At 63.1% G+C, this 57,671-nt stretch carries 44 protein-coding genes and 2 riboswitches (2 of these 46 cut by a window edge); of the genes, 19 read left to right on the top strand and 25 right to left on the bottom strand.

Annotation, left to right across the window (positions count from 1 at the left end; genetic code table 11):
- The 3 genes in view from ACODSJ_RS02885 to tssA are tightly spaced (each overlapping or abutting the next) and all read left to right on the top strand, a layout consistent with a single transcriptional unit that may run on beyond the window.
- Nucleotides 1–281 carry the end of a DotU family type IV/VI secretion system protein gene (locus ACODSJ_RS02885; protein WP_489100292.1) on the top strand. 481 nt of this gene lie to the left of the window's left edge, so 281 of the gene's 762 nt are visible here — the last part of the coding sequence; the start codon falls outside the window, past its left edge; it ends in the stop codon at nt 279–281.
- Entirely contained in the window at nt 278–4,111 is a 3,834-nt protein-coding gene (locus tag ACODSJ_RS02880) for a type VI secretion system protein (protein ID WP_489100291.1), read from the top strand. The genes ACODSJ_RS02885 and ACODSJ_RS02880 overlap by 4 nt, the downstream gene beginning before the upstream one ends.
- Nucleotides 4,108–5,190 carry a type VI secretion system protein TssA gene (gene tssA / locus ACODSJ_RS02875; RefSeq protein ID WP_489100290.1) on the top strand — a complete coding sequence of 361 codons (1,083 nt, stop codon included), beginning with the start codon at nt 4,108–4,110 and terminating at the stop codon, nt 5,188–5,190. Before ACODSJ_RS02880 ends, tssA begins: the two co-directional genes overlap by 4 nt.
- 72 nt (nt 5,191–5,262) lie before the next feature.
- Here the strand turns inward: tssA and ACODSJ_RS02870 are convergent, their stop codons facing one another.
- Nucleotides 5,263–6,216, bottom strand: a complete 954-nt coding sequence (locus tag ACODSJ_RS02870; RefSeq protein WP_489100289.1) for a 2-hydroxyacid dehydrogenase — start codon at nt 6,214–6,216, stop codon at nt 5,263–5,265.
- Nucleotides 6,213–7,364: a sensor histidine kinase gene (locus ACODSJ_RS02865; protein ID WP_489100288.1), complete on the bottom strand. Its 1,152-nt coding sequence runs from the start codon at nt 7,362–7,364 to the stop codon at nt 6,213–6,215. Before ACODSJ_RS02865 ends, ACODSJ_RS02870 begins: the two co-directional genes overlap by 4 nt.
- 308 nt (nt 7,365–7,672) lie before the next feature.
- On the opposite strand from ACODSJ_RS02865, the gene ACODSJ_RS02860 reads away from it, so the two are divergent.
- Nucleotides 7,673–8,953: a serine/threonine transporter gene (locus ACODSJ_RS02860; protein ID WP_489100287.1), complete on the top strand. Its 1,281-nt coding sequence runs from the start codon at nt 7,673–7,675 to the stop codon at nt 8,951–8,953.
- A gap of 267 nt (nt 8,954–9,220) precedes the next feature.
- Here ACODSJ_RS02860 and acnB read toward each other — a convergent pair whose 3' ends face one another.
- A complete protein-coding gene (gene acnB / locus ACODSJ_RS02855; protein WP_489100398.1) occupies nt 9,221–11,830 on the bottom strand; it encodes a bifunctional aconitate hydratase 2/2-methylisocitrate dehydratase in 2,610 nt (869 codons plus the stop codon).
- Between the two features lie 408 nt (nt 11,831–12,238).
- On the opposite strand from acnB, the gene ACODSJ_RS02850 reads away from it, so the two are divergent.
- On the top strand, nt 12,239–12,709 hold the full coding sequence (locus tag ACODSJ_RS02850) for a DUF1289 domain-containing protein (RefSeq protein WP_489100397.1): 471 nt from the start codon (nt 12,239–12,241) through the stop codon (nt 12,707–12,709).
- A 168-nt stretch (nt 12,710–12,877) separates the two neighbouring features.
- Here the strand turns inward: ACODSJ_RS02850 and ACODSJ_RS02845 are convergent, their stop codons facing one another.
- Complete coding sequence (locus ACODSJ_RS02845) at nt 12,878–13,741, bottom strand: universal stress protein (RefSeq protein WP_489100286.1); 864 nt, start codon at nt 13,739–13,741, stop codon at nt 12,878–12,880.
- Nucleotides 13,742–13,930: 189 nt separating this feature from the next.
- Here ACODSJ_RS02845 and ACODSJ_RS02840 point away from each other — a divergent pair, with 189 nt between their 5' ends.
- The gene (locus tag ACODSJ_RS02840) at nt 13,931–14,533 is read left to right on the top strand and encodes a MiaE family protein (RefSeq protein WP_489100285.1); all 603 of its coding nucleotides are present in this window, start codon (nt 13,931–13,933) and stop codon (nt 14,531–14,533) included.
- A 15-nt stretch (nt 14,534–14,548) separates the two neighbouring features.
- Here the strand turns inward: ACODSJ_RS02840 and ACODSJ_RS02835 are convergent, their stop codons facing one another.
- Both ACODSJ_RS02835 and ACODSJ_RS02830 read right to left on the bottom strand, forming a co-directional pair.
- Nucleotides 14,549–15,166 carry a DNA-3-methyladenine glycosylase family protein gene (locus ACODSJ_RS02835; RefSeq protein WP_489100284.1) on the bottom strand — a complete coding sequence of 206 codons (618 nt, stop codon included), beginning with the start codon at nt 15,164–15,166 and terminating at the stop codon, nt 14,549–14,551.
- 22 nt (nt 15,167–15,188) lie between these two features.
- Nucleotides 15,189–16,271: a bifunctional transcriptional activator/DNA repair enzyme AdaA gene (locus ACODSJ_RS02830; RefSeq protein WP_489100283.1), complete on the bottom strand. Its 1,083-nt coding sequence runs from the start codon at nt 16,269–16,271 to the stop codon at nt 15,189–15,191.
- Nucleotides 16,272–16,416: 145 nt separating this feature from the next.
- On the opposite strand from ACODSJ_RS02830, the gene ACODSJ_RS02825 reads away from it, so the two are divergent.
- The gene (locus ACODSJ_RS02825; protein WP_489100282.1) at nt 16,417–16,914 is read left to right on the top strand and encodes a hypothetical protein; all 498 of its coding nucleotides are present in this window, start codon (nt 16,417–16,419) and stop codon (nt 16,912–16,914) included.
- 145 nt (nt 16,915–17,059) lie between these two features.
- A complete protein-coding gene (locus ACODSJ_RS02820) occupies nt 17,060–17,647 on the top strand; it encodes a LysE family translocator (protein WP_489100281.1) in 588 nt (195 codons plus the stop codon).
- Between the two features lie 25 nt (nt 17,648–17,672).
- Here the strand turns inward: ACODSJ_RS02820 and ACODSJ_RS02815 are convergent, their stop codons facing one another.
- The 3 genes from ACODSJ_RS02815 to ACODSJ_RS02805 all read right to left on the bottom strand — a co-directional run bounded on the left by ACODSJ_RS02815 (nt 17,673) and on the right by ACODSJ_RS02805 (nt 20,949).
- The gene (locus ACODSJ_RS02815; RefSeq protein ID WP_489100280.1) at nt 17,673–18,497 is read right to left on the bottom strand and encodes a helix-turn-helix transcriptional regulator; all 825 of its coding nucleotides are present in this window, start codon (nt 18,495–18,497) and stop codon (nt 17,673–17,675) included.
- Nucleotides 18,498–18,812: 315 nt separating this feature from the next.
- On the bottom strand, nt 18,813–19,307 hold the full coding sequence (locus tag ACODSJ_RS02810) for a DUF934 domain-containing protein (protein ID WP_489100279.1): 495 nt from the start codon (nt 19,305–19,307) through the stop codon (nt 18,813–18,815).
- The gene (locus ACODSJ_RS02805; RefSeq protein WP_489100278.1) at nt 19,291–20,949 is read right to left on the bottom strand and encodes a nitrite/sulfite reductase; all 1,659 of its coding nucleotides are present in this window, start codon (nt 20,947–20,949) and stop codon (nt 19,291–19,293) included. The genes ACODSJ_RS02810 and ACODSJ_RS02805 overlap by 17 nt, the downstream gene beginning before the upstream one ends.
- Before the next feature lie 501 nt (nt 20,950–21,450).
- Between ACODSJ_RS02805 and ACODSJ_RS02800 the strand changes: the two genes are divergently transcribed.
- Entirely contained in the window at nt 21,451–22,620 is a 1,170-nt protein-coding gene (locus ACODSJ_RS02800) for an ABC transporter substrate-binding protein (protein WP_489100277.1), read from the top strand.
- 27 nt (nt 22,621–22,647) lie between these two features.
- Here the strand turns inward: ACODSJ_RS02800 and ACODSJ_RS02795 are convergent, their stop codons facing one another.
- The gene (locus tag ACODSJ_RS02795) at nt 22,648–22,866 is read right to left on the bottom strand and encodes a DUF2970 domain-containing protein (RefSeq protein ID WP_489100276.1); all 219 of its coding nucleotides are present in this window, start codon (nt 22,864–22,866) and stop codon (nt 22,648–22,650) included.
- Between the two features lie 236 nt (nt 22,867–23,102).
- On the opposite strand from ACODSJ_RS02795, the gene ACODSJ_RS02790 reads away from it, so the two are divergent.
- Nucleotides 23,103–24,569 (top strand): hypothetical protein, encoded by a 1,467-nt coding sequence (locus tag ACODSJ_RS02790; RefSeq protein ID WP_489100275.1) that lies wholly within the window; start codon nt 23,103–23,105, stop codon nt 24,567–24,569.
- A gap of 54 nt (nt 24,570–24,623) precedes the next feature.
- Here the strand turns inward: ACODSJ_RS02790 and metH are convergent, their stop codons facing one another.
- A complete protein-coding gene (metH, locus tag ACODSJ_RS02785) occupies nt 24,624–28,334 on the bottom strand; it encodes a methionine synthase (RefSeq protein ID WP_489100274.1) in 3,711 nt (1,236 codons plus the stop codon).
- 154 nt (nt 28,335–28,488) lie between these two features.
- On the opposite strand from metH, the gene ACODSJ_RS02780 reads away from it, so the two are divergent.
- Complete coding sequence (locus tag ACODSJ_RS02780; RefSeq protein ID WP_489100273.1) at nt 28,489–30,780, top strand: fatty acid cis/trans isomerase; 2,292 nt, start codon at nt 28,489–28,491, stop codon at nt 30,778–30,780.
- A gap of 115 nt (nt 30,781–30,895) precedes the next feature.
- A complete protein-coding gene (nfuA, locus tag ACODSJ_RS02775; protein ID WP_260954546.1) occupies nt 30,896–31,480 on the top strand; it encodes a Fe-S biogenesis protein NfuA in 585 nt (194 codons plus the stop codon).
- A gap of 167 nt (nt 31,481–31,647) precedes the next feature.
- On the opposite strand, the gene cobM is transcribed toward nfuA, so the two are convergent.
- The 4 genes from cobM to ACODSJ_RS02755 all read right to left on the bottom strand — a co-directional run bounded on the left by cobM (nt 31,648) and on the right by ACODSJ_RS02755 (nt 33,766).
- A complete protein-coding gene (cobM, locus tag ACODSJ_RS02770) occupies nt 31,648–32,394 on the bottom strand; it encodes a precorrin-4 C(11)-methyltransferase (protein ID WP_489100272.1) in 747 nt (248 codons plus the stop codon).
- Nucleotides 32,395–32,469: 75 nt separating this feature from the next.
- Entirely contained in the window at nt 32,470–32,874 is a 405-nt protein-coding gene (locus tag ACODSJ_RS02765) for a cobalamin biosynthesis protein (RefSeq protein ID WP_489100271.1), read from the bottom strand.
- Complete coding sequence (locus ACODSJ_RS02760; protein ID WP_489100270.1) at nt 32,871–33,566, bottom strand: CbtA family protein; 696 nt, start codon at nt 33,564–33,566, stop codon at nt 32,871–32,873. Before ACODSJ_RS02760 ends, ACODSJ_RS02765 begins: the two co-directional genes overlap by 4 nt.
- Before the next feature lie 11 nt (nt 33,567–33,577).
- Entirely contained in the window at nt 33,578–33,766 is a 189-nt protein-coding gene (locus ACODSJ_RS02755) for a CbtB domain-containing protein (protein WP_489100269.1), read from the bottom strand.
- 97 nt (nt 33,767–33,863) lie between these two features.
- A riboswitch (cobalamin riboswitch) is annotated at nt 33,864–34,100 on the bottom strand.
- A 218-nt stretch (nt 34,101–34,318) separates the two neighbouring features.
- A riboswitch (cobalamin riboswitch) is annotated at nt 34,319–34,545 on the top strand.
- A 102-nt stretch (nt 34,546–34,647) separates the two neighbouring features.
- Between ACODSJ_RS02755 and cobW the strand changes: the two genes are divergently transcribed.
- The 6 genes from cobW (at nt 34,648) to ACODSJ_RS02725 (ending at nt 43,502) form a co-directional block, all read left to right on the top strand.
- Nucleotides 34,648–35,712: a cobalamin biosynthesis protein CobW gene (gene cobW / locus ACODSJ_RS02750; protein WP_489100268.1), complete on the top strand. Its 1,065-nt coding sequence runs from the start codon at nt 34,648–34,650 to the stop codon at nt 35,710–35,712.
- Nucleotides 35,713–35,715: 3 nt separating this feature from the next.
- Nucleotides 35,716–39,489, top strand: coding sequence for a cobaltochelatase subunit CobN (cobN, locus tag ACODSJ_RS02745; protein ID WP_489100267.1), 3,774 nt, complete (start codon nt 35,716–35,718; stop codon nt 39,487–39,489).
- Between the two features lie 188 nt (nt 39,490–39,677).
- A complete protein-coding gene (locus ACODSJ_RS02740) occupies nt 39,678–40,679 on the top strand; it encodes a magnesium chelatase ATPase subunit I (RefSeq protein ID WP_489100266.1) in 1,002 nt (333 codons plus the stop codon).
- A gap of 101 nt (nt 40,680–40,780) precedes the next feature.
- On the top strand, nt 40,781–41,335 hold the full coding sequence (locus ACODSJ_RS02735) for a vWA domain-containing protein (protein WP_489100265.1): 555 nt from the start codon (nt 40,781–40,783) through the stop codon (nt 41,333–41,335).
- Nucleotides 41,336–41,430: 95 nt separating this feature from the next.
- Nucleotides 41,431–43,077, top strand: coding sequence for a phospholipase D-like domain-containing protein (locus ACODSJ_RS02730; RefSeq protein WP_489100264.1), 1,647 nt, complete (start codon nt 41,431–41,433; stop codon nt 43,075–43,077).
- Between the two features lie 83 nt (nt 43,078–43,160).
- Complete coding sequence (locus tag ACODSJ_RS02725; RefSeq protein WP_489100263.1) at nt 43,161–43,502, top strand: YdcA family protein; 342 nt, start codon at nt 43,161–43,163, stop codon at nt 43,500–43,502.
- Nucleotides 43,503–43,795: 293 nt separating this feature from the next.
- Here ACODSJ_RS02725 and ACODSJ_RS02720 read toward each other — a convergent pair whose 3' ends face one another.
- Together ACODSJ_RS02720 and ACODSJ_RS02715 are read right to left on the bottom strand one after the other, a co-directional pair.
- Nucleotides 43,796–44,071 (bottom strand): peptidylprolyl isomerase, encoded by a 276-nt coding sequence (locus ACODSJ_RS02720; protein WP_003182808.1) that lies wholly within the window; start codon nt 44,069–44,071, stop codon nt 43,796–43,798.
- A gap of 54 nt (nt 44,072–44,125) precedes the next feature.
- Entirely contained in the window at nt 44,126–46,288 is a 2,163-nt protein-coding gene (locus ACODSJ_RS02715) for a hybrid sensor histidine kinase/response regulator (protein ID WP_489100262.1), read from the bottom strand.
- Between the two features lie 78 nt (nt 46,289–46,366).
- On the opposite strand from ACODSJ_RS02715, the gene ACODSJ_RS02710 reads away from it, so the two are divergent.
- Nucleotides 46,367–47,482, top strand: a complete 1,116-nt coding sequence (locus ACODSJ_RS02710; RefSeq protein ID WP_489100261.1) for a PilT/PilU family type 4a pilus ATPase — start codon at nt 46,367–46,369, stop codon at nt 47,480–47,482.
- A 206-nt stretch (nt 47,483–47,688) separates the two neighbouring features.
- Here ACODSJ_RS02710 and ACODSJ_RS02705 read toward each other — a convergent pair whose 3' ends face one another.
- The 8 genes from ACODSJ_RS02705 to ACODSJ_RS02670 all read right to left on the bottom strand — a co-directional run.
- Nucleotides 47,689–49,644, bottom strand: a complete 1,956-nt coding sequence (locus ACODSJ_RS02705; RefSeq protein ID WP_489100260.1) for an acetoacetate--CoA ligase — start codon at nt 49,642–49,644, stop codon at nt 47,689–47,691.
- Nucleotides 49,645–49,891: 247 nt separating this feature from the next.
- On the bottom strand, nt 49,892–50,668 hold the full coding sequence (hbdH, locus tag ACODSJ_RS02700; RefSeq protein WP_489100259.1) for a 3-hydroxybutyrate dehydrogenase: 777 nt from the start codon (nt 50,666–50,668) through the stop codon (nt 49,892–49,894).
- Nucleotides 50,669–50,675: 7 nt separating this feature from the next.
- The gene (locus tag ACODSJ_RS02695) at nt 50,676–52,067 is read right to left on the bottom strand and encodes a GntP family permease (protein ID WP_489100258.1); all 1,392 of its coding nucleotides are present in this window, start codon (nt 52,065–52,067) and stop codon (nt 50,676–50,678) included.
- Nucleotides 52,068–52,359: 292 nt separating this feature from the next.
- Nucleotides 52,360–53,775, bottom strand: a complete 1,416-nt coding sequence (locus tag ACODSJ_RS02690) for a sigma-54 interaction domain-containing protein (protein WP_489100257.1) — start codon at nt 53,773–53,775, stop codon at nt 52,360–52,362.
- Nucleotides 53,776–53,854: 79 nt separating this feature from the next.
- A complete protein-coding gene (locus ACODSJ_RS02685) occupies nt 53,855–55,435 on the bottom strand; it encodes an ABC transporter ATP-binding protein (protein ID WP_489100256.1) in 1,581 nt (526 codons plus the stop codon).
- 27 nt (nt 55,436–55,462) lie between these two features.
- The gene (locus tag ACODSJ_RS02680; protein WP_489100255.1) at nt 55,463–56,485 is read right to left on the bottom strand and encodes an ABC transporter permease; all 1,023 of its coding nucleotides are present in this window, start codon (nt 56,483–56,485) and stop codon (nt 55,463–55,465) included.
- Nucleotides 56,485–57,543, bottom strand: a complete 1,059-nt coding sequence (locus tag ACODSJ_RS02675) for a microcin C ABC transporter permease YejB (protein ID WP_489100254.1) — start codon at nt 57,541–57,543, stop codon at nt 56,485–56,487. Before ACODSJ_RS02675 ends, ACODSJ_RS02680 begins: the two co-directional genes overlap by 1 nt.
- Nucleotides 57,543–57,671, bottom strand: partial view of an extracellular solute-binding protein gene (locus ACODSJ_RS02670; RefSeq protein WP_489100253.1) — the 3' end only. It continues 1,740 nt past the right edge of the window; 129 of the gene's 1,869 nt are visible here — the last part of the coding sequence; the start codon falls outside the window, past its right edge; it ends in the stop codon at nt 57,543–57,545. The genes ACODSJ_RS02675 and ACODSJ_RS02670 overlap by 1 nt, the downstream gene beginning before the upstream one ends.

Below are 57,671 nucleotides of genomic sequence, written 5' to 3'. Positions count from 1 at the left end.
TCCAGCATGAAAAATGGCGGGTGGCGCTGTTCACCTTCGCCTGGCAGCACGAGCCCGATTATGTCGATGTCAGCCAGCGCCTGGCGATGGCCGCAGCGGCGACGCCGGTACGCATGCCGGCACAGACGTCCTTGCCGGATGGGTTTCGCCTCGGGCTGGCGATCCTGGCGATGGTGTTGCTGCTGATCGGCGTGGGCCAGGTGTTCTGGCGGGACATTCGTTCCGAGCTTGAACCGGTGCTGCAACTGAACGAGCCGGTGGTCCAGGAGCAAGACTCATGAGCACGTTGAGTCTCGTCGCCCTGGTGTTGCTCGCCATCGTCCTGGTGCTGTCGATCGCGGCCCTGGTCTGGTGGCTGCGGACCCAGGGTGGGGCGGCGATCCGCAGTTTCCATGGGGCGGTGCGCCACATGGAGCAGGAGCAGGGTACCCGCGACCGCTATCAGATGCCTTGGCTGTTGATGCTCGGCAACGAAAACGACGGCGCCCAGTTGTGCAGCCAATGGCGCTTGCAGCCGACCGACAAGGCCGCATGGTTCGGGCGCTGGTGGTCGGATGCCGAAGGCGCGGTGCTGGTGGTGCCCCAGGCATTGTTCCTGCCCGATGAGGGCATGAACCGCCAGCGGGGCAACTGGTGGCGCCTGCTGGGGCTGATCCTGCGCCTGCGCAGCAAGCGCGCGCTGGATGCGGTGATCTGGACGGTCCCGTTCGGCAAGCTCGACGACATCGAACAGACCACCGAGCTGAGCCTCAAGGTGCGCCGCTGTTTCATCGACCTGTTGCAGCGGTTTGGTCTGAGCCTGCCGGTGTACGTGGTGATCACCGGGATGGAGGAGTTGCCCGGATTCCAGGAACTGGTCAACGCCTTGCCGGCCCAGGCGCGCGAATCGATGCTGGGCTGGTCCTCACCGTATTTGCCGGAGGCCGCGTGGCAGTCGCACTGGAGTGACCAGGCGCTGGATCAGGTCAACGCCGCGCTGGGGCAATCGATCCTGGAAATCGGCGCGCTGTCGGGGCAATTGAGCAGCGACCTGTATGGCTTGCCGGAGCGTTTTGAGGGCCTGCGGCGGGCCCTGCAACTGCTCCTGGAGCCGGTGTTCCAAGGCAACGCCCAGGGCGAAGCGCCGCAGTTTCGCGGGGTGTATTTCACCGCGAGCCAGGCGCCCACAACGACGGCGCAGACATTTGCGGCCACAGACAAAGCCCCGCGCCAAACGGTGTTCGCCCGGCAGCTGTGGGCACGCCGGATGATGGCCGAACGGGGCCTGGCCCAACCGGTGCCGCGGCTGTTGCGCCTGCGCCTGCGCTGGCATCGCCTGGCGGGCGCGGTGGCGCTGGTGGTCGGCCTGGTCTGGCTGGGCGGCATGATCTGGGTCTGGCAGGACTCCGTGGAGGAGGCCGAGGGGCTGTCGCAGCTGATCCTGCGGGCCCATAAGAACCACCTCGTGGTCGACCCTGACGAACCTCAGTTGGAGCCCACCCGGCACAACGTGCAGAACTACTGGAATGTGTTGGAGAAGGCACCGCGCTGGCGCTTCGTCTCGCTGGTGTTCCCGACGTCGTGGTTCTCTTCCGTGGACACGCAACTGGAGAACGGGCTGCGCCTGACCGCCCGCCAACATTGGGTATTGCCCCTGCGGGATCTGCTGGTGTCGGACCTGGAGCAGCTCAAGGCCATCCGCAATACCGAGCGGCGCGGCAATGTGGAAAGCGAGGACCCGGCGCAATGGCAGAGCTACGTAAAAGCCAAGGACCTGGTGGAGCGCGCCGTGCGCCTGGAGCAATCCAACCAGCTGTTCAGTCAGGCCGTGAACAACCCCAAGGCGCCGCTGGATGAGTTGGTGCAGTTGAGCAACGCCACCTTGTCGCTGAACCTCAACACCGGCACCTTGAGCCGGGAGCGGTTCTACAACCGGGTGCTGTTCGATGCCCAGAACACCGACCTCAAGGGGTTGGACCTGAACGCTGCGCGGCCGGTGATCGCCGACAACTTCACCGGGCTGATGCAGCGTTGGCTGGATCACTATTTCCTGGCGGACAACTTCGTGCGCCAGGCCGGTTACCTCAAGCTGCACCTGCAGCGACTGGAGAGCGGCGGTGGCAATTCCCTGAGCGAACTCGAAGACCTGATGGCCCTGGTGGACGATTTGCAGACGCTGGTGAGCCTGACCAATTCAGCCTGGGGCCGAGGCAAGGGGCAGGACCTGGTGCCCGGCTACACCCAGTTGATGGACAAGGTGAGCCACAGCTTGTTGCTTGGGCCCGATATCCAACAGGATCTGGAGAGCCAGGCGGCCAAGTTGCAGCAAAGCTTTCGTGACCAATGGATCGTGCAGACCGGCTCCCGGGACAACCTGTTGGTCCAGCAGGGCAGTGGCCTGCTGGTGCTGCAAGAGCATGTGACGGCGCTCGATGGTGCGGTGCAGGCCTTGTTCAAGCGTGACTTCGTGGCGTTGGCCTTGCAGAAAGATCCTACCGACAGCAACCCCACAGGCAGCAACAGCGGTTCCACGGGCGATGGCAGCGATGATTTCAGCGTCGCCCTGAATTACTTCGCCAGCTACAAGGCCTACGTCAATGAAGAGCTGTCGCGTATTCCCCCGGACTACCGCGATGCACTGATGCAGGCCGCCGAAGGTGCGGCGGCGCGAGCCATGTGGCTGAGCCTGGATGAAAGCGACGAACAACTGCCGGGGATGGGGTTCAACGTGCAGACGTCCCAGGCCGTCGCGCTGCAAAAGGCCTTCATGGACGTGAACCGTGGCGACCTGGCCACCCGCCTGCAGCGCCTGCTCAATCATCGGGCGCTGGCGCAGATCAGCAGTGGCCTGGACGAAATCAATGCCCAGCCGCTGTTCAGCCAGCGCGCCGATGTGCAGCGCTGGGACGGTTCGAAGAACTTCGGCTTGCAGCTCTACGGCGCGGCCAATCCGCAGGATCTGAAGCTGAGCCTGAACCAGCAGTTCGGCGCCATGTTGCAGATCGCCGAGCAGCGCATGCCGGCGCTGGAGTGGCTGATCGTCCAGCAGGATAACCTCTCGGCCCTGGAGCATGACCGGGTGGCGCGGTTCATGGCCCTCAATGACGAATTGCTCAAGTACAAGAACCAGAACCCGGCCAGTTCGGCGGCTCAGCTGGAACAACTGGTGAGCCGCGATTTCATCGAAATGGACACCGCCTCCTGTGCCCAGATCCTGCAGACCACCAACCTGTCCGGCGGTCGCGGCGACGTGGCCCAACGCACCGTCGCGCTGCAACAGGGCGCGTTGCAGCGTTGCCTTTACCTGCAACAGAACCAGGCCGCGACCGCCTGGAACGACGTGGCCAATTATTTCAATCAGTACCTGGCCGGGCGCTTTCCGTTTTCCCAGGATGCGCGGGCCAGTGATGCCGACCCGGCGCGGGTCCAGCGCCTGTTGGAGCTGATCGAGACACGCCTGCCCTTGGCCCAGGCCGGGCTTGCGCTGAGCCAGGGACCCGAGCGGTTGGCCGCGCAGGACTTCCTCGACCGTTTGAAGCAGGCCGGGACCTGGCTGGGGCCGCTGTTCGTGCGGGACAAGAGCGGCATCCTCGGGGTGGAAATGGACGTGCGCTGGCGCACCGACCGTGAGGTGGAGCGCGGTGCCGATCAGGTGATCGCCTGGAGCCTGAACGCCGGTAACCAAGCCATCAGCTACCCCGGCGAGGGTCAGCAGAATCTGCGCTGGATGGTCGGCCAGCCTGTGAGCCTGACCTTGCGCTGGGCCCGCAACGGCTACCAGCGCCCGGCCAACGATCCGTTGCAGCCTGACCTGGTGGTGCGCGACCTGGAGGCCGGTTGGGAGTACCAGGGGCCGTGGTCGTTGTTGCGCCTGATGCGTTCGTTAGTGTCGGCCCAGCGGCAGCCGAACATCGACTACACCGATTTCCCACTGACCCTGCAACTGCCGGTGACGACTCAGCCCCAGGCGAACACGGCCCAGCAGATGTTGATGTTCCTGCGCCTGTCATTGATGAGCCAAGGCTCGAAGTTGCCGCTGTCGATCCCGCCATTGCCGACGCGGGCACCGCGTTCACCCTTCCTGACGAGCTCATCGAGCCCCGCCATTGCCACCCGTGAGGAGCGCCCGTGAGCTTGCCGATATCCCCTCTGCCGGAACTCATGAGCCAACTGCTCGAGCCGATCAGCGCCCAGTCGCCCTGCGGCGCGGATCTGCGCTACGAACCGGAATACGACCAGTTGCGCGAGTTGCGACGCGAGGACGACACCAGCCTGCCCACCGGTGTGTGGCAGTCGTCGATCAAGCGCGCCCAATGGCCGGAGCTGGAACGGCTCGCTACCACGCTGTTGCTTGAGCGCAGCAAGGATCTGATGATCAGCGCCTGGTTGGGCGAGGCCTGGTTGCACCTGACGGGGTTGGACGGGCTGCCGGGCAGCCTGGCGCTGGTGGCGGGGCTGTGCGAGCGTTATCCCGAGCAGTTGCACCCCCAGGCCGAGGACGGCGACCAGTCGTGGCGGGTGATTCCCCTGGAGTGGCTGGCCCGACGCTACAGCGAAGTGCTGCTGACGCGGGTGCCGTTGTTCGACGGGCGGGAGCCGGCCTTCGCCGGTTTCTGCCTCGACGATTGGCAGCGCTTGCAGCGCCAGCAAGTGTTGGTCAACGACAGCAAGGGGGCCAAGGCGTCGGTGGAAGCGGCGCGCAACGACCAGAAGAAATTGGCCGAACTGATCCGCACCACGCCGCTGTCGTTCTGGCTGCACCGCCAGGGCAGCCTGATGTTGAGCCTGCAACATTTGCAACGGCTCGACACCTGGAGCGACGCTTACCTGGGCAACCTGGCCCCGGGCTACAAATCCCTGCAGGACGTGATGCAGACCTTGCTGGCGTTGGTAGAGGAGTTCATTGCCATGCACCCACAACAACCGGCCGTCGTGCCGGCACAGACGTCACCCACGATGACGTCGCCGCCCGTCCCGCCGTCGGCTGCACCGGCCCAGGTCTTTCAGGAGCCGGCCAGTCGCGAAGAAGCCTATCGCCAATTGCTGGTCATCGCCGGCTACCTGGCCCGCACCGAGCCCCATAGCCCGGTGCCTTACCTGATCCGGCGGGGCGTGGAATGGGGTAATAAGCCGTTGAGCGAACTGCTGGGAGAGTTGATCAGCGCCGATGCCGAGTCCCGGCGGTTGTGGACGCTGCTTGGCGTGCTCTGATGCCCCCGTGGCTCCGCTGGGTTGGGCTGCTGCGCAGCCAGCGGGAGCAAGCTCCCTCGCCACGGATGGTTGCTAGTTTTGCGGTTCGGGTAACGGCACCGGGGTCAGCACCGGTTTGCCGGAAAAGAACGCCGTCAGGTTCTGGCCCACCAACTCCACGGTCCCGCGGGTCGCTTCCGGCGACAGGCCCGCCACATGGGGGGTGAGGACGACGTTGGGCAGGCGCTTCAAGGCCTCGGGCACTTCGGGTTCATGGTCGAACACGTCCAGGGCGGCTCCGGCGATTCGCCGATGCTCCAGGGCGCTGATCAAGTCGGTCGTGGACACCACGCTGGCCCGGGCGATGTTTACCAGGAACCCCCTGGGACCCAGGGCGTCGAGGGCCTGTTTGTTGATCAACTGCCGCGTGTCGAGGCCGCCGGGCGTGGCGACCACCAGAAAATCAGAGACCCGGGCCAGCTCCGTGGGCGTGGCGCAGAAGGTGTAGGGCACGTCACTGCGCATCTGGCGATTGTGGTAACTGACGCTCATGTCGAAACCCAGGGCCGCACGCTTGGCAATCGCCATGCCTACCGCGCCAAGGCCCAGGATCCCCAGGTGCTTGCCGGCCAGGGACGGGCGCATGACCTTTGGCCATTCGCCCCGGCGCACACAGGCATCGGCCTGGGGAATGTCGCGAACCAGGGCCAACAGCAGCGCCATCGCATGATCGGCCACCGACGAGGCGTTGACCCCCGCGCCGTTGGTCACGACGATGCCGCGCTTGCGGGCGGCGAGCAGGTCGACGTGCTCGTAGCCGGCGCCAATCACGCAGATGATCTTCAGGTTCGGCAGGGCCGCGATTTCCTCGGCCGTCAAACCCAGGGGACCACGGGTCAGGACCGCGTTGAAGCGCTCGCCGTGCTGGAAAATCGCCACTTTGCGCTCGGCCGGGGTCGGCGCCAGTTCCAGGTGATAACCCTGGTGCTCCAGAATCGGCAGGTAGTCATTGACGGTCTCAACCAATACCAGGACGGTTGCGCTCATGCTGTGCTCCTGTGGTCGATTGGGCAATCTGTGCCCAGCAGCACCCTGAAAACGGTTCCCTGCTCGCGTGTCGATTCAACCTTGATCCTGCCGCCGTGGCTGGCAACGATTTGCGCCGCGATGAACAAGCCCAGGCCCAGGCCGGTGCGGTGCGGCTTGTTGGCTGCGTCATGGCTGGCGTCGTGCAGTTGCGGATTGAACAGGTTAGCCATGGCCCTGGGCGGTATCGGCTCGCCCCAGTTCTGCACGCTGAAACAGGCGGCGTCGCCATTGCCGGACAACGTCACCTGGATGGGCCGGTCCAGGTCGCCGTGCTGGATCGCATTGCCGATCAGGTTGGAGAACACTTGCGCCATCCGTGCCGGGTCGTAGCGGCCTGTCAGCGTCGCCGCTTCATTGAGCAGGATGTTCGCTGAAGGGTGACCGGTACGAAGCTCCTCGACGACAGAACGGCAAATCGCGTTCAGATGGGTGTCTTGCAGGTGCACCGGTATACCTGGCCCCAGGTTGCAGCGCGTCAGGTCGAGCAAGTCATTGACCATCTGATTGGCCCGTTGTGCGCTGGTGCAGATTTGCGCGGCCAGCTTGCGTTGGCGCTCTGGCAAATCCTGATTGGTGCGCAGCAGCTCACCGGCCATCAGCACCGCTCCCAGGGGCGAGCGAAGGTCATGGCCCAACACCCCCAGGACCGTCTTGCGCGTGGACTCGACGGCTTCGCCGTAGGTCGTGACGGACTCCGAAAGCGCCTGGTCGATGGCCTCGTTGAAGCGGATCATGTCCTGGACGTGGTGTTCCTCGTCGGCCGACTCATGGTTCAGCCACAGCCTGAGGACACTCGAACGCAGCGCACGGTATTCGGAGACCACCTGGTCCATGGAAAAACCGGCCACCAGGCGCGTGATGGCGTGGGTTTGCGCCGGCGTATCCTCGTCGTTCCGGGGGCCATGGCCATGGGCCTTGGCGATTTGCTGTCGTTCGGTCTGGACCGTGCGCATGTCCGCCGCCACGGTCCTGAGGATGTACTGGGCATGGTTGCGCAGGCCCTTGGTATCCATCGTCGGGGCAAGGATTTCCACCGATCGGGCGAAATCCTCCCAGGCCTTGAGGATCTGCTCCATGTTTCGCTCGATGAAGTCGTACAGTCTCATTCCAGTCCTTCGCCTGTGCTGCGGGGGTGAGCCGATCGTTGCATGCGACCGATCATGTCAGCCTAGCCGATCATTTTGCGATGGCATAGTTAAGCAGAAGGGTGTGAAAGCGGTGTCGTTCACGTCAGCTGGGCGTCAGTTTTCCGTTACGGTTTCCTGATACGCATAACCATTGCTCACCTAAGCCTTTGCTTCTGCGCGTGAATCCCGGACAATCGCGACCCTGTTTCGGCCAGGGCGCTGCCTGTCGGGCTTTTCCGACTCGTCCCGGCCGGGTGCACGTGACCGGAATGCGGAGATCCGACCGGATGAATGATCAGGCCAATAGCGTTGAAGAGCGTTTTGAAACGACAGCCCCAGTTGCCCTCAGCCAATGGAGTCGCCATGACACCACGTGGATGTTGGGCCTGTTTGGCACCGCCATCGGTGCAGGTACGCTGTTTTTACCGATCAATGCGGGCCTGGGCGGTTTCTGGCCGCTGCTGATCCTGGCGCTGTTGGCGTTTCCCATGACGTTCTATGCGCACCGTGGCCTGACCCGTTTCGTGTTGTCCGGTCGTGACGGCGCGGACATCACCGAAGTGGTGGAAGAGCATTTCGGGCTCAAGGCCGGCGCGCTGATCACCTTGCTGTACTTCTTTGCGATCTTCCCGATCCTGCTGATCTACAGCGTCGCGCTGACCAACACCGTGGGCAGCTTCCTGGAACACCAACTGCATATCCAGCCGCCGCCACGGGCCGTGCTGTCGCTGGTGCTGATCCTGGGACTGCTGGCCGTGGTACGTTGCGGCGAGCAGGCGATCGTCAAGGCCATGAGCCTGATGGTCTATCCGTTCATCGTCGCGCTGTTGTTCCTGGCGGTGTTCCTGGTCCCGCACTGGAATGGTGGCATCTTGACCACTGCGGCCACGCTGCCCGAGCCGCCGGCCTTGCTGCACACCCTGTGGCTGGCGATCCCGGTGATGGTGTTCTCGTTCAACCATTCGCCGATCATCTCGGCGTTTGCGGTGGACCAGAAGCGTCGCCACGGCGCCCACGCCGAGGAGCGTAGCGGGCAGATCCTCTCGCGTGCCCATGTGTTGATGGTCGTGATGGTGCTGTTCTTCGTGTTCAGCTGCGTGCTGACCCTGTCGCCGGCGCAACTGGCTGAAGCCAAGGCCCAGAACCTGTCGATCCTGTCGTACCTGGCCAACCACTTCAGCAACCCGACTATCGCCTTTGCCGCGCCGTTGATTGCCTTCGTGGCGATCTCCAAGTCCTTCCTCGGGCATTACATCGGCGCCAGCGAAGGCCTCAAGGGTCTGATCGTCAAGAGCGGCCGTCGCCCGGCAGCCAAGACCCTCGACCGCCTGACGGCCGTCTTCATGCTGGTGGTGTGCTGGATCGTCGCCACGCTCAACCCAAGCATCCTGGGCATGATCGAAACCCTGGGCGGCCCGGTGATCGCGGCGATCCTGTTCCTGATGCCGATGTACGCCATCCGCAAAGTCCCGGCCATGGCCCGCTATCGCGGCCAGGCGTCCAATGTCTTTGTGGTCGCGGTGGGCCTGGTGGCGATTACCGCACTGGTCTATTCCCTTACGGCGTGACGACACAGGTTCCTGTGGGAGCGAGCTTGCTCCGGTCAACGCAAAGCCCCGTGGCGAGGGAGCTTGCTCCCGCTCGGCTGCGCAGCAGTCGCAAACCGGACAATGGGGTCAATCTGAAGCAACGCCGGGGCCTGCTTCACGCAGGCCAGCGGGAGCAAGCTCCCTCGCCACATGGGTGAGCGGTGAATTGGCTGGCATCAAAACCACAGGCATAAAAAAACGCCGCCCTTCGCAAGAAGGGCGGCGTTTTTGTCGAGCGTCTAAGCCTTAGGCCTGGACGACCGGGATGTTGGCGTTTGCAGCCGCTTCACGGAACTCGGCGATCTGGTCGAAGCTCAGGTAGCGGTACACGTCCGCTGCCATGCTGTCGATCTTGCCGGCGTATTCCATGTACTCCTCGACGGTCGGCAGGCGACCCAGGATCGAAGCCACGGACGCCAGTTCGGCCGAAGCCAGGTAGACGTTCGCGCCGTCGCCCAGACGGTTCGGGAAGTTACGGGTCGACGTCGACACCACGGTGGAGTTCGGCTCGACGCGTGCCTGGTTACCCATGCACAGCGAGCAGCCTGGCATTTCCATCCGTGCACCGGCCTTGCCGTAGATGCCGTAGTAGCCTTCTTCGGTGAGCTGGTGAGCGTCCATCTTGGTCGGCGGCGACAACCACAGACGGGTTGGCAGCTGGCCCTTGACCTGATCCAGCAGCTTGCCGGCAGCGCGGAAGTGACCGATGTTGGTCATGCACGAACCGATGAACACTTCGTCGATCTTCTCGCCAGCCACACTGGAGAGCAGACGGGCGTCGTCCGGGTCGTTCGGCGCGCAGAGCACAGGTTCGCTGATGTCGGCCAGATCGATTTCGATGACTTCGGCGTATTCGGCGTCGGTATCGGCTTCCATCAGTTCCGGGTTGGCGATCCAGGCTTCCATCGCTTGGGCGCGACGTTCCAGGGTACGTGCATCACCGTAGCCTTCGCCGATCATCCAGCGCAGCAGGGTGATGTTGGATTGCAGGTACTCGGTGATCGATTCTTTCGACAGCTTGATGGTGCAACCGGCAGCCGAACGTTCGGCCGAGGCGTCGGACAGTTCGAAAGCCTGTTCCAGGGTCAAGCCTTCCAGGCCTTCGATTTCCAGGATGCGGCCGGAGAAGGCGTTTTTCTTGCCTTTCTTCTCGACGGTCAGCAGGCCTTTCTGGATGGCGAAGTACGGAATGGCATGAACCAGGTCACGCAGGGTGATGCCAGGTTTCATCTTGCCTTTGAAGCGCACCAGGATCGATTCCGGCATGTCCAGCGGCATGACGCCGGTGGCAGCGGCGAACGCGACCAGGCCGGAACCGGCCGGGAACGAGATGCCCATCGGGAAGCGGGTGTGCGAGTCACCACCGGTACCCACGGTGTCTGGCAGCAGCATGCGGTTCAGCCACGAGTGGATGATGCCGTCGCCCGGACGCAGGGAAACACCGCCGCGGGTCATGATGAAGTCAGGCAGGGTGTGGTGGGTGGTCACGTCGATCGGCTTTGGATAAGCCGCGGTGTGGCAGAACGACTGCATCACCAGGTCAGCGGAGAAGCCCAGGCAAGCCAGGTCTTTGAGCTCGTCACGGGTCATTGGACCGGTGGTGTCCTGGGAGCCGACGGTGGTCATCTTCGGTTCGCAGTAGGTGCCAGGGCGGACGCCTTTGCCGGCTGCCAGGCCGCAAGCCTTGCCGACCATTTTCTGCGCCAGGGTGTAGCCCTTGGTGCTTTCGATTGGGGCTTCAGGCTTCTTGAACAGGTCGAACGCTGGCAGGCCCAGCTCGGCGCGAGCCTTCTCGGTCAGGCCGCGGCCGATGATTAGCGGGATACGGCCGCCGGCACGGACTTCGTCCAACAGGACCGGGGTCTTCATTTCGAAGGTGGCCAGGACTTCATCGGTACCGTGCTTGCAGACTTTGCCAGCATGCGGGTACAGGTCGATCACGTCGCCCATGTGCATGTTGGAGACGTCGAATTCGATCGGCAGGGCGCCGGCGTCTTCCATGGTGTTGTAGAAGATCGGGGCGATCTTGCTGCCGAAGCAGAAACCACCGCCGCGCTTGTTCGGCACGTAAGGAATATCGTCGCCGAAGAACCACAGCACCGAGTTGGTCGCCGATTTACGCGACGAACCGGTACCGACTACGTCACCGACGTAGGCCACCGGGAATTCGCCGTTGCGCATTGCTTCGATCTGCTTCATCGGGCCGGTCTTGCCTTGTTCATCCGGCACGATACCGTCGCGGGCCATTTTCAGCATGGCCAGGGCGTGCAGCGGGATGTCAGGGCGCGACCAGGCGTCCGGGGCAGGGGACAGGTCGTCAGTGTTGGTTTCGCCGGTAACCTTGAAGACGCGCAGGCTGATCTTGTCGGCCAGCACCGGACGTTTCTTGAACCACTCGCCGTCGGCCCAGGATTGCAGCACGGCCTTGGCGTGGACGTTACCGTTCTTGGCTTTTTCAGCCACGTCGTGGAACGCGTCGAACATCAGCAGGGTGTGCTTGAGTTCTTCGGCAGCGACTGGCGCCAGCTCGGCGTCGTCCAGCAGCTCGACCAGGGTCACGATGTTGTAGCCGCCCTGCATGGTGCCGAGCAGCTCGACGGCGCGCTTCTTGTCCAGCAGAGGGGATTGGGCCTGGCCCTTGGCCAGGGCGGAGAGGAAACCGGCCTTGACGTACGCGGCTTCGTCGACTCCAGGCGGAATGCGATTGGTGATCAGGTCAACGAGGAAAGCTTCTTCGCCAGCCGGAGGATTTTTCAGCAGCTCGATCAGGCCTGCGGTTTGTTCGGCGTTAAGCGGCTGGGGAACGATACCCAGTGCTGCGCGCTCTTCGATATGTTTGCGGTAGGCTTCAAGCACAGTTATTACCCTCATCAGTGGTCCCAAATGGGTGTCCGGGACGCTCATCCAGAAACCCACGGTACCCATGCGCGACGGAGGCTTTTTGGGCCACCACGCCAGGGTTTCCGGGGTTCCTCACAGAAGCTGCTTTCAAAGTTTTACGCCTGCAGAACGGGGAGCTGATGAGGGTTGGCGTTGGGCTTTCCCCGCTGGAAAGACCCTTCGCCAACACCGCTCTGAAGGAACGACTGTGCTCGTGACGCTTTGAAAACAGCTTCTAACGGACATTGGCGCCTTAAAAGGCTGGCTGATTCTACGGGAAAAAAAAATTAAAGGTAAGTTGGCCCTCCAAGTTTGAGGGGTGATCAATCTTAGACAAAGGGCTAACATGCCGGCCTGTCCGGATTTTTGCGTGTGCGTTTCGTTATGCCCAACCAGCTCATCAAGACCCCTTGCGTCGGCCTTTGCTCCACTGTCTACGGTGACCTGGTGTGCCGTGGCTGCAAGCGGTTCCACCATGAAGTGATTCACTGGAACGGCTACAGCGAGGACGAAAAGCGCGCGGTGTGGATGCGCCTGGAGCAGTTGCTGGTGCAGGTGATGGTGGCCAAGCTCGAGGTTTTCGATGCCGGTTTGCTGCGCCAGCAGCTGGAAAGCCGCAAGATCCGCTTCGTGCCGCACCAGTCGGAATATTGCTGGGCCTACCAACTGATTGCCCGGGGCGCGCGGGTGATCAACAACCTGGAGGCTTACGGCATGGTGCTGCTGCCGGAGTTTCGCGACTGGGAGCTGCCGGACCTGCGCGACGCCATAGATCGGGAGTTTTTCCTGCTGTCCGAAGCCCACTACCAGCGCTACATTGCGCCGGGGTTCCTCAAGGATGCGATGGGCGGCTGAAAAGATCGCGCCATACACCCTGTGGCGAGGGAGCTTGCTCCCGCTGGGTTGCGAAGCGACCCTCGCTCTTGATCTCAAAAATTTCTGGCCCTGAAAAATCAAGGCGTCTGCTGCGCAGCCGAGCGGGAGCAAGCTCCCTCGCCACAAGAGCTTATCGCCAGCGTCTGCTTATTCCTTGACCGCCAGCTCCACCAGATGGTCCTCCACCTCCTGCGGCTTGAGCACCAGCACATCGCTTTCCAGCGTATCGAGCACGGCCTCGGCGGTGTTGCCGATCAGCACCCCGGACAACCCCGAGCGCGCCACGGTGCCGATCACGGTGACGGCGGCCTGGAGCTTGTGGGCCGTGAAGGGGATCAGCACGTCGGCCGGGCCTTCCATGATGTGCAGGTGCTGGTCGTCGATGTCGAATTCGGCCTGGAACGCCCGGCATTGTTCGCGATAACGGGCCTCGATGGTTTCCTTGAGCTGGAACGTCGGGTCGGCCGCCGAGAGCATCGGCGAGGGGTGGGCGCTGATCACATGCAGGTGGGCCTTGGCCAGGGCGGCGATGTCATAGCCATGATCGATGATGGTGGTGTGCAGGTGTCGGTGCTCGCCGTCCGCGTTGCCGACGTCGACCGCCGCCAGGATCACCTTGTCCTTCCATGAACCCGCGGTTTTCACCAGCAGGACCGGTGTCGGGCAGTGACGCAGCAGTTTCCAGTCTGCCGGTGTCAGCAGGGCTTTCTTGAGTGGGCTGTCGGCAAAATGCTGTTTGATCACCAGGCCGCACCCTTCGGCCTGCTGCACGTCGATGATGGTTTCGTGCAGGCTTTCGTTCCAGGCCTGTTCGGTGGTGACGCTGTAGCCGTCCGCCAGCAACGCGGCTTTCAATACGCTGAGCAGGCCGGCATGGTCATGCTTTTTGTCGCACACCAACAAGTGCAGGTGGGCCTGGGTGACCCCGGCGATCAACTTGGCGCGCTTGAGCGCCAGGCTTTCCGAATGTTCAGGTTCGATGACCACCAGGATGCTGCGAATGGCTTGCATGATCGGCGTTCTCCTGCAATGAAAAAGCGTGGCGTTGCTCAACTATAGGGGCAGTCTAGTCATAGGGGCAGTCTAGTCGCTGTCGATGAGGCGTCGACTTGATGCATATCAACGGTGGTGGCTGGTGGTCTGGGGGCGGGCCGGTATAATCGGCGCCCTTCGCTCGACTACCTTTTCTCCGTGAGCCCCATGACCCTTCCCGAAATCCACGAATTCCTTGGTTGCCGCACCCCCGATGCCTGGGTCCAGGCGGCGCTGGCCGACCAGGAGACGATGCTGATCGACCACAAGAACTGCGAGTTCAAGGCCGCCAGCACGGCCCTGAGCCTGATCGCCAAGTACCATTCCCACGCCGACCTGATCAATATGATGTCGCGCCTGGCCCGGGAAGAACTGGTGCATCACGAGCAGGTCATGCGCCTGATGAAGAAGCGCAAGATCGGCCTGCGCCAGCTGTCCGCCGGGCGCTATGCTTCGGGCCTGCGCAAGGTGGTGCGCAGCCACGAGCCGGTCAAGCTGGTCGATACCCTGGTGGTCGGTGCGTTCATCGAGGCCCGCAGCTGCGAGCGTTTCGAGGCGCTGGTGCCGCATCTGGACGACGAATTGGGCAAGTTCTATTTCGGCTTGCTGAAAAGCGAGGCCCGGCATTTCCAGGGCTACCTGAAGCTGGCTTACCAATACGGTGACGCCAAGGACATCGCCCAGGTGATCGACAGGGTTCGTGAGGCCGAGCGGGAACTGATCGAATCGCCGGATGTGGAATTTCGGTTCCACAGTGGGGTGCCGGCTTGATAGAGCTGGGCAACCTCACTTGGGCACACGCCACAGATACCACGCCGCCACCGTTCGGTAGGGGCTCCAGGCCAGGCCGATCTCCGTCATCTGCTTACGGTTGGGTTGTTCCTCCAGCCCCTTGAGCCGTCGATACCCCTCACGCACCCCGAAGTCATCCGCCGGCAGGATGTCTGGCCGCTCCAGGCTGTAGATCAGCAACATCTCCACGGTCCAGCGGCCGACCCCGCGCAGGGCGGTGAGGCGTTCGATCAGTGTTTCCTCTTCCATGCCCAGCGCCGTGGGGTAATCCGGCACCGTCCCGTCCAGGGCCGCCTGGGCGATGCCTTGGATCGTCGCGATCTTGCTGGCAGAGAACCCACAGCTGCGCAGTTGAACGGCGTCGGTCGCCAGGATCTGTTCGGGCCGTGGGAAGGTTTGCGCCGGGAACAGCGCCAGCAGCCGACCGAGAATCGCATCGCCGGCCTTGGTGTGCAGTTGTTGATAGGCAATTGCCCTCACCAGGGCTTCGTAGGGATCGCGGGTCGGTTTGGGCAGCAGCAGGCACGGACCGGTGGCCTCGACATGGCGTCGCCAGTCTTCGCCGAGGCTTGCCAAAAAAAGGCTGGCGGCATGGTAGGGCGCTTCGGGCATTGGGCGGTGGTTCTCCAATCGATCAAAACGCCAACGGCAGTGAAACCTGCACGGCGGCTTTTTCCAGGCGCAGCAGGAACGCCTTGCGTGGTTGACCACCGCCATAGCCGGTCAGCGAGCCGTCCGCGCCGATCACCCGATGGCAGGGGATGACAATGGCCAGGCGGTTCTGTCCGTTGGCCAGCCCCACGGCGCGGCTGGCACCGGGGCTGCCAAGGGCCGTGGCAATGCCGCCGTAGCTGCGGGTTTCGCCATAGGGAATCTTTTGCAGTTCGGCCCAGACTCGCACGGCGAAGGCGCTGCCGGGCATGTGCAGCGGGACGTTGAAGGCCGTGAGCTTGCCGGCGAAATAGTCGGCCAGCTCGGCTTCGATCTGTTGCAAATGAGCGTTGTGGCCCGGCGCGACGGTGTAGCCATAGCGTTGTTGCAGCTCTTCCAGCTCCTTGGTCAGGGCCGGGCGGTCGAGGAACTCCAGCAGCACCAGGCCTCGGCGTTCGGCCATGGCCAGCATCGGCCCCAACGGTGTGGTCAGGCGAGTGAACAGCAACGGCTCGCTGAGGGCGGCCCGGCCGGGTGTGATGTGGAAGGATTTCACGAAGGCTTCGCGAAAACCGCTCAATGACTCGTAGCCGGAATCGAACGCCGCGTTGTCGATGGAGCTGCCTTGCTTGATGCCGCCCAAGGCGATGCCCAGGCGGCGGGTGCGCAGGTACGAATGAAAGGTCATGCCGAAGTGCTGCTTGAACCAGCGGCGCAGTTTCAGCGGTTCGATGCCTTGTGCCATGAGCAGGGCATCGGTCCAACGCAGGTCGGGTTCAGCGTCCACGGCGTTGAGCAGGGCCTGGATCCAGTCCGGCGCGATGGCAGCGGCGTCCAGCGGCTTGCAGCGCAGGCAGGCGCGGTAACCGGCCGACATGGCTTCGTCGGCATGGGCGAAGAACTCGACGTTCTCCGGCTTCGGCTTGCGTGCCGTGCAACCGGGCCGGCAGAAGATGCCGGTGGTCTTGACCGCAGTGAAGAACACCCCCTCGTAGGCGGTGTCTCGTTCGAGCATGGCGCGGACCATCTCGGCGCGGGGCGGGAGGAGCGAGTCTTGTCGGTTCATGGGGTTGAGCATAAAACCGTGCCGGCGGTGACTCCACCGAAAAATCGACATTGAATTTTCTGCTCGTTGGTCGGATGGCCGCGAACAAAAATTGAACCTTCAAGTCTTACGGCTACACCCGTTGATTCGCAGTTCCGGAGGCTTCATGTCTAAACCCAAAAAATCCCTTATTGCCTTGGCTGTCTGTGCCCTGGCGCTTGGCGCCTCTGCCTTGCTGCCGGCTGATCTGTCGCCTATCGGGGCGAGCTACGCCGCCGGTGGAAATGGCGGCGGTGGTGGTCACGGCGGTGGAAACGGTGGCGGCAATGGCGGTGGTCACGGTGGTGGCGTCGGCGGTGGCCTCGGTGGCGGTCAGGACCATGGCAAGGCCAGCGATTCCAGCGGCATCGGCAAGGGCCTGGCCAGCGATCATACCGGCACCCGAACCCGCGATCATGGCTTGAGCGGCAAGCACACCGGCACCACTCGCACCGACCGCACCAGTAAGGCTTCGCTCACCTCGGCCATCGCCAAGGACCGTGATACCCGGGGCCTGACCAAGGCATCGGCGATTTCCGCCGCGCGGCCAGACGCTCACAACACCAAGGGCCTGACCAACGCAACGACCTCTTCGATCAAGAACGATCTCAAGAACGACCATTGATCGCGCTAAAAAGCCGCGACGCCCAGGCAGGGCGTCGCGGCTTTTTCATGCGCGCCTGGTACGCATCAGGCAGTTTTATTCAATAACTTGCGTCGCTGGAAAATTACGCTGGTCGCCCGTTCTCTGATGATGAAGAAGGTATGCGATGAGTCTGGTTTTCTCCATGGCGGCGTTTGCCCTGGTCGCCTCCATTACACCCGGTCCGGTCAATATCGTGGCCCTCGGTTCCGGGGCCCGATATGGCTTTCGTGCCACGCTGCGCCATGTGGCTGGCGCGACGCTGGGGTTTGTCTTGTTGCTGGTATTGATGGGCCTGGGGTTGCATGAAGTGTTGCAGCGCTGGCCCGGCCTCGTGCGGGTGGTGCAACTGGGGGGCGTGGCATTCCTGTTGTTCATGGCCTGGAAACTGGCGGCGGACGATGGCCACCTGGGCGCCACGGATCAGGGGCGGGCGCCTTCGATGTTCTATGGAGCACTGATGCAATGGCTCAACCCCAAGGCTTGGCTGGCCTGCGTGGCCGGCATGGGCGCGTTCGTGGCCGACCGAGAGGCGCGGCTGGTGTGGCAGTTCGCAGCGATCTACTTGGTGATCTGCTACGTCTCGGTGGGTTGCTGGGCCTACGCCGGCAGTTTCTTGCGCAGCTGGTTGGGCAATCCGACAACCCTGCGCCGGTTCAATCGGGCAATGGCGGTGTTGCTGGTGGTCAGTGCGGTGTATTTATTACTGCCTTAGGTGGATGTTGGTGTGATGAGGCGTATCAGCCGCGATATTGACCGGGCGTGGCCGCCAGGTGTTGCTTGAATGCCCGCTGGAAGTGCGCCTGGTCGGCAAAACCGCTGTCCAGTGCGACGTCGGCGATCAGCTTGCCTTCGCGCAATTGGCGGCGGGCAAACTGGATTCGGCGGTTGACCAGGAAGGCGTGGGGCGTCATTCCGTAATGACGCTTGAAGGCTCGGCTCAGATAGGACGGCGATAACTGCGCGGCGGCGCAGATGTCTTCGAGTTTCAAGGCTTCGCAGCAGTGGTCGTGGATAAACTGCGCGGCCCGCATCAGGCCCGGATGGCTGCCCCGGTCCGGCCGACCGGCGGGGTTGAGGCGTTGTTGCAGGTCGGTAAAGAACGCCTCGGCAGCAGCATGCTTGCGGGCGGCGTCGAGGTGTTCATCCACCAATTGCTCGTACAGGTTTTGCAGCGCGCTGAACAGCTCGATGTCCCGGCTATGGGTGGTCGCGAAACCCTGGAAATCCAGCGTCTCGTCAAAGCCGATACGGCGTTGCAAGTCTCTGAGCCACTGGGTGTCGACGTACAGCATCACATAGGACCACGGCTGGTCGTCGATCGGATTACAGGCGTGGACGTCGCCGGGGTTCATCAGCACCACCGTGCCGCTTTCCACCTGGAAATGGGACTGTTCGTGCAGGTAGGTACTGCGTCCGGCGGTGATGGCGCCGATGGAGAAGTGGTCGTGGGAATGACGCGAATAGCAGACCTTGCGTCCATCGGCGATGGCCCGGGCCTCGATGAAGGGCAGGGCCGCGTCGCGCCAGAAGCGTGGGGCGGCGTCGTGGGTGGCGTGCTTCATCGGTTGGCGTCCTCGTCTTGATCCCGCAATGCAGTGTATAGAAAAACTGTGGGGGCAGCGCTTGCACTTGGTGGCGGTCCGACGAGGACGTCAGCCCAGACACCACAAAACCCTGTGGCGAGGGAGCTTGCTCCCGCTGGCCTGCAAAGCAGGCCCTGCATGGCTTCAAGTAAACCGCATTGCCTGTTTTACGACTGCTTCGCAGCCGAGCGGGAGCAAGCTCCCTCGCCACAGGGAGGTCGGAGCCACCATCGCCCGCCCATGAAAAAGCCCTGAGCCGGAGCACCGGGTCAGGGCTTTTTCATGCATCAGGTTTCAGCGTCGACGGAACAGCGGCAGCGGCTCGTCGGTGGCGGCCTGGTAGGTCACCGAGAAGTCCTTGAGGCTTTCGAGGGCATCATAGGGGTCTTTGTCGGCGCGCAAGGCAAAGGCGTCGAAACCGCAGCGGCGCATGTAGAACAGCTGGTCGCGCAGGACGTCGCCGATCGCGCGCAACTCACCCTTGAAGCCATAGCGCTCGCGCAGCAGACGTGCGTTGGAGTAGCTGCGGCCGTCGGTGAAGGCGGGGAAGTTCAGGGCGATGACCTGCAACTGGTGGACGTCTTCACCGATCTCTTCGGCTTCCTCGTCGGCGTCCAGCCACACACCCAGGCCGCCATCGCGGGCCTTGAGGGCGCGCGCATGGTCGCGCCACAGGGCCAGCGGTACGATCAGGTCGTCGCAGTTGGAAATGCCGTCGAGGGTCGCGTCCTTGGGCAGCAGGTGCCAGGTTTCGTCGATGACCTCGTTGTTCTTAATGATTCGCTGCATAGACGCGTTCCTTGAAGAGGTCGATGCCGATACGTTGGTAAGTGTCGATGAAGCGCTCGTCTGCGGTACGTTGTTCGATGTACACGTCGATCAGCTTCTCGATCACGTCAGGCATGTCGTCCTGGGCAAACGACGGGCCGAGGATCTTGCCCAGGCTGGCGTCGCGGGTGCCGCTGCCGCCCAGGGAGACCTGGTAGAACTCTTCGCCTTTCTTGTCCACGCCCAGGATGCCGATGTGGCCGACGTGGTGGTGACCACAGGCGTTCATGCAGCCGGAAATGTTCAGGTCCAGCTCGCCGATGTCGAACAGATAGTCCAGGTCGTCGAAACGACGCTGGATCGATTCGGCGATAGGGATCGACTTGGCATTGGCCAGCGAGCAGAAATCGCCGCCGGGGCAGCAGATCATGTCGGTCAGCAGGCCGATGTTAGGGGTGGCGAAACCTTGCTCGCGCAACTCGCCCCACAGGGTGAACAACTGGCTCTGTTCAACGTCTGCCAGGATGATGTTCTGCTCGTGGGAGGTGCGCAGCTGGCCGAAGCTGTAGCGCTCGGCCAGGTCGGCCACGGCGTCCAGCTGCTTGTCGGTGATGTCGCCCGGCGCCACGCCGGTCGGCTTCAGCGACAGGGTCACCGCGATGTAACCCGGCTTCTTGTGGGCCAGGGTGTTGCGGGTGCGCCAGCGGGCGAAGCCCGGATGCGCTTGGTCCAGCGCGGCCAGTTCAGCGTCCTGGTTGCCCAGGGACTTGTAGGCCGGGTCGACGAAGTGCTTGGCCACGCGATGGACTTCAGCGTCGGTCAGGGTCGTCTGGCCGCCGCGCAAGTGGACCATTTCGGCCTCGACCTTCTCGGCGAACACTTCCGGCGTGAGAGCCTTGACCAGGATCTTGATCCGCGCCTTGTACTTGTTGTCGCGACGGCCGTAGCGGTTGTACACCCGCAGGATGGCGTCGAGGTAGCTCAGCAGGTCCTGCCATGGCAGGAACTCATTGATGAACGCGCCGACCACCGGCGTACGGCCAAGGCCGCCACCCACCAGCACACGGAAGCCCAGCTCGCCGGCGGCGTTGTAGACCGCTTCCAGGCCAATGTCGTGGACTTCGATGGCCGCACGGTCCGAGCTCGAACCGTTGATGGCAATTTTGAACTTGCGCGGCAGGTAGGCAAATTCCGGGTGGAAGGTGGTCCACTGGCGGACGATCTCGCACCATGGGCGCGGGTCGATCAGCTCATCGGCCGCGACACCGGCGAACTGGTCGGTGGTGACGTTGCGCAGGCAGTTGCCGCTGGTCTGGATGGCGTGCATCTGCACCGTGGCCAGTTCGGCCAGGATTTCGGGCACGTCTTCCAGCGCCGGCCAGTTGTACTGGACGTTCTGCCGGGTACTGATGTGGGCATAGCCCTTGTCGTAGTTGCGGGCAATCTGGGCCAGCTTGCGCACCTGGCGCGAGGTCAGTTGACCATAAGGCACGGCCACGCGCAGCATCGGGGCGAAGCGCTGGATATACAGGCCATTCTGCAAGCGCAGAGGGCGGAATTCTTCTTCGCTCAGCTCGCCTGCCAGATAACGTCGGGTTTGATCACGGAACTGCTTGACGCGGTCCTCGATGATCCGCTGATCGTACTCGTCATATACGTACATATAAGTCTCGGTCTCAGGCTTGTGCCGATCAGAAACAGCTGCGTGTTGGCTCGCTGGAATCGGGTTCTGCCTCGGCAATTCTGCGCGCACGGCCGCGCACTCCTAGAGGAGCCGGTGCAAGATACCTGTTTTGAGTTATGCGCAAAAGTGATGTTTGAGTATATGTAAAGAACCAAATCGCCTAATGAGATTGATTATTGCCTAACCCACATTTGTCGTATGGGCAATCATCGTCTTAACTGTGGTCGAGTCTTTGAGCAATCACCTACAAAACCGACAAGAGGCGATGCAATGAGCAATCCGACCAAAGCAAGGAAAAGCGACAGTTCCGTGGATGCCTGGGCCATTTTGTTCCTGATCATCCTGGTGGTGGGCACCGCGGTATTCTGGGTCAGTCATCAATAACGCTCGAACCGTTACACCCATGAACGTTCCACGTTCATATGCCCGTTCGCCACCCGGGTCGTTATACTGGGTGGCGTATTATTCAGGGCGGTTGGGATGTTGACGTTTATCTGCAGGCTGGTCGTGTTGTCATGCCTGCCATTCTGGTTGCCTGTACAGGCCGCCAGCACGGTTTCTCCTTCAGCCCAGGTCAGGGCTGCGACTTCGGTGGTGTTCCTCAATCCAGGGCGTTCGGTGGAGACGTTTTGGGTCAGCTATACCGAGTTCATGCAGGCCGCCGCCAGCGGACTGGGTTTGCGCCTGCGCGTGGAGTACGCCGAGCGCGATCCCGAGCGCATGATTCGCCAGGCCCAGGAAGTCATCGCGGCGCCTGACCGTCCGGATTACCTGGTGCTGGTCAACGAACAGTATGTTGCCCCGCGCATCCTGCAATTGGCGCAGGGCAGCGGGATCAAGCTGTTCCTGGTGAACAACACGCTGACCAGCGACCAGGCCCGCCTGCTGGCCCAGCAGGGCGTGCCGCCCGTCGAATTGCTCGGCAGCCTGGTGCCCGACGATGAGCGCAGCGGCTACCTGATGCTCACCGAGCTGTTGCGTCAGCGTGGGCCGCTGGCGCCCGGGCAAACTCTCGACCTGCTGGCATTTTCCGGAAAGAAGTCCACGCCTTCGGCGCAATTGCGCGAGAAGGGCCTATACCGGGCGCTGGCCGAGCACCCTCAAGTGCGCTTGCGCCAACTGGTCTATGGCGAGTGGAATCGTGACCGTTCCTACGAGCAGGCCAGCCAGCTGGCGAAGCGGTATCCGCAGACCGCACTGGTGTGGTCCGCCAACGATGAGATGGCCCTGGGCGCCATGCAGGCGTTCGAAGAGGCGGGGCGCCGGCCAGGCAAGGACGTGCTGTTCAGCGCCATCAACAGCTCCCGGCCGGCGCTCCAGGCGCGCATCGATGGGCGCCTGAGCGTCCTGTTCGCCGGGCATTTCAGCCTGGGGGGCTGGGCGATGGTCATGCTCCATGACCATGCCCGGGGCCTCGACCTCGCTCGCCATGGCGGCTACAACCAGCAGATCGACCTGATGCAGTCCCTCGACCCGGCGCGCGCCCGCGCCTGGCTGAACATGGACCCGGCCAAGGACTATCGCCTGGATTTCAAGCGCTTCAGCCTGGTGTCCCATCCGGACGGCGAGCGCTATGCCTTTTCGCTCGATGCGCTGGGACGTCGTCAGGGGTCGTACGGAAAATCGTCGAGTGGCGATCAGGCAAAGTGAACGTCGGCGCGCAAAGCCCTGGCTGGCCTAGACGCCGGCAAAGTACAACACCAGATTGACCACCCCATACAGCGTCAACCCGAACACCACCGTAAACACAATGCCCAGCAGGATGAAGTGGCTCGGTTTGCCGTGGGTAAAGTCCCGGGCGCGGTTCTTCCCGCTCTGTACGCCGAAGGCGGCGGCCAGCACGCTGTGCAGCATTTGCAGCAGAGTAGGTGGCTTGTTGTCGATTGGATCGTCCATAAATCCCTCGTCTGCCATGTCTGTGGGACAAGCATAGACAAAAGATCGCGATCCGCGGTGACTTCGGCCATAGGTCGATGTTCTAGCATCCGGTTTTCCAGTCGACGTCTTGGCTGACTGAAAAAATAGAGAAATCTAGGCCTTCCTGGCCAATGTGGCTACTGGTAGTTCTGTCAGTAGCCGTCCCGGTGGGATTGGGTCACGCTGCTGATTCCTGTCATCTGCGGGGATTAGCCATGAACGTTCGAAAATCGTTCGCGATCACAGTTTTTGTCTGCTGTGCTACGGCTGTGCTGGGTTTCTTCTTGGGCTTGCCAATGGCTAACGCTGCAACTGACAACCAACAAAATGCGCCAGAACCGACCGCCTCAAGCGTGTATGCCAATACGATCGGCGACGCCCGCTTTGAACGTTCGGCGATACACGTTGAGCAGGGCTATACGATTGAGAGCGGCAATCTGTACGCCCGCGATGGAGAGACAGGTTCGCTAGTGGTGGTCCGATCACCTGACGGCACGGTCACGTCGATTATCGATGAGCCTGGCAAGCGTGGCTTGCTGGTGGTCGATACGAAGGGGAAAAGCGCTTTTACCAAAGAGCCCGCATATGACTATCTGACGCCGGATACACTGGATTCAGCGAATCCGGAGCTGGTGGCAAAAGAAGGTGCTATCAAGGCTGGGGGGCATCAATATATCGATATGTTGGTGGCTTATTCTGCTGCTGCGTTGGCTCGTTTGAATACAGATCCTGTTGCTTATGCTCTTGCACAACTAGAGACGGCCAACCTTGGTCTTAGGAATTCTTTGGTTGCCGATTTGTCTCTGCGACTGGCAGCAATAAACGTGTTTGATGTTGACTATGGCATAACGGATGACGGTGCTTTTGCTTGGGAAACGAAACTTGCACGTTACAGGCGTCTATACAGCTCGGATGTGAATGCTGCCTACGCTGAAGGGGCAGGTGGGGTGGCTTATGTCGGCGGATATACAAGTGTTAATGGTCGGTCGAGCCCTGCCGCATTCCGACATGAAATAGGACACAATGCCGGAGGAAGCCATTGCAACAATAACCCAGCAAGATACAGTTTTGGCTATAACAATGGTAAATCTCAAACATATCTCTGCGGAAATAAGGTTCCTTATTACTCGACACCAGCCGTCAGGGATGCTCACGGTCTGCCGTTGGGCGACGCGCAAACGGCCGATATGGCTCGTGTGTGGCGGGAAAATGCGGCTCGGCTTAGCGGTTACAACCCTGAGTTACCCGGCCTGCGCATGATGCTTGTCAGTCCTTTTGGTGAGGATGCTTACGCCTTTGCAGCATTGAACATTCCCATTACATTGGCGGACAATGTGGCGATTGTCGCGTTATCCGAAGACGTTGGTCCCACCAGTATGATTCCAAATTCAAATAACAATACACAAACGACGCTTAGCGCAAGATTGCTTAATGCGAAGGGTAACGAAGTCACGGTGCGGTTTAGGGCTCAACGCAGAAGGGCAAGTTGTTTGACGGAAATAAGCATCAGCAATATGTGTGCGGGATTTCCCCTGAGCCTTGAGCTGAAATATTATCCGCAGTTCGACAGTAACGCATCATTGCCGCCAGGTTATTACAATGGGCTCCTAAAACTTGAGGCTAGAAGTCCTGACTCCAATTGGAGGGTGCCCATCAATATTGCCATTTCGATACGAAAATAAAAAACGCTTGAGTTGGGAGGCTTGCTGTCGGCGCACCTCCCAACAGATGCAGACTCAGCTGTCATACCCCAGATTCGGCGCCAACCAGCGCTCTGTCACGCTCAGTTCCTGGCCCTTGCGGCCGGTGTAGCTTTGGACCTGGTCCTTGTCGATCTTGCCCACGGCAAAGTACTGCGCATGGGGATGGGCGAAGTACCAGCCGCTGACCGCTGCCGCCGGGAACATGGCGTAGTGCTCGGTGAGGAATACGCCGCTGCGTCCGGCCTTCAGTTCGCTGGCCTCGGGGTCGAGCAGGCGGAACAGAGTGGCTTTTTCGGTATGGTCCGGGCAGGCCGGGTAGCCGGGGGCAGGGCGGATGCCGGTGTATTGCTCCTTGATCAGGGCCTCGTTGTCCAGGCTTTCCTCCTTGGCGTAGCCCCAATAGTCCTTGCGCACTTGTTGGTGCAGCCATTCGGCGCAGGCTTCGGCCAGGCGGTCGGCCAGGGCCTTGACCATGATCGAGTTGTAGTCGTCGCCGGCCTGTTGGTAGGCCTTGGCGACTTCTTCGGCGCCGATGCCGGCGGTGGTGATGAAGCCGCCCACATAGTCGGTCACGCCGCTGTCCTTCGGTGCCACGAAGTCGGCCAGGGAGAAGTTCGGCTTGCCGTCGGTCTTGATGATCTGTTGGCGCAGGTGATGCAGGCGGGCCAGTGGCTTGCCGTCGTCGCCGTAGACTTCCAGGTCGTCGTCATGCACCTGGTTGGCCGGCCAGAAACCAAACACGGCACGGGCGCTGATGAGCTTCTCGTCGATCAGCTTGCGCAACATCGCCTGGGCGTCGGCGTACAGCGCGGTGGCCGCTTCGCCGACTACTTCGTCGGTGAGGATGCGCGGGAACTTGCCGGCCAGGTCCCAGGAAATGAAGAACGGCGTCCAGTCGATGTAGTCGACCAGGACGTTGAGGTCGATGTCGTCCAGTACCCGCGCCCCCGTGAAGGTTGGCCGCACCGGTTGGTAGCTGCTCCAGTCGAATTGCGGCTTCTTCGCCAGGGCCGCGGCGTAGCTCAGGCGTTCGGTGCGGGCACTGCGGTTGGCGGTGCGCTCACGAACGTCCCGGTATTCCTGGCGGGTTTTCTCGACGAAGGCCGGCTTGAGTTCCTTGGACAGCAACTGGGTTGCCACGCCCACGGCGCGGGAGGCGTCGGTGACGTAGATCACCGCGTCGTTGCTGTACTTGGGCTCGATCTTCACGGCCGTGTGGGCCTTGGAGGTCGTCGCGCCGCCGATCATCAGCGGCAGGTGAAAGTCCTGGCGCTGCATCTCGCGCGCCACGTGGACCATTTCATCCAGGGACGGCGTGATCAGGCCGGACAGGCCGATGATGTCGCATTTCTCGTCCCGGGCCACTTGCAGGATTTTCTCCGCCGGGACCATCACGCCCAGGTCGACGATGTCGTAGCCGTTGCACCCGAGCACCACGCCGACGATGTTCTTGCCGATGTCATGGACGTCGCCCTTGACCGTGGCCATGAGGATCTTGCCCTTGGCTTCGGGCTTGTCGCCTTTTTCCGCCTCGATGAACGGGATCAGGTGAGCCACGGCCTGTTTCATCACGCGCGCCGATTTCACCACTTGGGGCAGGAACATCTTGCCGGCGCCGAACAGGTCGCCAACGATGTTCATGCCGGCCATCAGCGGGCCTTCGATGACTTCGATCGGACGGGCGAAGGACTGCCGCGACTCCTCGGTGTCTTCGACGATGTGGGTGGTGATGCCCTTGACCAGGGCGTGTTCCAGGCGTCGGTTGACGTCCCAGCCGCGCCATTCCTCGGTTTCCGCTTCCTTGACGCTGCCGTCGCCCTTGAACTTGTCGGCAATGGCCAGCAGGGCGTCGGTGCCTTCTGGGGTGCGGTTGAGGATCACGTCTTCCACGGCGTCGCGCAGTTCCACCGGGATCTGGTCGTAGATCTCCAGTTGGCCGGCGTTGACGATGCCCATGGTCAGCCCTGCGCGGATCGCATACAGCAGGAACACCGAGTGGATCGCCTCACGCACCGGGTTGTTGCCACGGAACGAGAAGGACACGTTGGACACGCCGCCCGAGGTCAGGGCGTAGGGCAGTTCGTCACGGATGTAGGCGCAGGCGTTGATGAAGTCCACGGCATAGTTGTTGTGCTCTTCGATGCCGGTGGCGACCGCGAAGATGTTCGGGTCGAAAATGATGTCTTCCGGCGGGAAGCCGACTTCGTTGACCAGGATGTCGTAGGAGCGCTTGCAGATTTCCTTCTTGCGCGCCTCGGTATCGGCCTGGCCGGCTTCGTCGAAGGCCATCACCACCACGGCGGCACCGTAGCGCTTGCACAGCTTGGCGTGATGAATGAACTGCTCGACGCCTTCCTTCATGCTGATGGAGTTGACGATGCCCTTGCCCTGGATGCACTTGAGGCCGGCTTCGATCACGTCCCATTTCGAGGAGTCGATCATGATCGGCACGCGGGAGATGTCTGGTTCGCCGGCAATCAGGTTGAGGAAGGTCACCATGGCCTTCTTCGAATCGAGCATGCCCTCGTCCATGTTGATGTCGATCACCTGGGCGCCGGCCTCGACCTGTTGCAGGGCCACTTCCAGGGCTTCGGTGTAGTTGTCCTCGCGGATCAGCCGGGCGAACTTGGCGGAACCGGTGATGTTGGTCCGCTCGCCGACGTTGACGAACAGGGAGCTGCGATCGATGGTGAACGGCTCCAGGCCCGACAGGCGACAGGCCCGCGGGATATCCGGAATCTGCCGCGGCGCGTAGCCGGCCACGGCCTTGGCGATGGCTTCGATGTGCGCCGGGGTGGTGCCGCAGCAGCCGCCGACGATGTTCAGGAAGCCGCTCTGGGCAAATTCTTCGATGACCTTGGCCGTTTCGACCGGCAGTTCGTCGTATTCGCCGAATTCGTTGGGTAGGCCGGCGTTCGGGTGCGCCGACACATGGGTGTTGGCCTTGTTCGACAACTCTTCCAGGTACGGGCGCAGCTCGCTGGCGCCGAGGGCGCAGTTCAAGCCCACGGAGATCGGCTTGGCGTGGGCCACCGAGTTCCAGAAGGCTTCGGTGGTCTGGCCGGAGAGGGTGCGGCCGGATGCGTCGGTGATGGTGCCGGAGATCATGATCGGCAACTCGACGCCCAGTTCTTCATAGACCCCTTGCACGGCAAAGATCGCCGCCTTGGCGTTCAACGTGTCGAAAATGGTCTCGATCAGGATCAGGTCGGCGCCGCCTTCGATCAGGCCTTTGGTGGCCTCGGTGTAGTTCTCCACCAGTTCGTCGAAGGTCACGTTGCGGTAGCCGGGGTTGTTCACGTCCGGCGAGAGCGAGCAGGTGCGGCTGGTCGGGCCGAGCACGCCGGCAACGAAGCGCGGCTTGTCCGGGGTTTCCAGGGTCTTGGCGTCGGCCACCTTGCGGGCCAGGCGCGCGCCTTCCAGGTTCAGCTCGTAGGCCAGGCCTTGCATGCCGTAGTCGGCTTGGGAGACCTGGGTGGCGTTGAAGGTGTTGGTCTCCAGGATGTCGGCGCCGGCGTCCAGGTAGGCTTTTTCAATCGCGCCGATCACGTCCGGGCGGGTCAGTACCAGCAGGTCGTTGTTGCCCTTGACGTCGCTTGGCCAGTCGGCGAAGCGCTTGCCACGGTAATCCTGCTCTTCCAGCTTGAAGCTCTGGATCATCGTGCCCATGCCGCCGTCGAGGATCAGGATGCGTTCCTTGAGGGCCTGCTGGAGAAGATGGAGGCGAGCGCTGCGATCGGACATAGGACTACCTGGAAAAAGATCATTACGAGATCACGGATCATAACAAAGCTGTACCGGATTTGATCATGATCAGCTTTTGCATGAATATCGCTCATGTTTGCTTCCCGGTGCTGGCCCGGTAGAATCGCAGGCCTTAACTTCCAGGGATCGAGACATGCCGTACCGCGTCTTATTCGGCAGTCTGTTGCTGCTGTTGTCTTTCAGCTCAGTGGCAAGGGATCCCGCGCCAGCGCTGTCCTATACCCGCGATATCCAGCCTATCTTCACGGAAAAATGCGTGGCCTGTCATGCCTGCTACGACTCTGCCTGCCAGTTGAACCTGGGCAGCGGCGAAGGCGCGACGCGGGGGGCAAGCAAGTTGTCGGTGTATGACGGCGAACGGCGCCAGGCGGCTGAGCCGACCCGTCTGTTCTATGACGCCTCCGGCCAGCGGGCCTGGCAGCGCAAGGGCTTTTACTCGGTGCTCGATGCCCAAGGGAGCCAGGCGGCCTTGATGGCGCGGATGCTGGAGTTGGGGCATCGCACACCGTTGCAGCCCAACGCCAAGCTGCCGGAAGAGATCGTGCTGGGCCTGAACCGGGAAAACAGCTGCGCGATGCCGGGGCAGTTCGATGAGTACGCCGCTGCCCATCCCAAGGAAGGCATGCCGCTGGCGGTCACTGGGCTGACCGACCAGCAATACCAGACGCTCCAGCGCTGGCTGGCCGCCGGCGCCCCGATCGATCAGCAGGCCCTGGCGCCGAGTGCTGCCGAAGCCCTGCAGGTGGTGCAATGGGAAAACCTGCTCAACACCCCTGGCGCCCGGGAAAGCCTGGTGGGCCGCTGGTTGTTCGAACACTGGTTCCTGGCGCACATCTACTTCAAGGACGGCGAACCGGGGCATTTCTTCCAGTGGGTTCGTTCGCGCACGCCCACCGGCCAGCCGATCGACCTGATCAACACCCGTCGCCCGAACGACGACCCGGGCACCCGCATCTATTATCGGCTTTGGCCGGTGCAGGGCGTGATCGTGCACAAGACGCACATCACTTACGGGTTGAGCGCGGCGAAAATGGCGCGGGTCAAAAGCCTGTTCTACAGCGGCAAATGGCAGGTCAGCGCGTTGCCTGGCTACGGGCCGGAGCGCCGGGCCAACCCGTTTTCCACGTTTGAAGCGATCCCGGCCCAGGCGCGTTATCAGTTCATGCTCGATAACGCCGAGTATTTCGTGCGCACGTTCATCCGTGGCCCGGTGTGTCGGGGCCAGATCGCCACGGACGTGATCCGTGACAACTTCTGGGCGCTGTTCCAGGCGCCTGAGCATGACCTGTACATCACCGATCCCAACTATCGCGGCCAGGCCACGCCATTGCTGGCGATGCCGGGGCAGAACGACGACGTGGGCAGCGTTGTCAGCCTGTGGCTCGACTACCGGGACAAACGCAACGCGTACGAGGCCTTGCGCCGCGACAGTTATGCCAATCTGCCGGCGCCGAGTTGGTCGACGCTGTGGGCCGGCAATGACAACGCCTTGCTGAGTATTTTTCGTCACTTCGACAGCGCCTCGGTCACCAAGGGGCTGATCGGGGAAGTGCCGCAGACGATGTGGTTGTTCGATTTCCCGTTGCTGGAGCGCACCTATTACCAGTTGGCGGTCAACTTCGATGTGTTTGGCAACGTTTCCCACCAGGCCCAGACCCGGCTCTACTTCGACTTGATCCGCAATGGCGCGGAGCTGAACTTCCTGCGCCTGATGCCCGCCGATACCCGGGAAGATTACCTGGACGATTGGTACCAGGCCGGCGGCCAGTTCAAGATGTGGCTCGATTACGAGGCCATCGACGACGACACGCCGACCGCGCTCAAGCTTGACGAGCGCGACCCCAAGCGCGATTTCGCCCAGCAACTGCTGGCCCGTTATGGCGAATTGAATGCGCGGCCCGATCCGATCAACCGTTGCGAAGGCGCGTACTGCTCGCGGCCGAACATCGATCCGGCCCTGCAAAACGCTGAACAGGCCCTCAGTCGCCTGGTGTCGCGTCCGGCGGCGGGGCTGGAGGTGATCAATCAGCTGCCTGAAGCGACGATGCTGCGCATCGAAACCGCCGACGGTCATCGCGAGGTCTACAGCCTGCTGCGCAACCGCGCCCACAGCAACGTGGCGTTCTTGCTGGGCGAGGAGACGCGTTATCAACCGGGCCTGGACACGCTGTCGGTTTACCCGGGTGTGTTCAGCAGCTATCCGAATTTCATTTTCAACATCGCGGCGTGGCAAGTTCCGGCATTCGTCGACGCCATGGAGAATGCCGAAAACGAGCAGGATTTCGAGCGGATTGTCGAGCGTTGGGGGATTCGGCGCAGTCACCCGCAGTTCTGGCACTATTTCCATGATTTGAGCCGGTACATCCAGGAAACGGATCCCCTGGAAGCCGGCGTGCTGGACATGAACCGCTACCAGAACCTCTGAATCGGACCTTCCGGCGGCTAAGCCTTGCCGTCGGCTTCTTTCCTGACCTAAATACTAGGACTTTGTCAGGCGCCACGTTTGGCGTAAACTGCCGGCAAGCCTGTGAGGAGCTTCCATGACTGCCATTACTATTACCGATGCCGCCCACGATTACCTGGCCGACCTGCTGTCCAAGCAGAACACCCCAGGTATCGGAATCCGCATCTTCATCACCCAGCCCGGCACCCAGTACGCAGAAACCTGCATTGCCTACTGCAAGCCCGGGGAAGAGAAACCCGAAGACACCGCGCTGGGGCTCAAGAGCTTCACGGCCTATATCGACTCGTTCAGCGAGGCGTTCCTGGACGATGCCGTGGTCGACTATGCCACCGACCGCATGGGCGGCCAATTGACCATCAAGGCGCCGAACGCCAAGGTGCCGATGGTCAACGCCGACAGCCCGATCAACGAGCGCATCAATTACTACCTGCAGACCGAGATCAACCCCGGGCTGGCCAGCCATGGCGGCCAGGTTTCGCTGATCGACGTGGTGGAAGACGGCATTGCCGTGCTCCAGTTCGGTGGCGGCTGCCAGGGCTGCGGCCAGGCCGACGTGACCCTCAAGGAAGGCATCGAGCGCACCTTGCTCGAGCGTATCCCTGAGCTCAAGGGCGTGCGCGACGTGACCGACCACTCGCAAAAAGAAAACGCCTACTACTGATTGTGGCGATACCCTCTTGCGATCAGCTCGTAACCTGTGGAAGCGAGCTTGTGGGAGCAAGGCTTGCCCGCGATGCAAACACCTCGGTGTAGCTGATAGACCGAGGTGACGCCTTCGCGGGCAAGCCTTGCTCCCACAGGGGGATCCAGGTGGATTTTCTGGCGAGTTCAGGGCCGGTAGAGATGCGCATGCCCGGCGCGGTACAACGATGACTCGCTGAACACATCATTGCCCAACACCCGTCCCACCAGGATCAGCGCCGTACGGCGAAAGCCCTTGGCCTGTGCCTTTTCGGCAATGTCGGCCAGCGTGCCCAGCACCCAATCCTGATCCGGCCAGGTCGCCCGGTGGATCACGGCGATCGGGCAATCCGCGCCGTAGTGAGGCAGCAGCTCACTGACGATTTTTTCCAGATGATTGACCCCCAGGTGAATCGCCATGCTCGCGCCGTGCTGCGCCAGGCTGGCCAGTTCTTCTCCGGCAGGCATCGCGGTCTTGTCCGCGTAGCGGGTGAGGATCACGCTTTGGGACACGTCCGGCAGGGTCAGTTCGGCGCCCAGCAGGGCGGCGCAGGCTGACGTGGCGGTCACGCCCGGGATGATCTCGAAAGCAATACCCAATTCCCGCAGGCAGCGGATCTGCTCGCCGATGGCGCCGTACAGGCTCGGGTCGCCGGAATGCACCCGGGCCACGTCCTGGCCTTTGTGGTGGGCGGCCGCGATCAGTTCGATGATCTGTTCCAGGTGCAGTTCGGCGCTGTTGACCACCTGCTCGGCGCAATGCCCCTCCAGCACGGCCTTGGGCACCAGAGAGCCGGCATAAATGATCACCGGGCACTGGCGGATCAGTCGCTGGCCCTTGACGGTGATGAGTTCAGGGTCGCCGGGGCCAGCGCCGATGAAATAGACGGTCATGACCGGCTCCTGTGGAAGGTGGGTGAGGGGGCTAGATGAGGATCGCTCATGATCCGGCGGGCCGATTATCGGGATTTACGACACAACCGCCAATGCCAACGTGCTCTTGGGGCCACGCTGGCGGGTGATCAGCAGCGTTGCCGGTGCCGTGCCCCACTGGTCGGCGAGGGCGAGGGCGGCGCTTTCGGCGATGCCGTAACAACCGGTCCGCTCGTAGGCGATGTCGGAAAGATGGCTGAGCCGTGCCTGATAACCGGCCAGACGTTCGGCACTGAAGCAGGTCAGTGGCAGGGCCAGTTGCCCGGCCAGTTCCAGCAGCCCGGGCTCATCCTGCTTGAGATCGATGCTGGCCAGGCCCCGTACCTGCTGGAGTGCGATGCCGTGGGCCTGCAGCGTCTGTTCGAGCAAGGCGCGCAGCGTGCTCGCCGGGCAACCACGCTGGCACCCCAGGCCGACCACCAGGATCGGCTCGGTGGTCATGCGTCGTGGTGGGCCTGGTCGCCGCGGCGGAACAGCCAGGCGCTGATCAGGCCCAGGGCCAGCCAGAACGCGACGTTGGTCAGTTGCGAGGCGATCTTGAATTGGCTTTCCAGTGCTTCAGGCGCCAGCATCGAGTGGACTTCCGGTTGCGGCGCACCGATCACATGGGGCACCAGCAAGGTCGCCACGCCCAGCAGCTTGAGCAGCCAGTGCCGGCCGAAGGCGATCAGGGCGATGCCCACTGCCGTGGATGCGGCGGTGCCGATCCACCACATCTGCCGCTGGGCCAGGTCGGCGGCTGCCGTGCCGGGCAGCTCTGGGGGCAGGCCGAGGGTCGGCGCGAGGACGAACGTGGCATAACCGGCCAGGCCCCAGAGCAGGCCCTGGGAGGTACGCGTCGGCGCGCGCAGAGTGTACAGGCCCGCCAGCATCAAGGCGAAACCCACTGCTACCACCAGGTTGCCGCCGGTGGTGGACAACACGCGCTGCCAGCCATCTTCGGGTTCCCAGGCCTCGGCGTCATGGGTGTGAGCGACGCCATTGGCGTGTTCATGCACCTCGGCTGCCGGCGCCTTCTCATAGGTTTCGGCCTGCAGAATCAGCGGCGATACCCAGAAACTTTGCAGCAGTGTCAGCAGCAGGGCGGCCAGCAATCCACTGAAACCGGCGGTCTGCGCGATACGCTTGATCATGTCGTCTGGTCTCAGTGGCAAGGAAATGCGGCGCTATGACGGGTGTCGTGGGCGGCGTTGTGCACCGCTTCGATGTGGGAGAAACCGGCGAAATAGACCAGGCCGGCACCCAGGATCGAGGCGAAGATCGCGGCGCTCAGGCGTTGGCTCAGGGTGGTGGTGCTGCGGGTGCTGCGGGCAATGCTGGTGATGGTCGACATGGCGCTTCCCTCTGTTGTTGTCCAGCGGGTGGATCGAGCGCAATGAAAACCCGGGCGAAGGCTCGCCAGGGTTCGAACAGCGCCCGCCCACCGCGGGTTTGTTGAGCATGTATGGGCCGGTCTCCGGGCTCGCGAGGGGCAGGGCATGGGCCTTGCCTGCAAGCGTCACCTTCCCATGCGCCCTTTTTGTAGCAGGGCATACACAGTGGCTCAGACGCTTCGCTCGCTTACCGTTGCGGGGGCAGCACCGGACTGACGTGGCCTTGAAGTAAAGCACACGATTCACCGGTTTCCCGTTTCACCCTCTAAGGGCACCCATAACTGATAGGCGCACAGGAGACCATGGGCGGGGGCGGTGCGTCAATGCACAAGGGGCGCGGCGAGCGGGCTGTTGTGGCGAGGGAGCTTGCTCCCGCTGGGCCGGTTCGACGCCTCGGGCGCAGCGGCCCCCGGCTCTTTGCGGTCGCTGCGCAACCGAGCGGGAGCAAGCTCCCTCGCCACAACCGCGTCCGGCATATTACTTGCGGCGATTGACCCGCCCACACACCCTGCGTAGCCTTGCGCGTTCGAGGTTCTTCGGCGCATGCGCCGGAGCTAAGAAGGGAACGCGGTCCAAGCCGCGGCTGCCCCCGCAACTGTGAACGGTGAGGTTTCTGCAAGGCCACTGTGCATGCCCTTTTATAAAGGCGCACGGGAAGGCGCAGTCATTGCCCGCCAGGCTTTTGGTAAAGCCTTGGCCCGCCGTCAGCCAGGAGACCTGCCTCGAAACAGATTCTCACTACAACCGGGCGGGGTGATCCGGTGGCGAAATCTTCCGCGTGCTTGTGCCTGGGCCTGCGGCAGTCGTCCCGTTTGCCCGCCACCTTGCCAAAGGGCATCCGATGAAAACACTGGCCAAACTTCCCGTCACCATCGTCACCGGTTTCCTCGGCTCGGGTAAAACCACCTTGCTGCGCCACATGCTCGACAACGCCCAAGGCCGTCGCATCGCCGTGATCGTCAACGAGTTCGGCGAGCTGGGCATCGACGGCGAAATCCTCAAGCAGTGCTCCATCGGTTGCACCGAAGAAGAAGCCAACGGTCGCGTCTACGAGCTGGCCAACGGCTGCCTGTGCTGCACGGTGCAGGAAGAGTTCTTCCCGGTGATGCGCGAGCTGGTCGCCCGGCGTGGCGATCTTGACCACATCCTGATCGAAACGTCCGGCCTGGCCCTGCCCAAGCCGTTGGTCCAGGCCTTCCAGTGGCCGGAAATCCGCAATGCCTGCACCGTCGATGCAGTGATCACCGTGGTCGACAGCCCGGCCGTGGCCGCCGGCACCTTTGCCGCGTTCCCCGACCAGGTCGACGCCCAGCGCAAGCTCGACCCGAACCTGGATCACGAATCGCCGCTGCACGAACTGTTCGCCGACCAACTGTCGAGCGCCGACCTGGTGATCCTCAACAAGGCCGACCTGATCAGTCCCGAAGACCTGGCGAAAGTCCGCCTGGAAGTGGCCGAGGAGCTGCCGCCAGCGGTCAAGGTCATCGAAGCCAGCAGCGGGCGCCTGCCGCTGGACGTGTTGATCGGCCTGGGTGTCGGCTCCGAAGAACACATCGACAGCCGCCACAGCCATCACGACCATCACCATGACGGCGATGATGACGACCACGATCATGACGCCTTCGACTCCATTTCCATCGAGCTGCCCCAGGCCGACGAAAGCCTGCTGCTCGACGCCCTGACGCAACTGGTGGTCCAGCACGGCGTGTTGCGGGTCAAGGGTTTCGCCGCTATCCCGAACAAGCCGATGCGTTTGCTGGTGCAGGGCGTGGGCACGCGTTTCGACAAGCACTTCGACCGCCAATGGGGCGCCGATGAAGCCCGGGTTACCCGACTGGTGCTGATCGGCCAGGCGCTGGATGCCGCCCAACTCGAAGCGCAATTGCGCGCCGCCCTCAGCGTCTAAGCCATGCACCTGCTCAGGACCCAGCCCGGCGGCTTTGTGTCGGATGACAACATCGCCGACCTGGGGCAGACCCCCGCCGAACTGGTGATCCTGTGCAGCGGCGATTCCAGCCTGGCGCTGCTGGCCGAGGCAGCGAAGCAGTTGCCGGGCGACTATCCCGAGTTTCGCCTCGCCAACCCGATGCAGGTGCAGAACCACGCTTCGGTGGACCTGTATTTCGAGGACGTGCTGCAACATGCCAAGGTGATCCTGCTGTCGCTGCACGGCGGCATCGCCTATTGGCGCTACGGCATCGAACGCCTGATGACCCTGGCTGCCCGTGGCGTGAAGCTGATCCTGGTGCCGGGGGACGATCGTCCGGACCCGGAGCTCAGCGACCTGAGCAACGTCCCCGTCGAGGACCGCGACCGGCTCTGGCAGTTCTTGCGCCAGGGCGGGCTGGGCAATGCCCTGGATTTTTTCTACAACCTGGGCAGCCAATGGTTCGGCCGTGATTACACTTGGCAAGCGCCGCAACCGTTGCCGCGCACGGCGATCTACCATCCGAAGAGAACCAGCGCCAGCCTCGACGATTGGCGGGCCGACTGGCAGCTCGACCAGCCCGTGGCGGCGCTGCTGTTCTATCGCTCCCACCTGCAAGCCGCCAATACCGCGTTCATCGACGTGTTCTGCCAGCGCCTGCAAGCGGCGGGGCTCAACCCGCTGCCGATGGCTGTGGCGAGCCTCAAGGAAGCCGGGTGCCTGGCGCTGGTGGAGGACTGGCTGGACGACGTGCAGGCGGCGGTGATCCTCAACACCACCGGTTTCGCTCAGTCGAGCCCCGAAGCCCCGCACCTGCGGCCGTTTCGCCGTGACATCCCGGTGATCCAGGCGATCTGCGCCCAGGACAACGAACCCGGCTGGCGCGCCAGCGAGCAGGGCCTGGGCCCACGGGACCTGGCGATGCACATTGCCTTGCCGGAACTGGATGGGCGGATCATCAGCCGTCCCATCAGCTTCAAGGACCTGGCCTGGCGCAGCGAGCGCAGCCAGAGCGACGTGGTCTGCTACCGGGCAGTGCCCGAGCGCATGGATTTCGTCGCCGAACTGGCTCGCCGCTGGACCACACTGGCACGCCTGCCCAACGGGCAAAAGCGCATCGCGCTGATCCTCGCCAACTACCCGACCCGGGATGGGCGCATCGGCAACGGCGTCGGCCTGGACACCCCGGCGGCGGCATTGAATATCCTGCGGGCCATGCAGGGCGAAGGCTATCCACTGCCAGCCGAACTGCCGGCCAGCGGCACGGCGTTGATCCAGCAACTGCTGGGTGGGGTCAGCAATGACCTCGACAGCCTCGACCTGCGGCCCTGTCACCAGAGCCTGGCGCTGGAGGCGTACCAGGCCATGTTCGACGCGCTGCCCGAGGCCAATCGCCAAGCGGTGCTGGAACGCTGGGGCGCACCCGAGCAGGACCCGATGTTCCGCGACGGTCGCCTGATGGTCGCTGGCTTGCGCCTGGGCCTGACGTTTGTCGGCATCCAGCCGGCGCGGGGGTATCAGGTCGACCCGAGTGCGGTCTATCACGATCCGGACCTGGTGCCGCCCCACGGTTACTTGGCGTTTTATTTCTGGTTGCGCCACACCTACGGCGTCCATGGCGTGATCCACGTCGGCAAGCACGGCAACCTCGAATGGCTGCCGGGCAAGGGCGTCGGCCTGTCGGAACACTGCTGGCCGGACGTGCTGCTGGGGCCGCTGCCGAATATCTATCCGTTCATCGTCAACGACCCGGGCGAGGGTGCCCAGGCCAAGCGCCGTACCCAGGCGGTGATCATCGACCACTTGATGCCGCCGCTGACCCGCGCCGAAACCTATGGGCCGCTGCGTAATCTTGAGCTGCTGGCCGACGAATACTACGAGGCGCAGCTGCTCGATCCGCGTCGCGCACGGGAGCTGCAACGGGACATTCTCAACCTGGTGCGCGAGACCCACATCGACCGCGAACTGCAACTCGACGCCTCCCTGGACAGCGAGGCCGACGCGGCGATCTGGCTGCCGCGCCTGGACACTTACCTGTGTGACTTGAAGGAGTCACAGATCCGCGACGGCCTGCACATTTTTGGCGAGTCGCCCAGCGGACGGCTGCGCATCGACACCTTGCTGGCGTTGCTGCGCATCCCCCGGGGCGACGGCAAGGGTGCGCAATCGAGCCTGCTGCGGGCGCTGGCCAAGGCGTTCGAGCTGGGCTTCGATCCGCTGGATTGTGCCCTGGCCGAACCTTGGACCGGTGATCGTCCCGAGGCGTTGCTCGGGGTCAGCGCCGAGCCCTGGCGCACCACGGGCGATACCCGCGAGCGCCTGGAGCTGTTTGCCGCGCAATTGATCGAACAAGCGCTGGACGGCGTGGGCGAGCCGTTGGCAGGGCCGGGCTGGGAGGCGGTCGGCAGCATTCTCGACCACCTGTGCGCGGTCGTGGCCCCGCGCCTGGACGCCTGTGGCCCGGCGGAAATGCGCGGCTTGCTCGATGCCCTCGGCGGGCGTTTCGTGCCGGCCGGTCCCAGCGGCGCGCCAAGCCGTGGACGCCTGGACGTGCTGCCCACCGGGCGCAATTTTTTCTCGGTGGACGTGCGCAACCTGCCCACCACCACGGCCTGGCGCATTGGTTTCCAGTCGGCGAGCCTGATCCTTGAGCGGCACTTGCAGGACCACGGCGATCACCTGCGCCAACTCGGCCTGTCGGTGTGGGGCACCGCCACCATGCGCACCGGCGGCGACGACATCGCCCAGGCCATGGCGCTGATGGGCGTGCGGCCGGTGTGGGCCACGGGCAGCCAGCGGGTCGATGACTTCGAGATCCTGCCGCTGAGCCTGCTGGATCGGCCACGGGTCGATGTGACGTTGCGCGTGTCGGGGTTCTTCCGTGATGCGTTTGCCAACCTGATTCGTTTGTTCGACGCGGCGGTGCAGGCCGTCGCGGCCCTGGATGAACCCGATGACATGAACCCCCTGGCGGCGAAGGTGCGCAGCGAGCGCGAAGCCTTGCGGGCGTCGGGCCTTGAGCCGGAGGCCGCGGCCCGTCAGGCCGCTTGGCGGATCTTTGGTGCCAAGCCCGGTGCCTACGGCGCGGGCGTGCAAGGTGCCATCGACGGTCGCTTGTGGCAGAGCCGCGAAGATCTGGCCGAGGTGTACCTGAACTGGGGCGGCTACGCCTATGGCGGCAGTGACGACGGCACCGCTGCCCGCGAGTCGTTCTCCCGGCGCCTGAGCCAGGTGCAAGCGGTGCTGCAGAACCAGGACAACCGCGAACACGACTTGCTCGATTCCAATGACTACTACCAGTTCCAGGGCGGCATGCTGGCGGCGGTCGAGACCCTTAGCGGCGAAGCAGCGGCCAGTTACCATGGCGATCACAGCCAGCCGGACTTGCCGAAGATCCGCACCCTGAAGGAAGAACTCAACCGCGTCATCCGCTCCCGCGCGGCCAATCCGAAATGGATCGAGGGGGTCAAGCGTCACGGCTACAAAGGCGCGTTCGAATTGGCGGCGACGGTGGACAACCTGTTCGCCTTCGACGCCACGACGCAGTTGATCGACGATCACCAGTACGCCTTGCTGGCCGATGCCTACTTGCTCGATCCGGACACCCGGGATTTCGTCCGCCAGCACAACCCCGACGCCCTGCGGGACATGACCGAGCGCATGCTCGAAGCGCAGCAGCGGGGGATGTGGCAGGCGCCGGGCGAGTATCGCGAGGCGTTGGAGAATTTGTTGTTGGACATAGAGGAAGAGGGCTGATGTGCAGGATCAGCAGCTCCAATACCCTCTCTGTGGGAGCAAAGCTGTGGGAGCAAAGCTTGCTCGCGATGCAGACGCCTCGGTTTATCAAGGACCGCGTTGCCTGTATCGCGGGCAAGCCTTGCTCCCACACAGTAGGCTCTCGCCACACATGAGCCATTCAGCCGACCACCCATGAGACATTCCACATGACCCAACCCCCTCATTTCCCACTCTGCGCCGTGGTCGGTGCCGATGACTTGAAACTGGCCCTGTGCCTGGCGGCGATCGACCCGAAAATCGGCGGTTTGCTGATCGAAGGCCCGCGGGGCATGGCCAAGTCCACCTTGGCCCGGGGCCTGGCGGACCTGTTGGCCAGCGGTCAGTTTGTCACCTTGCCCCTGGGCGCCACCGAGGAACGGCTGGTGGGCACCCTGGATCTGGACGCGGCCCTGGGCGAGGGGCGCGCGCAGTTTTCGCCCGGCGTGCTGGCCAAGGCCGACGGCGGCGTGCTGTACGTCGATGAAGTGAACCTGCTGCCCGATCACCTGGTGGACCTGTTGCTGGACGTCGCCGCCAGCGGCACCAACCTGATCGAGCGCGATGGCATTTCCCATCGGCATCCGGCGCGTTTCGTGCTGATCGGCACCATGAACCCGGAAGAAGGCGAGTTGCGCCCGCAATTGCTCGACCGCTTTGGCCTGAACGTGGCCCTCGACGGTCACACGGCGCCGGCTGAACGCGGTCAGATCATCCGCCGGCGGCTGGATTTCGACAGCGACCCGGCGGCGTTCTGCGCCCAGTGGGCGGCGGCCCAGCAGCAGTTGCGCGAACGTTGCCAGCAGGCGCGCGAGCGGTTGGCCGGCATTGCCCTGGACGACTGGGCGCTGGCGCAGATCACCGAGCGTTGCTATGCCGCCGGGGTCGATGGCTTGCGTGCCGACCTGGTCTGGCTGCGCGCCGCCCGGGCCCATGCCGCCTGGCGCGGCGCTGAGGCCATCGCCGGGCAAGACATCGATGCGGTCGCCGAATTTGCCTTGCGCCATCGTCGGCGTGGACATTCGGCGCCGACACCGTCCCAGGCGCCTTCCTCGGCGGCGAGCGAAACGACCTCGTCCAACGAGGGCCAGGGCCAGTGGGGTGACCTGCCGGCTCGGGCCCTGCCGACCGGCGCCCGGCGTGACGTGCCGAGCTGGCCAAAAAAGCCCTAGGCATTCGCCCCCGTTCGTCTGCGGGGGCGGATGCCAGACCCCGCGCCGGACGCCTCGACCAGGGCCACCAGGGCCGCAGCAAAGCGGCGGCCAGCGGTGCGGTGAACTGGCCGGGCACTTTGCTCAAGGGGCGTCCGCGCCAGCGTGAAGACTTGTCGTTCCACGGACGCCATCGCTCGCCCCATGAGCTGTGGCTGGTCATCGTCGATGCCTCGGCCTCGACCCGCCGCCATCGAGCGTTGAGCGACGGCAAGGGGCTGTTGGCGCAACTGTTCGACGACGCTTATCGCCAACGCGCGCGCCTGGCATTGTTGACCGCCAGCGGCACGACGCCCGACTGGCAGGTGCAGGGACTCAAGGCTTCGGCTGGCCTGCGCGACTGGCTCGATGGGCTGGGCGCTGGAGGCGGGACGCCATTGCTGGCGGCGCTGCACGAGGCCGGGCGCTGGCTGGTGGCGCGGCGCAAGCGTTACCCGGCGGAGCAGCAGCGGGTGTTGGTGATGACCGATGGGCGGGTGAAGGAAGGGGTGTCGTGGCCTGCCCTGGATTGTCCCAGCCTGTTGATCGACATCGAACGCGGCCCGATTCGCCTGGGCCGGGCCCGGCAGTTGGCGGGGCTGCTGGGGGCTGAGTATCGGCACATTGATGAGCAGTGATGGGCTTGCCCGCGAAAGCATCACCTCGGTACCTGATCTGTCTACTTAATCTGCATCCCTGCACTATGCTCAGCCCACCCTCACAGGAGTGAACCATGCGCGTACTCGTCACCAACGCCCAGGACGATTTTCGGGTCAAGGCTTATGCCGGTACCAACGGCGTGCTGCTCGCCATGGATTTGGCCGAACACCGGCGCAAGGGCTTGCTGGGTTTTGCCATCGAGAAACAGCAAGGCAACAAGCCCTGGCTGTTCCTGTTCAACAGCCTGACCTTTCCCGACAAGGCCCACACCTTTCCCCAGTTCCACGCCACGCCCAGCGACAAGGCGCCTTTGCAGAAATTTCGCTGGGCCGACTACGCCGTCAACCCGGGTGTGACGCTGCATTACCGCGTGCACCTGGCTTACGGCAGTCCCGATGCGCCGCAGTTGGGCGAAGCCCTGGAAGTTTCGGTCACCAGCGACGACGGGCAGCCCGCCAACCAGCAGGTGATCTTCAATCGTGCGGTGGCCGCCAGCCAGGCGTTCCAGCGCAAGTTTCCCGAACTGGACGCGCTGATCAGCGCCAACAAGAACCTGTCTATCGATGCCTGGCCCGACGCGCCGCGCCGCTGGTTGGAAAATGGCTTGCTGGGGCGTTTGATCGGGTTCATCGACCGGGCGCTGGACGCCCGTTGGGCGTTGGATGTCGCCATCTACGAGTACGAGTTGCCGGCCATCGTCGATGCGGTGCGTGCCGCCCACGCACGTGGCGCCCAGGTGCGAGTGCTGTACCACGCCGAGCCGGGCGACGACACCACGGCACGCAACGAAGCCAGCCTCGCGGACATGCCCGCGACCAACAAGCGTGGGCGAGTCACCCAGAACATTTTCCACGACAAGTTCATTGTGCTGAGCAAAGTGGACGGCAACGGTTCATTGCAGCCGGAAGCGGTGCTGTGCGGCAGCACCAATTTCACCGCCAACGGGGTCTACCGCCAGGCCAACGTCGTTCATGTGCTGGACGATCCACGGGTGAGTGACAGCTACCATCAAGTGTTCGAGCAGATCTGGGCCGCGCCGCAGGACGTCGATGCCACGCGCCAGTGGCTGACCCTGAACAACCCTATGGCGCCGCAGGAACCGTTGTTCGCCGGGTTTTCGCCGCGTGCGGGTGAGGGCGACCTGGGCCGCTTCGTCGAGATCATCAACGGCGCCCGCAAGGACCTGCTGTTCGTCACCGCATTCGTGTTGCCCGACCGCATCCTCGACGCCTTGCTCGGCCAGCCCAACGACGACGTGTTGCGCTACGGCCTGCAGAACACCAAGAGCCGCATCACCGGTTTCCACGCCGACCGCACCGCCGAATTCGCTGCCACCGCGCTGCTCAACACCGGCCTGGAAGGTTGGCTGCGGGAAAACATGAAAGGCCAGAAGGGCAACCTGCTGGTCCACACCAAGGCCATCGTCACCGACTTCACCAGCGACACGCCGACCATCCTCAGTGGCAGCCACAACCTGAGCGCCGCCGCCAGCAACGGTAACGATGAGAACTACCTCATCATCCAGGGCAACACCGACCTGGCCGACCGCTACGGGCTGGAACTGCTGCGCTTCTATGAGCACTACCGCTTTCGCTACTTCGCCAAACAACTTGCCCTCAAGCAGGTCAGGCCGCTGGCGGTGGATGACGGCTGGAGCGATGACTACTACCGCGAGGGGGATTTGCGGATGTTGTCCCGGGTGAGGTTTTGCGGGCGCTGACGGGTGGTAAGCGATGTTTTGAGCGTTGGGCATAGATGATATCCGGTGCTAGCATAGAGCCATCAATTAGCCTGGAAGCTGCCATGCACCCTTGTCACGGAACGTCTGCTTTGCTTCGCGCCGGTGTCGCGATCCTGTTGTTGGCCCTCTCTACTTCGGCCCTCGCTGCCAATAAGCCATGCTCCGGAGGCAAGGGGGGCATTGCCGGGTGTGATGGCGATACCTTCCTGTGTAACGATGGCTCTATCAGTGCGTCGAAAAAGTCCTGTTCCGCCATGCTGGGGCTGAGCAATGAGGTCCGGGCGCAGCCTTTGCTCAAGTCCGACGATGGCTGCCAATGCGGCAGCGGCAGTTATTGCGTCGGTCCCCGGGGTGGGGTCTATTGCCTCACGCCTGGGGGCAGCAAGAGCTACAAGCGCAAGTAGTCCCCGCATCGCCGCATTTTGTGGGAGCAGGCTCGGCGGCAGTCCGGTGGAGGCGGCCGAGGCGGGGCATCTTCTGGCGAGTCGGGTGATCCAGGTGCCGGGGGCGTTGATTCCCCGGTAACAGGGTGACAGTGAGGCTGTACCTGTGGGAGCAAAGCTTGCTCGCGATGGCGTCGGGACAGTCAATGAAGATGTTGAATGTGAGACTGCCATCGCGAGCAAGCTTTGCTCCCACTGGGCCCGGGGGTGTGCCAAGTACAACTTTGTTCCCTCAGGGGGCTATAGGCCAGCCGTCAATCCCGATAGAACACCTGCACCAAGTGATACCCGAACTTACTCTTGATCGGCCCGTGCACCACCCGCAGCGGCTTCTTGAAGATCACCGCGTCGATCACGCCGACCATCTGCCCCGGACGCACTTCGCCGAGGTCGCCGCCGCGTTTGCCTGAGGGGCAGGTGGAGTATTTCTTGGCCAGCACATCGAAGGCTTCTCCCTTGGCGATGCGTTGCTTGAGCTGTTCGGCTTCTTCGGCGGTTTTCACCAGGATGTGGCGGGCTTGGGCTTTCATTGCAGCGGTGACCTGGGGTATGGGGTGGCAACGGGGCGGCGATTATGCCTCAAGTCAGGCGTCATGGTTGATCATCGTCCGTATCTTGTTCGCCAACTGATCCAGGGTGAAAGGTTTGGCGACCATGTCCATGCCGTGTTCGAGGAACCCTTGGCGTTCGGCAGCTTTCTGCGCATAGCCGGTCATGAACAACACTTTCAGGCTGGGCCGGTGCTGCCGGGCGATCTCGGCCAACTGCCGGCCGTTCATGCCGGGCAGGCCGACATCGGTCACCAGCAGGTCGACACGCTGCTCCGACTCCAGCTGTGCCAGCGCACTCTTGGCATCCTGCGCCTGCAGGGCGGTATAGCCAAGGTTCTCCAGCAGGTCCAATACCAGCATCCGCACCGCCGGCTCATCCTCCACCAGCAACACGGTTTCCCCGGCGATGGCCGGTGGGGCGTCGACCGCTGTCGGTGTCGCGGGGGCCTCGGTGGGGATGACGTGCAGCCGGGGCAGGTACAACTCCACCCGCGTGCCCTGGCCCGGAACGCTGTCCAGCCTCAAGTGCCCGCCCGATTGCTGGGCAAAGCCGTAGATCATCGACAGCCCCAACCCGGTGCCCTGGCCAATGGGCTTGGTGGTGAAGAACGGGTCGAACGCTTTCGCCAGCACCGACGGGGTCATGCCGCTGCCGTTGTCGCGCACGGCGATCATCACGTAATCCCCGGCCTTGACCGGCTCCAGCGTGTTGAGGTCATCGCCGTCGAGGTAAACGTTGGCGGTTTCGACGGTCAACTCGCCACCGTCGGGCATGGCGTCGCGGGCGTTGATCACCAGGTTGAGCAGGGCGTTCTCCAACTGGCTGGCGTCGGTACTGACCGGCCACAGTTCATCGGTCAATTGCAGGCGCAGGACGATGTGATCGCCGGTGGTCCGGCTCAGCAGGTCTTCGAGCGAGCAGACCAGCTCATTAGCGTCCAGCGGCTTGCGATCCAGGGATTGGCGCCGGGAAAAGGCCAGCAATCGGTGGGTCAGGGCGGCGGCGCGGTTGGCCGAAGACACGGCGGCTTCGGTGAAACGACCGATTTCATCGATCCGACCGTTGGCAATGTAGCGTTGCATCAGGTCCAGGCTGCCGAGGATGCCGGTGAGCATGTTGTTGAAGTCGTGGGCGATGCCGCCGGTGAGCTGGCCCACGGCTTCCATCTTCTGGGCATGGCGCAACGCTTCCTCGGCGCGCTCGCGTTCGGCCATCTCGTTTTGCAGGCGATGGTTGGCCTCGGCCAGTTGCCGGGTGCGGGCGATGACGCGTTCTTCAAGGGTTTCGTTGAGGTTGCGCAGCGCTTCCTCGGTCCGCTTGCGCTCGGTCAGGTCCAGCGCCGCGCCGAGAAACCGCTTGGGCCGGCCGTGGCGGTCCTTGTAGCAGCGACCGCGCACGAACACCCAGCGCAACTCGCCGTCGGTATGCAACAGGCGGTACTCCTCGGCGTATTCGGTGCCGTGGGTGATGCAGTGCTTGATGCTGCGGGTGACCATCGCCCGGTCTTCGGGGTGCACGCCTTCGAGGTAGGCGCTGATGGGCAACTGGCGCGACAAGCGCGGTTCGACGCCGTGCAACAGGGCAAAGTGCTCGTCGGCGATGAAGCGGTCTTCGCTGATGTCCCAGTCCCAGGTGCCCAACGCCTCGGCGGCGGCCAGGGCCAGTTGCAGCCGTTCTTCGCTTTCCTGCTGGGCCTTGAGGCTGGCCTCGGAGCGCCGTTCGAACTCCAGGGCCATGCGCCGCCGTTCGCTTGTTTCGATCGCTGTCACCAGGATCCCGGCCACGTGACCGCTCTCGTCGTGCACCGGGCCGTAGGTCAGGTCCAGCCAGACATCGCAGAGGCGCCCGGCGAACGGCAGGCGCCATTGCTGGTCGCGGCAACGGTGCGTCTGGCCTTGCAGCACGCGCTGGTAAATCGGTTCGGTGACGCTCTTGAGTTCCGGCCATGCCGTGTGGGTCGGCTGGCCGAACGCGTGCGGGTGTTTGTCGCCGGCCAGCCGGGCAAAGGCGTCGTTGTAGAGATGGGTCAGTTGCGGCCCCCACAGCAAGGCCATCGGCAGCGGGCTGTGGAGCACCATGTCCACGGCCGTGCGCAGGCTCTGGGGCCAGGTCTGGACAGTGCCCAGCGGACTGCTGGCCCAGTCCAGTCGGGCCAGCAGGCTGTGTGTGTCGCTGCCGGTGGGTGTTGCATTCATCGGGCCATTCCTGGAGTTCATGTCGGTATTGCGGTGTCTACTATCCTGTGAAGATGATAAGCGCGGAAGTTTCAGATCATGGAAATCGATCCTTTGTTACGCATCCTGGCGAGCCAGGACGGCTCTGACCTCTACCTGTCCACCGGCGCACCGCCGTGCGCAAAATTCGAGGGGTTGCTCAAGCCCCTGGGCAACCAGGCCTTCAAGGTCGGCGACATTGCCGGGCTCGCCGAGTCCTTGATGGACGCCGAACAACGCCTTGAGTTCGATCGGGAACTGGAAATGAACCTGGCGATTTCCCTGTCCGGCGTCGGGCGGTTCCGGGTCAATGTCTTCAAGCAGCGCAACGACGTGTCCATGGTGATACGCAACGTCAAGCTGGATATCCCGCGCTTCGAAGACCTGAAGCTGCCCAAAGTGCTGCTCGAGAGCGTCATGCAGAAACAGGGGTTGATGCTGTTCGTCGGGGCGACGGGGTCGGGCAAATCGACCTCCCTGGCAGCCTTGATCGATTATCGCAATCGCAACAGCAGCGGCCATATCATCACCATCGAAGACCCGGTGGAATACATTCATCGCCACAAGAAATCGATCATCAATCAGCGCGAGGTCGGTGTCGACACCCGCAGTTTCCATGCAGCCCTGAAAAACACCTTGCGCCAGGCCCCGGACGTGGTGCTGATCGGCGAGATCCGCGACCGCGAGACCATGGAGCATGCGCTGTCCTTTGCCGACACCGGGCACCTGGTGATCTCCACCTTGCACGCCCACAACGCGAACCAGGCCCTGGACCGGGTGGTCAATTTCTTCCCGGAAGAGCGTCGCCCGCAGTTATTGAGTGACCTGGGCAACAACCTCAAGGCGTTCGTCTCCCAGCGGTTGGTACGCACCCGCACCGGCCAGCGCCGGGCCGCCGTGGAGGTGTTGCTGGGCTCGCCCACGGTGGCCGACCTGATCCGGCGCAACGAACTGGGCGAGCTCAAGGGCATCATGGAAAAGTCGGAAGAACTGGGGATGCAGACGTTCGACCAGGCGCTGTTCAACCTGGTGGTCGAAGGGGCCATTGACGAGGAAGAAGCCTTGAAGAATGCCGACTCGGCGAACAACCTGCGGTTGCGGCTCAAGCTGCATGCCGAGTCAGGCGCGGGGACACCGCCCGATGCGGCGGCGGGGGAGTGGGGGCTCGTGGATTGATCGTGCGGATGCAACCCTGTGGCAAAGGGGGTATTTGTGGCGAGGGGATTTATCCCCGCTGGGCTGCGCAGCAGCCCTAAAACCTAACATCCCGGTCTATCAGACTGATGGAGTTGACTGCATTGGGGCTGCTTCGCAGCCCAGCGGGGATAAATCCCCTCGCCACAGATAAATCCTCCCTCGCCACGAAAAGCTGCCTGTAGTGCTCAGTCCGCCAACTCCGGCCGATCACGAAACTGCTCCAGCGCCTCGGGGTTGGCCAGGGCGTCAGTGTTCTTCACCACCTCGCCATGCACCACATTACGCACCGCCAGCTCCACCACCTTGCCGCTGATGGTCCGTGGAATGTCGCTGACCGCGAGGATCTTCGCCGGTACATGACGCGGTGTCGTGTTGCTGCGGATGACCTGGCGGATCTGCTGTTCCAGGGCCTCGTCCAGCGTCACGCCATCGCGCAGGCGCACGAACAGCACCACCCGCACATCGCCCTGCCATTGCTGGCCGATGGCGACGCTGTCCTGCACTTGCTCGACTTTCTCCACCTGCCGATAGATTTCCGCCGTGCCGATGCGCACGCCGCCGGGGTTGAGCACGGCGTCGGAGCGGCCGTGGATGAGGAAACCGCCGTGGGGCAGTTCTTCGGCGTAATCCCCTTGGGCCCACACACCCGGGAACTGGCTGAAATAGGAGGCGCGCAGCTTTTGCTGATGAGGGTCGTGCCACAAGCCAATGGGCATCGCCGGGAAGTGCCGGGTGCACACCAGCTCACCTTTTTCACCGATGACCGCTTTACCGGCTTCATTCCAGACCTGCACCGCCATGCCCAGGCTCTTGCCCTGCATCTCGCCCCGGCGTACCGCTGACAATGGGTTGCCGTTGACGAAGCAGGAGACGATGTCGGTGCCGCCGGACATCGAGGCCAGGCAAACGTCAGGCTTGAAGTCGCGGTACACGTAGTCGTAGCTGTGGGGCGCCAGCGCCGAGCCGGTGGACAGGATGGTTTTCAGGCTGCCCAGGTCATGGTTCTGTCGCGGCTTGAAGCCCTGGTTTTCCAGGGCCGCGAGGAACTTGGGGCTGGTACCGAACACGCTGATGCGCTGCTGGTCGATCAGATCCAGCAGGCGTTCGGGACCGGGGTGAAACGGCGAGCCGTCGTAGAGCACCACCGCGCTGCCCACGGCGAGGGCCGAGACCAGCCAGTTCCACATCATCCAGCCGCAGGTGGTGTAGTAGAACAGCCGATCCTCGGGGCCGAGGTCGACGTGCAGGCCGTGTTCCTTGACGTGTTGCAGCAACACGCCGCCGGTGCCGTGGACGATGCATTTCGGCACGCCGGTGGTGCCGCTGGAGTAGAGGATGTACAGCGGATGGTCGAACGGCACGCTGACGAATTCCGGTTCGCCACCGGGTTGATAGAAACCGTCCCACAACGCGACAGTGGCCTGGGTCTTGAAGTCCTCGACCCGGGCATCGGGCTGGGCGTAAGGCAGCACGATCAATTGCCGCAACGACGGCAGCCGTTCGAGGATTTCATTGACCTTGGGCCGCTGGTCGATGACCTTGCCGGCGTAGCGATAACCGGCACAGGTGATCAGCACCTTGGGCTCGATCTGGCCGAATCGGTCGATGACCCCTTGGGTGCCGAAGTCCGGCGACGAACACGACCAGATCGCCCCGAGGCTGGTGGTGGCGAGCATGCCCACCAGAGTCTGCCAGGTGTTGGGCATGCAGGCGGCGACCCGGTCGCCCTGGGTCACGCCCGCCGCTTGCAGGCTTTTTTGCAGGCCGGCGACGTGGGTGGCGAGTTCGGTCCAGGTCAGTTGTTCCTGACCGCCGTTTTCGTCGAGGGCCACGACGGCCACCGCTTCGTCACGACGGCGCAGCAGGTGTTCGGCGAAGTTCAGGGTCGCCCCGGGAAACCAGCGGGCGCTGGGCATTTGCGTGCCTTCCACCAGCACCTCGGTGGGTGGTTGGTGAAAGCGAATCTCGAAAAAGTCGACGATGGCCTGCCAGAAAGCTTCGCGCTGGTCGATGCTCCAGGCGTGCAGGGCGGGGTAGTCGTTCAGTTGCAGGTGATGCCGCGCGTTGACGAACCGGCGAAAGGCGTTCATGCGCGACTGGGCGATGCGTTCGGGGCTGGGTTGCCAGAGGATGTCGGACATGGGGTGCCTCTTGTTTTTTCGGGCTTATTAACATTGCAGCACAAGGTACTCTTTGTGGCGAGGGAGCTTGCTCCCGCTGGCCTGTGAAGCAGGCCCAAGTTTTTTTGTTCAACACAAGATTCTTGGGGCCGCTACGCGACCCAGCGGGAGCAAGCTCCCTCGCCACAAAAGCAGGTTTGTCACAAAGGCAGGCTAGCCATAAGAGCAGGCTTGTCACAAAAGTAGGCTTGCCACAGAGGTTGCGGTGTTATTGGGCCAACCACCCCCCATCAATATTCCACGCCGCCCCCCGCACCTGGCTGCCGGCCTCGCTGCACAGGAACAGCACCAACTCCCCCAATTGCGGTGGGGTGACGAATTCCAGCGACGGCTGTTTCTCGGCCAGCAGATCGTGCTGGGCCTGTTGTGGGTCGACGCCCGTGGCAATGCGATCGTCGATCTGTTTTTGCACCAGCGGCGTCAGTACCCAACCCGGGCAAATGGCGTTGCAGGTGACGTTGCTGGTGGCGGTTTCCAGGCCGACCACCTTGGTCAGGCCGATCACCCCGTGCTTGGCCGCGACATACGCGGCCTTGCCCACCGAGCCGACCTGGCCGTGCACCGAGGCGATGTTGACGATCCGTCCCCAGCCCTTGGCGCGCATGCCCGGCAGGCTCAGACGGGTGGCGTGGAACACCGAGGACAGGTTGATGGCGATGATCGAATCCCAGCGCTCCACCGGGAAATCCTCCACGGCGGCCACGTGCTGGATGCCGGCGTTGTTCACCAGAATGTCCACGCCACCGAACTCGCGCTCGGCGTAGGCGAGCATGTCGGCGATCTGTGCCGGGTCGCTGACGTCGGCCGGATGATGGCCGACCTTGCCGCCGAACTGTTGCACCTCGGCGATCACTGCCGACGCGTCGCCGAAGCCGTTGAGGATCAGGTTGGCGCCGGCCTTGGCCAGGCCCAGGGCGATGCCCAGGCCGATGCCGCTGGTGGAACCGGTGACCAGGGCTGTCTTGCCCGAAAGGGTTGTCGTCATTGGAACCTCACACAATGCCAGTGGCGTAGAACACGCTGATCACGAAGAACACCGCGAGGGTCTTGATCAGCGTAATGCAGAAAATGTCTTTATAGGCTTCACGGTGGGTCAGTCCGGTCACGGCCAACAGGGTGATCACCGCGCCGTTGTGCGGCAGGGTGTCCATGCCGCCGCTGGCCATGGCGGCCACCCGGTGCAACACCTCCAATGGAATGTTGGCGGCGTGGGCGGCGTTGATGAACGTTTCGGACATGGCCGCCAGGGCGATGCTCATGCCGCCCGAGGCGGAGCCGGTGATGCCTGCCAGCAAGGTGACGGTCACGGCTTCGTTGACCAGCGGATTGGGGATGCTCTTGAGCCAGTCGGCCAGCACCAGGAAGCCCGGCAAGGAGGCGATGACCGCGCCGAAGCCGTACTCCGATGCGGTGTTCATCGCTGCCAACAAGGCTCCGCCCACCGCGCTCTTGCTGCCTTCGGCCAACTTGCTGCGAATGGCCCGCAAGCCAAACAGCAAGACCATGACGATGCCCACCAGCAATGCCGCTTGCACCGCCCAGATCGCCGTGAGCTTGGCGACATCGCTGGTCACCGGCGCCGCCATGCCCGGCAGCGCCAGGCTGTGGGTCTTGCCGTACCACTGGGGAATCCACTGGGTGAACAGCAGGTTCATGACGCCCACCGCCAGCAGCGGCGAAACGGCGATCCACGGGTTGGGCAGCTTGATGTCCTCGGCGGTTTCCGGCTCGTTGCGCAGTTCCGTGCCATAGCCTTCACCCACGCGCTGGGCTTTGTTGCGCTGGCGCTGAAGGAACAGCATGCCGATGCTGAACACGAACAGAGTACCGATCACGCCCAGCCACGGCGCGGCCCAGGCGGTGGTGTTGAAGAAAGTGCTGGGGATGATGTTCTGGATCTGCGGCGTGCCGGGCAGGGCGTCCATGGTGAAGGAAAACGCACCGAGGGCGATGGTGGCCGGGATCAGGCGCTTGGGGATATTGCTCTGGCGGAACATCTCGGCGGCGAACGGGTACACCGCGAACACCACGACGAACAACGACACGCCGCCGTAGGTCAGCAAGGCGCAGACCAGCACGATCACCAACATGGCCTGGCGGGTGCCCAACAGGCGAATCGCCGCTGCGACGATGGAGCGGGAAAAGCCCGACAGCTCGATCAGCTTGCCGAACACCGCGCCGAGCAGGAACACCGGGAAATACAGTTTGATGAAGCCGACCATTTTTTCCATGAACACCCCGGTGAAGGCGGGGGCGACGGCGGACGGGTCGGTGAGCAGGACGGCACCGAGGGCGGCGATGGGGGCAAAGAGAATGACGCTGTAGCCGCGGTAGGCGGCAACCATCAGCAGCGCGAGGGCTGCCAAGGCAATGATCACACTCATGGGTGTGTCTCCTGGATTGTTATTGTTGTGGTGAAGCGGTGGAGAGGGTTTAGCTAGATGTGTGCCAGGTTGGTAACTTGCTGAAATATAAGGGGATTGTTGATTTTTGTAGAGGCGGCTTGGAGGGAGCTGTCTCTGTTTGGAGATTTTTGGCTGGGCTGGCCTCATCGCGAGCAGGCTCTCTCCCACAGGGGGACGGTGTGCGCGGTCAAAAACTGTGGGAGCGAGCCTGCTCGCGATGAGCGCGAAGCGCTCTCAAAAGAGGTTTCTAAGTTTAGAGACTAGAGTCTCTTTATTGAGACTCGGCAATCCCCAACGCCACCATCTTCTTGTACAACGTCGACCTCCCCAGCCCCAACCGCTCAGCCGCTTCCACCACCTTGCCACCGCATTGCGCGAGGGTGGTTTCGATCAGTTGCCGGTCGAATCGCGCCCGGGCCTGGCTGAAGGTTTCCTGGCGCAATGGCTCCAGGCTCGGGCCTGGTGCGCGGGTGACCGGCATGAAGGTGCCGATGGCGGCGCGGATATCGGCGGCATTGAGTTGCAGGTTGTCGCTGAGCAACGCGGCCCGTTCCAGCACGTTGCGCAGTTCGCGGATGTTGCCGGGCCAGGCGTGCTGTACCAGCAGGGCCAGGGCGTCCTGGTTCAGCTCGTGCTGGCTGCGCAGTTCTTCGAGGATCGCCTCGCTCAAGGCCGGCAAGTCGTCCAGGCGCTCGCGCAGTGGTGGGACCTGGATCGGCAGCACGTTGAGACGGTAATACAGGTCGGCCCGGAACTCACCGCGGCGGATCGCCGCTTCAAGGTCCGTGGAGGTGGCAGCGATCACCCGTACATCGCTTTGCAGCACCTCGTTGGAGCCCACCGGTTCGTATTCCTTCTCCTGCAACACCCGCAGCAGCTTGCTTTGCAGCGGCAACGGCATGTCGCCGATCTCGTCGAGGAACAGCGTGCCGCCCTGGGCGATTTGCAGTTTGCCGACGCGGCCCTTGCGGTCGGCGCCGGTAAAGGCGCCAGGCGCGGTGCCAAAGAATTCGGCTTCCAGCAGCGACTCGGGGATCGCCGCGCTGTTGATGCTGACGAACGCCTTGTGCGCCCGGGGCGAGGCACTGTGGATCGCCTGGGCCAGCAACTCCTTGCCGGTGCCGGTTTCCCCCAGCAACAGCACTGGCGAATCGGTGCTGGCGCTGCGCCGCGCTCGGCGCTTGACCTCCAGGCCGGCGTTGCTGGTGCCAATGAAGTGGGCGAAGTTGTACTTGGTCTGCCGCGCCCGCAGGAGCGAGCGGGTGGAGGCCAGTTCTTCCTGCATGCTCTGATAGCGCTTGAGCATCGGCGACAAGCTGCGCAACTCATCGAACAAGGCAAACCCGATCGCGCCGATCACCGCGCCGGCGTTGTCGTGGATCGGCAGGCGCATCACCACCAATGGCTCCTTGGGCGTGTCCTGCATGTCCAGCAGGATCGGCCGCCCGGTGCGCACCACTTCACGCAACAGGCTGCTGGGAATCACTCTCTCACAAGCCCGACCGATGGCCTCTTGCGCCGAGTTCAGGCCAAAGCGCCGGGCGTAGCGTTCGTTCATCCAGACGATGTTCGCATCACGGTCGACAATCACCGTGCCTTCGCTGGACTGCTCGATGATCTCGAACAACGAACGGATCGCCAGCGTACGTACGCGCTTGTAGTCCTTGAGGCTTTCGGTGGGGTTCATGGTTGTTCCAGAATTTGTGGGTTCTGTTCGGGCCTCTTCGTGAGCAAGGCCGCGACTCAGTTCAACTGCATGACGCCGATTATGCCCACCCCGGATGCGCCGCCGCCAACAACTCCTTGGTGTACGGATGCCGGGGCGAGTCGAACACCTCGTGGCTGGCGCCTTGTTCGACCACTTTGCCGTCCTTGATCACGATCATGTCGTGGGCCAGGGCGCGGATCACGGCCAGGTCGTGACTGATGAACAGGTAGGTCAGGCCGTATTTTTCCTGGAGCTGGCGGAGCAGGGCGACCACTTGTTTCTGCACGGTGCGGTCCAAGGCCGAGGTCGGTTCGTCCAGCAGGATCAGCGCCGGTTTCAGCACCAGTGCCCGGGCAATGGCGATGCGTTGGCGCTGGCCGCCTGAAAACTCGTGGGGGTAGCGATGGCGGCTCTGCGGGTCGAGGCCGACCTCTTTCAGGGCCTGGATCACCTGGACTTCACACTGCTGGGGACTCGACGAGCTGTGGACTTCAAGGCCTTCGCTGATGATCTGCTGCACCGACATCCGCGGGCTGAGGCTGCCGAACGGGTCCTGGAACACCACCTGCATCTGTTTGCGCCACGGCCGCAGTTCCTTTTGCGAGAGCTGGTCGAGGGCTTCGCCCTTAAAGCGGATGCTGCCTTCGGACTCGATCAGGCGCAGGATCGCCTGGCCGAGTGTCGACTTGCCGGAGCCGGATTCGCCGACGATGCCCAGGGTCTTGCCGCGCTGGATGCTCAGGCTGATGCCGTCTACGGCGCGCAGGTATTCCTTGCGCTGGAACAGTCCGCCGCCCAGGGCAAAACTCACTCGCAGGTCCTGCACTTGCAGCACGTCTTCGCGTTCGTCCCGGGGCAGGGCTTCGCCTTCCGGCTCGGCGTGGAGCAGTTCGCAGCTGTAGGGGTGCTTGGGGGCATTGAACAGCGTCTCGCAAGGCGCCTGTTCGACGATTTCCCCGGCCTTCATCACGCACACCCGCTGGGCGATGCTGCGCACCAGGTTCAAGTCATGGCTGATCAGCAGCAGGGACATGCCGAGCCGCTGTTGCAACGATTTGAGCAGCAGCAGAATCTTGCGCTGCACGGTCACGTCCAGCGCGGTGGTCGGTTCGTCGGCTATCAGCAGTTCCGGCTCGCAGGCCAGGGCCATGGCGATCATCACCCGTTGCCGCTGGCCGCCGGAGAGTTGATGGGGGTACGCCTTGAGCCGTTCGACGGGGTTCTGGATGCCCACCAGGGCCAACAGCTCCAGAATCCGCTGGCGCGCTGCTTTGCCGCCCAGGCCCTTGTGCAGCATCAGGGTTTCGCCGATCTGCTTTTCGACGCTGTGCAGCGGGTTCAGCGACGTCATCGGCTCCTGGAAAATCATCGCGATCCGGTTGCCGCGCAACTCGCGCAGGGCCCGGGTGTCGGCGCCCACCAGCTCCTGGCCGCGATAGCGGATGCTGCCGCTGGTGCGGCTCTCGGTCTCGGGCAGCAATTGCAGGATCGAATGGGCGGTCACCGACTTGCCCGAGCCCGATTCGCCCACCAGGGCCAGGCACTCGCCGGGGCGGATGTCCAGGCACAGGTTGCGCACCACTGTCTGGTCGTTGAAGGCCACGCTCAGGTCGCGGATTTCGATCAGGTTGTCGCTCATTTCAAGCTCTTGCCTCAAGATCGTGGATCAAGATCGGGGATCAAAGGCGTCGCGCAACGCCTCACCGATGAACACCAGCAGCGAAAGAATCAGCGCCAGGGTGAAGAACGCCGTCAGCCCCAGCCAGGGCGCTTGAAGGTTCTGCTTGCCTTGGCCGATCAGCTCGCCCAGCGAGGCGCTGCCGGCCGGCATGCCGAAACCGAGGAAGTCCAGGGCCGTGAGGGTGGAGATGGCCCCGGTAAGGATGAAGGGCAGGTAGCTCAGGGTCGCGTTCATCGCATTGGGCAGGATATGCCGCACGATCACCTTGCGGTCGGTCAGGCCCAGGGCCCGGGCAGCTTTCACGTATTCGAGGTTGCGCCCGCGCAGGAACTCGGCGCGCACCACGTCCACCAGCGCCAGCCAGGAAAACAGCGCCATGATCCCCAGCAACCACCAGAAATTCGGTTCCACGAAGCCGGACAGGATGATCAGCAGGTAAAGCACCGGCAGCCCGGACCAGACCTCCAGCAGGCGCTGCCCGAGCAAGTCCACCCAACCGCCGTAGTAGCCTTGCAACGCACCGGCGGCGATGCCGATCAGCGCGCTGATGGCGGTCAGCGCCAGGGCGAACAGGATCGATACCCGCGCGCCGAAGATCACCCGCGCCAGCACGTCTCGGGCCTGGTCATCGGTGCCCAGCCAGTTGACCGTCGAGGGAGGGCTCGGCGCCGGTTGGTTGAGGTCGTAGTTGGGCGTGTCGTCGCTGAACGGGATCGGCGCAAACAACAGCCAGCCGCCGTCCTTGTGGATCAGGTTCTGCACGTAGCTGCTGCGGTAATCGGCCTGGAATGGCAGTTGTCCGCCGAACGCCTGCTCGGTGTAGCGCTTGAACACCGGGAAGTACAGCGAGCCCTGGTAACTGACCACCAGCGGCTTGTCATTGGCGATCAATTCACCGCCCAGGGTCAGGCAGAACAGGCCGACGAACAGCCACAGCGACCACCAGCCCCGGCGATTTTTCTTGAAGCGCTCGAAGCGGCGGCGGCCCAAAGGTGAAAACTTGAACATCAGGCGTTCCTCGCAGCGAAGTCGATACGCGGGTCCACCAAGGTGTAGCAAAGGTCGCCGATGAGTTTGATGAGCAGGCCGAACAGCGTGAAGATGAACAACGAGCCGAACACCACCGGATAATCCCGGGACACGGCGGCTTCGTAGCTCATGCGCCCGAGGCCATCGAGGGAAAAGATCACCTCGATCAGCAGGGAACCGGCAAAGAACACGCTGATGAACGCCTGGGGAATGCCGGACACCACCAGCAGCATGGCATTGCGGAACACGTGGCCGTAGAGCACCCGTCGCTCGCTCATGCCCTTGGCTCGCGCCGTGACCACATACTGACGGGTGATTTCATTGAGGAACGAGTTCTTGGTCAGGATCGTCAGGGTGGCGAAACCGCCGATCACCAGCGCCGTCACCGGCAACACCAGGTGCCAGAAGTAATCGACGACCTTGCCCAGGGTCGACAGCGACTCGAAGTCGTCCGACACCAGCCCGCGCACAGGAAACCAGTTCAACGACGTGCCGCCAGCGAACACCACGATCAGGAACATCGCGAAGAGAAAGGCGGGCATGGCGTAGCCGATGATGATCGCCGTGCTACTCCACACATCGAAGGCCGAGCCGTGGCGCACCGCCTTGCGGATACCCAAGGGGATCGACACCAGGTAGGTGAGCAACGTGGCCCAGAGCCCGAGGGAAATGGTCACCGGCATTTTTTCCAGGATCAGGTCGGTGACCGTGGCGCCGCGAAAGAAACTCTTGCCGAAATCCAGCCGGGCGTAGCTGCTGAGCATCAGCCACAGGCGCTCGTGGGCCGGTTTGTCGAAGCCGTATTGTTTTTCGATGTCCTTGATCAGTTGCGGGTCGAGGCCGCGACTGGCCCGGGAACTGCCGGTCATGGCATTGCCCGAGCTGCCGATACCGGCGCCGCCGATCCCTTGCAGGTGAGCAATAGCCTGTTCCACCGGACCGCCGGGGGCGGCTTGGACGATGACGAAATTCACCAGTAGGATGATCACCAGCGTGGGGATGATCAGCAGCAGGCGCCGCGCGATATAGGCCCACATCAATGCGGCCCTCCGGGTGAGCCGCGCTTGATGCGTTCGGCGCTCATCTGCTCGTTGGTCAGTGGCGTGGTGCTGACTTCCCACCAGCTTTCGATGGCTTCGTCATTGCTCGCTTGCACTTTCGGGAT

Source organism: Pseudomonas sp. FG6 (assembly GCF_057809015.1).
This window is presented reverse-complemented; position numbering and strand designations above follow the sequence as displayed.

Coding starts and splice junctions, on each gene's coding strand:
- ACODSJ_RS02880 (WP_489100291.1), top strand. CDS start 278: ATGAGCACGTTGAGTCTCGTCGCCCTGGTGTTGCTCGCCATCGTCCTG.
- ACODSJ_RS02870 (WP_489100289.1), bottom strand. CDS start 6,216: ATGAGCGCAACCGTCCTGGTATTGGTTGAGACCGTCAATGACTACCTG.
- ACODSJ_RS02865 (WP_489100288.1), bottom strand. CDS start 7,364: ATGAGACTGTACGACTTCATCGAGCGAAACATGGAGCAGATCCTCAAG.
- ACODSJ_RS02860 (WP_489100287.1), top strand. CDS start 7,673: ATGAATGATCAGGCCAATAGCGTTGAAGAGCGTTTTGAAACGACAGCC.
- ACODSJ_RS02850 (WP_489100397.1), top strand. CDS start 12,239: ATGCCCAACCAGCTCATCAAGACCCCTTGCGTCGGCCTTTGCTCCACT.
- ACODSJ_RS02845 (WP_489100286.1), bottom strand. CDS start 13,741: ATGCAAGCCATTCGCAGCATCCTGGTGGTCATCGAACCTGAACATTCG.
- ACODSJ_RS02840 (WP_489100285.1), top strand. CDS start 13,931: ATGACCCTTCCCGAAATCCACGAATTCCTTGGTTGCCGCACCCCCGAT.
- ACODSJ_RS02835 (WP_489100284.1), bottom strand. CDS start 15,166: ATGCCCGAAGCGCCCTACCATGCCGCCAGCCTTTTTTTGGCAAGCCTC.
- ACODSJ_RS02830 (WP_489100283.1), bottom strand. CDS start 16,271: ATGAACCGACAAGACTCGCTCCTCCCGCCCCGCGCCGAGATGGTCCGC.
- ACODSJ_RS02825 (WP_489100282.1), top strand. CDS start 16,417: ATGTCTAAACCCAAAAAATCCCTTATTGCCTTGGCTGTCTGTGCCCTG.
- ACODSJ_RS02820 (WP_489100281.1), top strand. CDS start 17,060: ATGAGTCTGGTTTTCTCCATGGCGGCGTTTGCCCTGGTCGCCTCCATT.
- ACODSJ_RS02815 (WP_489100280.1), bottom strand. CDS start 18,497: ATGAAGCACGCCACCCACGACGCCGCCCCACGCTTCTGGCGCGACGCG.
- ACODSJ_RS02810 (WP_489100279.1), bottom strand. CDS start 19,307: ATGCAGCGAATCATTAAGAACAACGAGGTCATCGACGAAACCTGGCAC.
- ACODSJ_RS02805 (WP_489100278.1), bottom strand. CDS start 20,949: ATGTACGTATATGACGAGTACGATCAGCGGATCATCGAGGACCGCGTC.
- ACODSJ_RS02800 (WP_489100277.1), top strand. CDS start 21,451: ATGTTGACGTTTATCTGCAGGCTGGTCGTGTTGTCATGCCTGCCATTC.
- ACODSJ_RS02795 (WP_489100276.1), bottom strand. CDS start 22,866: ATGGACGATCCAATCGACAACAAGCCACCTACTCTGCTGCAAATGCTG.
- ACODSJ_RS02790 (WP_489100275.1), top strand. CDS start 23,103: ATGAACGTTCGAAAATCGTTCGCGATCACAGTTTTTGTCTGCTGTGCT.
- metH (WP_489100274.1), bottom strand. CDS start 28,334: ATGTCCGATCGCAGCGCTCGCCTCCATCTTCTCCAGCAGGCCCTCAAG.
- ACODSJ_RS02780 (WP_489100273.1), top strand. CDS start 28,489: ATGCCGTACCGCGTCTTATTCGGCAGTCTGTTGCTGCTGTTGTCTTTC.
- nfuA (WP_260954546.1), top strand. CDS start 30,896: ATGACTGCCATTACTATTACCGATGCCGCCCACGATTACCTGGCCGAC.
- cobM (WP_489100272.1), bottom strand. CDS start 32,394: ATGACCGTCTATTTCATCGGCGCTGGCCCCGGCGACCCTGAACTCATC.
- ACODSJ_RS02765 (WP_489100271.1), bottom strand. CDS start 32,874: ATGACCACCGAGCCGATCCTGGTGGTCGGCCTGGGGTGCCAGCGTGGT.
- ACODSJ_RS02760 (WP_489100270.1), bottom strand. CDS start 33,566: ATGATCAAGCGTATCGCGCAGACCGCCGGTTTCAGTGGATTGCTGGCC.
- ACODSJ_RS02755 (WP_489100269.1), bottom strand. CDS start 33,766: ATGTCGACCATCACCAGCATTGCCCGCAGCACCCGCAGCACCACCACC.
- cobW (WP_489100268.1), top strand. CDS start 34,648: ATGAAAACACTGGCCAAACTTCCCGTCACCATCGTCACCGGTTTCCTC.
- cobN (WP_489100267.1), top strand. CDS start 35,716: ATGCACCTGCTCAGGACCCAGCCCGGCGGCTTTGTGTCGGATGACAAC.
- ACODSJ_RS02740 (WP_489100266.1), top strand. CDS start 39,678: ATGACCCAACCCCCTCATTTCCCACTCTGCGCCGTGGTCGGTGCCGAT.
- ACODSJ_RS02730 (WP_489100264.1), top strand. CDS start 41,431: ATGCGCGTACTCGTCACCAACGCCCAGGACGATTTTCGGGTCAAGGCT.
- ACODSJ_RS02725 (WP_489100263.1), top strand. CDS start 43,161: ATGCACCCTTGTCACGGAACGTCTGCTTTGCTTCGCGCCGGTGTCGCG.
- ACODSJ_RS02720 (WP_003182808.1), bottom strand. CDS start 44,071: ATGAAAGCCCAAGCCCGCCACATCCTGGTGAAAACCGCCGAAGAAGCC.
- ACODSJ_RS02715 (WP_489100262.1), bottom strand. CDS start 46,288: ATGAATGCAACACCCACCGGCAGCGACACACACAGCCTGCTGGCCCGA.
- ACODSJ_RS02710 (WP_489100261.1), top strand. CDS start 46,367: ATGGAAATCGATCCTTTGTTACGCATCCTGGCGAGCCAGGACGGCTCT.
- ACODSJ_RS02705 (WP_489100260.1), bottom strand. CDS start 49,644: ATGTCCGACATCCTCTGGCAACCCAGCCCCGAACGCATCGCCCAGTCG.
- hbdH (WP_489100259.1), bottom strand. CDS start 50,668: ATGACGACAACCCTTTCGGGCAAGACAGCCCTGGTCACCGGTTCCACC.
- ACODSJ_RS02695 (WP_489100258.1), bottom strand. CDS start 52,067: ATGAGTGTGATCATTGCCTTGGCAGCCCTCGCGCTGCTGATGGTTGCC.
- ACODSJ_RS02690 (WP_489100257.1), bottom strand. CDS start 53,775: ATGAACCCCACCGAAAGCCTCAAGGACTACAAGCGCGTACGTACGCTG.
- ACODSJ_RS02685 (WP_489100256.1), bottom strand. CDS start 55,435: ATGAGCGACAACCTGATCGAAATCCGCGACCTGAGCGTGGCCTTCAAC.
- ACODSJ_RS02680 (WP_489100255.1), bottom strand. CDS start 56,485: ATGTTCAAGTTTTCACCTTTGGGCCGCCGCCGCTTCGAGCGCTTCAAG.
- ACODSJ_RS02675 (WP_489100254.1), bottom strand. CDS start 57,543: ATGTGGGCCTATATCGCGCGGCGCCTGCTGCTGATCATCCCCACGCTG.